Genomic DNA, 42,176 nt, shown 5'->3' with positions numbered 1-42,176 from the left:
TCGCCCCCGTAGACACAGGCGCTTTGCGCTCATCCATTACGGTGAAAAACATTTCATCCCTGGAATCGATTGTGGGACCGACTGTGAACTATGCCGGGTATGTCGAATACGGCACCTCGCGCATGGGCGCTCAACCTTATATGCGTCCCGCCGCTGAAGCTGTCCTGCCCTCATTCGAGGCGTCCCTGTCTGACATTCTCGGAGGTGTCCTTTGATAACTCGCAAGGCTATCCGTGAAGAAGTCGTAGATGTTTTGAGTGGGCTTCACGGCTCTGTCGCCGTGTACGACGGGGTGACCCCTCACCGCTTAGAGACTTACGCGACAGGGGAAATCAAACCCTACATCATTGTGTGGGTCGGTCACGGTTCAGGGCTCGGGGAGATGGAACACCTCGGGGCGCTGGCTGATGTGGACTCAGTACACGCATCTATTCAAACCCAAATCGTCGCCGCTAACGAGCGCGACGTATGGGACGTTGCAGAGCTGGTGCAGAAGCGGCTCACGAATCATCTCATTGGCGGTCACCCCGTGAAACCTGATGATCTCTCACAGCCTTATGCGGCGGTGATGGTGGATGAGAATGTTACACCTCACCGCCGTTTCTTGCCCCTGCTCTGGAACATCAACACCCAATAAAACCGGAAGGTCAAAATATTATGCCTGAAAAGGTCAAAGCTAAGCGGAAGGACGACGGAGAAATCCTTTACGTTTTCCCGCATGAATTCGAACTCTACAAAGATCTCATTGAGCCCGCGCCATCAACCCGCGCGGAATCAACCAAGAAGGAAGCAGGTAAGTAATGGCAACTGCTCTTGCACCTAAGACTCTCGCTGATGGGCGTATTCGTCTGGCGTTTCTGCCCACTTTGAAAGATCCGTCTAAGCCTACTGTCACCGAGTTGACGGCGGGCATTGATTTGTCTTGCCGTGTCTTGAAGTCAGACTTTCGGGCGTCCCCTGTTGGTTCTGAGACTGTGGATGAGATGGCGGCGCTGTGTGAAACCGCGAACGCTTCCACCCCTGGCCAGTCAAACTACGAGGCGTCCATGTCAGTGTTCCGCTGGTTTGATGCCACTAAGCCAGGTCAGAAGGACGCTCTCGGAGATGTCGCCTACCAGGCAGTGAAGCTTAAGGGAACTCACGGTTACCTGGTGAAGCGTGAGACTGGCAAGGCTTACGACGCGGCCTGGGAGGCAGGAGACGAAATCGAGGTATTCGAAGTTGTCACCGATACCCCTCAGTCGCCTTCTGATGCTGGCGGTTACATTCGCCGTATCATCCCGATGTTTGTGCAGGACGGTTGGATGGATGCAGTAGTCGCTACTGGCTAATATCCCCGCTGTACTTTGAAGCTAGGCACCACCTGTTTTGGTTGGTGTCTTTTTTGTGCCCTGGTGGCGTGTCTTTTGGCTCGGCACTCACCAGGCGCGCAACCCCTTTTTTGAGCCAAAAACCGAGCCAAAGCGTAAAGGATTATTTGAGAAATGTCTGAGAACACCAACGAGACCGTAAACGCCCCTGAAGGTTTCAACCTTGCTGACTGGCTTATCGGTGGCACTGAGCACCGCGCACACAAGAAAGCGATCATCTACCGCGATGCGACCCTCCCTGCAAAGGTTGAGGAAGTAGAGGCAAAGATGCGTCTAGCTCAGAAGGACGCTGAGACCGGCAACAGCATGGACTCACTGGGGGATAGCACACTCGCGCAGCTCGAAGATGAGCAACGTGCACTACTCGCCCAGTTGGAAGCCGCAAAGGCTGAGGTAACCGTATTCGGTCTAATTGATGAAGAAGACGCAGAAGCCGTTGAAGCAGCAGGGGAGAATCCCACCACCTTGGATGTGGCTTACCAGATTCTTGAACGTGCTGGCACGCTGAACGGTCAGAAGCTTACTGCTGAGCAGTGGCACCAGCTGCACCAGACCGTGGGAACCCAGTTCAACCTTGTTACCCGTGCTTACCGTGAGGCGAAAGAGAACCCGGTAGACGCCCGATTTCGTAGCTGATTGCTTAGCAACCGGTGAGCATCACGCCCTGCTTCTAGTGGTCAAGACCGCTAAGGAGTGGGGTAAACCGCCCACATTCATAGCAACCCACACGGACGGGGTTTGGACTGAACGCGACCGGGTCATGGTCATGGGCTTCGAGCTTTTCAAGTCCACCATCTGCCCCGAGTGTGGCAACCCGCTCTCAGTATGTAGAGATCCAGGGCGCGACGGATGGTTCCAGGTGCAAGAAGATACGTGCTACGCCAAAAAAGCTATGGATGAGCACACCAGCGATAAGACGTATAAGCCGCAACCGGGACAAGTTATTTACCCGGTTCTTGAAGAGGGCAGCAGCGAGCAGGCTACCTCTTACGGCGCTAACCCATTCGCTGACTAGCTGTTGCGGCGTTTGGTGTATCCGAAGAAAACGAGTAGCCCTCCAACAATCAAAAGAATGAGCTGGAAGATTGGCGCTTTACCTTCGGCTCCTGCACCGAACGCGAACATCAACAGCAGTAAAAACCCGATAAGGGCAACGATTATCCCCGAATTGATGAGTGCCTGACCAGGCTTCTTAGGTTCGTTATTCATGAAGCTATTTCCTTTTCAGCAGAGTGAACTAAATAAAAGTATAGAGGAGTGGGCCTGTGGCTGACCGTCAAGTAACCGTCCGTTTGCGCGCTGAGATTGGCGGATTCAAAGCGGCAATGGCAGAAGCCGGGGCATCATCTCGTAAAGCGTCCTCGGACATGAAGGCGTCGTGGAGTGATACCGGCTCGATTACGGGTAACGCGATTCAGGCATCACAGAAGTACGCTGACTCGTGGCATCAGGTTTCGAACGCGGCAACTATTGGCGGTACCGCTATCGTGGGCGCTCTCGGTCTTGCCGTGAGCAAGTACGCTGATTTCGACGCCGCCATGTCGAACGTCAAAGCATCTACCCATGAGTCAGCCGAGAACATGCAGCTCCTTCGTGAAGCGGCCCTCTCAGCGGGTAAAGATACCGCGTACTCTGCTAAGGAAGCGGCGGGCGCTATTGATGAGCTTGCTAAGGCTGGTATCTCCACGAAGGACATTCTGGGCGGCGGTCTGAAGGGTGCGCTGTCGTTGGCGGCGGCTGGTCAGATGGAAGTTGGCGACGCCGCAGAAATCGCCGCTACTGCCATGACCCAGTTCGGTTTGAAAGGTTCCGACGTCGGACACGTCGCTGACCTCCTAGCCGCTGGCGCTGGCAAGGCACAGGGCTCTGTCACCGACATGGGCTACGCTCTGAAGCAATCTGGTCTGGTCGCTTCACAGGCTGGCATTAGCCTTGAGGAAACCACCGGCACGCTGGCGGCTTTCGCGTCTGCCGGTCTTATCGGTTCGGATGCTGGTACGTCTTTCAAGTCCATGCTTCAGCACTTGCAGAACCCCTCGAAAGAGGCGGCTTCCACCATGAAGGAGCTCGGAATCAATATGTACGATTCCCAGGGCAACTTCGTGGGCATGGCGAACCTTGCAGAGCAGTTGAAAACATCGATGGAAGGTTTGACCCCGGCTCAGCGTGATGCGGCTATGGCTACTATCTTCGGCTCTGATGCTGTACGCGCCGCGAACGTGCTCTACGCTCAGGGCGGGGCAGGCATCCAGGACTGGATTAGCAAGGTCAACGACGCAGGGTATGCGGCTGAAACTGCCGCTATCAAGCAGGACAACCTCAAGGGTGACCTTGAGAAACTATCTGGTGCTTTCGAGACAGTGTTCTTGAGCGCTGGCGGATCTGGTAACGCGGCTCTGCGTACGCTAGTACAGTCGCTCACGAATGTTGTTGATGCTATCGGCAAGATTCCAGCACCCGCCCTAGAAACGGCTGCGGTTCTCACTGCCATTGGCGGTGCGGCTCTCGCATCCGCTGGTCTAGCCATGAAAGCAGTCTCAGGTTATGTGGCTTTGCGTGATGGTATCGGCATGGCTAAGGAAATGTTCTCGTCCATCCGTGGCGCTACCTCCGACGCTTCAGGTGCTCTTGACCAGTTCGGTAATTCGGCTGATGTGAACGCTGGCCGTGTGACTAAGTTTTCTCGGGCCATGCAGAACATTGGTATTGCTGGTGCGGGGTTGGCTGTTATTAGTGCCGGTGTTGAGGTTCTGCGAGAGTGGGGCAATGCCGCTGAAGAAGCTAATGTCTCATCCGAACAACTGAAGAACGCTTTTGCTGATACCGCTAATGGTGTGAAGAACGTTGACGCGGTTTTCGCCAGCGCGGCGTGGGCTAACGGCAACGGTTCAACCATGTGGGACGGAACCGTACAGGGAGTGAACGGCGTTGCGGACGCTATCACGAATCTTCAGAACCTTGGAGGGCTTGAGAAATTCTCAGCATGGGGAAACGACATCCTGGGTTTCTCCGATGCTAACGTTCAGGCGAAAGAATCTATCAGCCAGTTGGATGGTCGGCTTGCCGCCATGGTCGGCGCGGGCAACATCGAACAAGCTACCGCTTCTTTCGCTCAATGGGGCGAGCAAGTCAAGGCTCAGGGCGGAAACATCGAAGAGATGGCCGCGATGTTCCCGCAGCTTCAATCAGCAATCCTTGACTATGCTTCATCTTTGGGGGTTACCCTTACTCCGCAAGAAACCTTGTCGGCAATGATGGGGGAGCTACCACCGAAACTCGTTGAAGCGGCAGGCGGTGCAGCTCAAGCACAGGCAGGGCTCGAAGGAATGGCGGGTGCGGCTGAATCAGCTGCTACTCCGTTGAAAGATGTTGTGGACGCTATGACTCGGCTAGGTCTATCCCAGATGTCCATGACTGAGGCACAGGGCGCATACTCCCAGTCAGTACGCGATCTAGGTACTGCTTTGGCTGAGAACGCTTTCCAACTCAACGCAAACGGTACAGCATTCGATGTTACAACCGCTTCGGGTTACGCGGCTCAGCAGGCGTTCAATGAAGTCGCCCAAAAAGGGTTCAAGATGGCAGAAGCGATGGCAAATAACGGCGCATCACAAGCAGAACTACAAGGCGCACTACAGCGGACGTACACCGACCTAGTGAACAACGGAACCCAATTCGGTCTGACTGCTGAACAGGCTGACACCCTGGCGCGTGCCACGCTCGGCATCCCCCCGAACGTGGATATTGAAACATGGATGTCCGATAACGCTAAGAACATGGCTGAATCAACCGATAAAGCTGTGGAGAACATCCCTGATTCGCATCACACTGACTCGTCGATGTCGCCTAGCGCTCATACCGAGGCAGACAATACGACTAGCGCAATCAAGAACATTCCAGGGTCACATCATACTGACTCGTCAATGTCTACCCTGGGGCGTTTGGAAGCGAACAGTACGAAAACGTCTGTGGAGAATATCCCTAACTCGAAGCACACTTCTTTGACAGCTTCCTCTGATGCGCGCGATATGGCGAACCAGACGAAGGAAGCGATTTGGGCTATCCCGATGTCTAAGACCTCGACCATCACAGTGAACAAGATGTACACGGAATCTTCACTAGGTCGAGCAGTTGGCGGACCCGGTAAAGCTTCCGGTGGTTTGGTCAGCTCAGGTGTACGCGGCTACGCAGGCGGCGGACGCATCCCAGGGCGACGCCCTGACAACATCCTGCAGGACAACCTCTGGGGCATCGTCGCTGACACCGGCGAACTAATCCGCGTACAGTCCACCGAATTTATCACCCGCTCAGCTCAGGTATCTGCAGGAGACAACCTGAAGGTACTTGAGTGGATGAACCGGGGCGGCGTATTCAAGAACTGGCAGGGACGTGGGTTTGCTGAGGGCGGATCACCTGCATTGGCTGGCATCAAAGGTTTCTCCAACGACTACCGATTCAACCGAGAAATCAACATTCCCCAGCCGGTCACTAAGGAGGGCATGAAGATTGAGCAAATCGTCATGAACACCCCACAGGCTACCGACCCTAACCATTACGCTGTGCGTGCGTCTGAGACGTTCTCACGAATCATCCGAGAGGTCATATAGATGTCTGAACCCACAACTATCTGGGATGCCACCCTCACAGGGGCGCACGGAAATATCATTCTCTCTAATAACTATGTTTGGGATGAAGCGCAATTCCGGCTCAGGGACGTCAAAGGGTGGTACGGCGGTGTTGGTGTCGCTGGCGAAGAACCTCAGCGCGTTATCAATCACGGGCAATTCGAGCGTGATGGACGGCGTACTGGCAGGATAATTACCCTGCTCGGAACCTTCTATTTCGAGAGCGATTACGACCGGCACACTGCTGCACGCTACCTATCATCACTGATGTATGACGGTGAGCACGGGGAACTCACGGTTCGTACTGGTGACCTCGTGCTCACCTCCCGCGTACGCCTTGATGGGGAGATCGTGCCAACACCAGAGGGCAAACACGTCATTAAGCTGAGCGTGCCTCTGATAGCTGCTGACCCCTGGCTGTATGCCCCGCCTCGTATCTCACAGATATTCCCGGCAGGGTTCGGCCAGGGGCTCGTCTACCCGCTTTTCGCTACCAAGAAAAACCCATCTGGAACGCCTGTCCTGGACTGGGGTAAGGGTGCGCCGCTATCAGCCGCTTTAGGGAACGAGGGAAACGCAACTGCCTACCCAAACATCACCGTTTACGGTGACTGGCCCGCAGGTTTCACCATCGCATACGCGGGGAAACGCATCACCTACCCCTCCACGGTTGACGCAACCACGCCGGTATCAATCAACTGCGCAGAGGGCAAAGTCATGGTCGGGGACACTGACCAAACATACAAGCTCAAGAACCGTGACTGGTTCGAGGTCGCCCCGCGTGAATCCTTCCAGCCACGCATCGCCGCCCTAGCTCCATCTAACGGGTGGGCGGATGTTTCTCTTTCCAGCACTTACATTTAGGAGCCCTTTATCATGGCTACAGGTTTCGGCATAGGACCAGACCAAAGCGGCAATAACACAATGCCAGAAGACATTCAGGCGATTTGGTCTGCAATGTACATCCGTGACGGCATCCTCACCGGGTGCGACGTGAAGCCGACTTCTGAGATGAAGTACAAAATCATTCCCGGTGGGGCAATGATTAAGCTGGACGATTTCCATAAGATACCCGTCCCCGTCCTTGCGCAGACCATCCCAACGAATCCTGCCCCGGCAACTGGGTCACGCACGGACATTATCTATGTCAAGCAGAATTTCCCAGAACCAGATAAAAACAATCTGGTGTATGTCGGGGTAGGCACTTCACTACCTACTAACGCGGTAGAAATCGGGCGGTACATCGTCCCCGCTGGCGCAACCTCCACGGCACAGTGCACACCCACAGGCAACCGGGTTTTCACTCGCCCCGTTGGCGGGCAATTCGGCATCCTATTCTCAGCCATTGACACTGACACGACTGTGCATAAGCCGGGGGAGCAGCTCACTCGTGGCGCTGGTTCTTTTGGTCTGTGGACTGATTCAGACGTCGAGCTGAAACTATCCTCATGCGTATCTTCTGAGCTTGACACTAAGGATGAATACGGTTCAGTCATTTACCGCCTCTACGTGGACGACGTCCTGCAGTACTCGTGGGAGCGTCGCTTCGACCGCTTCTACGAATCGAAAGAGTTCTCCCGTATTGTCACCCTCGCAGAGGGGCGGCACACCGTCAAATACACGGTAGAACACCGATTCAGCCCGCCGGGAATGTCAGGCAACTGGCGCGTTCGCCATGGCGGCCCAGACAAATTTAGTGGTGACGACTTCCGCGTAATCCACCGAGGGGTGGCAACTGTTTAATGAGCACTCATGAGACCGGCTGGAAAGTTTACTCCATCCGGACTACAACTGGTGAAGTCGGGTCTGAATACGACCCGGTCAGCGGCTCATGGGGGATTGACCTCAACAAGACTGAGACCATGCGCATCGAAGTCCAAAAGAGCGAACTACGCAACCGCGAAAAGCTCTGGTGGATGCCATGGTCTGGCGGGGTACTCTTCACCTACACCGGGCAGGACGGCGTAGAAGAACCCATAGTCGCGGGCCCTATCTACGATTACGAGTACGAAACGACTGACACCCTCACTTTCCTGTGTGGCGGTATTAGGAAGATTCTTGAGCGCCGCCTTGTGTGGTCTGACCTCTCCTTCAAAAACATGACCTACGGGGACATGGCTTGGGGGCTGGTTAGCCACGGTATGGATAAGCCGGGCGGGAAACTCCCCATCATCCATGGCACACCCTCAGAGAATGGGCGCTTCGAGAAAAACTATCAGCGGTGGAACCTGGCGAACAACGACATCGACAAGCTCCTCACCGACTTATCAGAGCTACAACGCGGCCCAGATATTATGTTCCGCCCTCAGTGGGCTGATGAAGACCATACCCGCATCGTGTGGGTCATGGTCAACGGTACGCAGTTGAACCCGTCAATCCCTCAGACCGGTGAACCTGATTTTGATACGACGGCGGCTAAGGCAGATATTGGCGCGCCAACTATCTCATCTTCAGCTAAGTACGTGAACTCGCGTGTGTGGGTGACCGGATCAGGTGAGGGTGAGGGCGTAGTCAGGGTTTATGCAGAGAACTTGGTTGGTGTGCAGAACGGTATGCCTTTCCTTGAAACAGTAATCTCTGCATCTGACCAATCAGAGCAAGGGTCACTGCAGGCTAAGGCGAACGGGGCACTAGTGAGCCCTTACGAGATGGTAGACCAGGTAACTTTCACCGTGCGCGCCAACTCGCGCAAGCACCCTCTCGGGTCCTATCACGTGGGCGACACAGCCCAGGTGACACTCAAAGGCTGGCTGAACATCCCCGACGGTACACGCCCCATGAAAATTATTAGTGCGAATGGCGACTTCACGGATGCCGTGACACTGGACTTCCAAGAAGATAGGTGGTGATTCTTTGACGAAGATTGATAACCTGCGCCCCTCTGAGCAAAGGAGCCGGGACGATCTACGGATACTTCTGCGTAATAGTAAAAACACTCAGACCGTGCCGGTGGGCGTGAAAGTGGCTCAGCCTGATGAGCGAATCGTTTTCTATGATTCATCTTTTGCGCAGCACACTTGGGATGGCGACGCTATCGCTGATTTCGATTCGCGTATTGACGCCGCTCAGAAAGCGGTAGATGATGCTAAAGCTGATTTGGAGCTGACTCGTGATGAGCTGGACGAGGCTAAGTCACGCATCCAGGCATCTGGCGGTGACTTCTCTGTGTATGCAGATCGGATTAGTGCGTCTGAGCAGAAGCTAGCGGAAGCTTTGAAAGCGCAAGAGGCACTGCAGAAAACGCTTTCATCTACTTCAACGGATGTGAAGGCGCTTTCCGATAAGACTGTGGCCAACGCGAATGAGGTTCAGAAAGTCTCTGATTCGCTTTCTAATGTGGAGGCTGTCGCGCAGCAAGCGCAGGATGCGGCGGTACAAGCTCAGACTTCGGCTAATGAGGTTTCATCTCAGGCGGAGAACGCGGCTGATACGGCGCAGAAAGCGCTTGATGTGGCACGCGCCCCGGTCACTCTTGACCGGCTTGTGGTGAATGGTGATCTAGCTGCGGCAGTCGTGAACGCCATGGACGCTACTGTGAAGCGTTTGGTGGTTACTGAAGACGCGCTACTGAATAATGCTACCTTCCTCGGCACAACGGTAGCTGACCAATTGAACGTGACTAAAAAGTTGGTGGCACGGGATGCCATCGTGAACGGCACACTTGATGTTGCGCAGCTGAATGTCACCTCGGCAATGTCGGCTGAGATTGTGAAAGCTATGTCGGTTGAGTCCAAGAAGATCGTTGTCTCTGATGAGGCGATACTCAATAAGGCGACGGTGGTGCAGTCGCTTGTCACTCCCGAGCTTATTGCGCAGAAAATCAATGTGCAGACGTTGGGGGCGCAGCTAATTACTGCTGGTGCTTTGCAGACCGATGTGGCTTCCAATGCGGGTGTAAAAATCAGTAACGCTGGCATTCGGGCATGGGACGACAACGGGGCTCAAACACTTAACCTTGACGGTAAAAACAACACCATCGTGGGCGAGTTTGCCACGGGCCGTTACGGTCAGCCCCGCGTGCGAGTATTCAACCGGTACAACCAGACCTTTGCTATGACTGAAACCCTCATCGATATGCAGAGCTCTGGTGTCGCTGGTGTGACCTCTTATGACAATGCCATTGTGCGCCTGTCAGCTTCAGGTCGTTTTGGGTTTGGTATTTCGCTAGGTGGTAATGATTCAGACAAACGCCAGTTCGCTATTGATCCAGGAGGCGGTGTCTTGCTGGGTGGTGACACTGTAGTGAGTGGGTCGCTGATAGCTAAGGGGATTACCTCTAACGGCCACCTGACAGCTAACGGCAATTTCGGAGTAAACGGGAAAGTCAATATCGGCACGGGCATGGCGTTCGGATGGTTCACCGGCACCAGCCTAGGAGCTAACCAGTGGATGGACGCCGAGCTTCCTCTCAACACGACTATGTCAGGTAACAGCCCCAAAATTTTCACCAATGTGAAGAGCACTAACCGCGTCCCTATCCTGTGCTCAGTATGGGGCGTGTCAGCCACAAAATTCAACGTGCGAATTTACAACCTCTCGACATCCACCTCAACCGGATCAATTACCGGCGAGTGGATGGCAGTCGTAGCAAACGATTAGGAAAAGAAGAATGAATAACGAAGAGAAACTACAGGCAAAGATTGGCGTCTACCAGAATGATGTCGCCGTCCTTCGAGACCAGCTCATTGATGCCCGCATCGAAATTGAGCTACTGCAATCCAAGGTCAAGGAGCTAACCCCTGAAGAGGGGGAGTAACCAGTGACGCCTATGCCTTCCCCTTATCTTTCCCCCGAACCTTTTGGTGGTTTCCTGCCCGACGGCACAAGCTTGGATTTCTCCCATACAGGCGTGGCATGGCTTGATGTACTAATCGATGTGCTGGTGACCGTCGCATGTGTTTTCGGTGCAGTCACCGCTTTCTACTTCAAATTCCTTGCCCCCAAATTTGAAGAGATTCGAAAGAACATTAAGCGCGCTGCAGCGGATGCGGCAGTAGCCCGCGAACACACCGAGAACTCGCACGCTAACGCCCCTAACCCGAACCTGCGCGATGACCTCGACGCTAAACACGCGAAACTTCACGAAAACTTCGAAGCGATGTCGAAGATGATGCAATCAATCATCAACGGACAAATGCGAAACGACAAAGAGCTAGCCCGCATCAACGACACCCTGCTGGCAGATCGTGAGGCAACCCGCGAAGTCTCGGAAAAGCTAGACGCGCACATGCGAGAAGGTAACGAGCGAGAACGGCGACTAACAAAAGTCGAATACGAGCTTCAAGACCACCGCGAAATAACCGAACCTGACCGCCCCTAATCGGGCGGTCTTTTCATTTAAGGAGTGCTTTGCAATACGGCACAGTGCAAGGACGATTCCTCTCACGCGACGGTAATAACACCCCGCTCACAGGACGAATCATTTTCACCCCGATTAACACGCTCTCCGAGCCTGGCGCAGACTACCCGCTCGGAGTCCCAATAACCGGCTACCTCAACGGGCAGGGGGAACTCAAAGACCGCGACGGCGGGCCCCTTCAACTTGCGTATGGGCAATGGCAAGCAGACTTCCGCCTCAAGTGGAACGGCTTCTCAGTCCCCATTCGCCCGCTGTCCTTTCATCTGGAAAGTGACTCATGGATTACTCAAGTCCCCGGCTCTGGCTGGGAATTTGAGGTGGTGCCGCTAGGTGACGGCACGGCTGACCTTATCAGTCAAAACATCATCGACCACAAAGATGGCACAGCCACACTACGGATTGGATAAAAACCATGGCTCAAGAACTCCGATTTGCTTTGACCGACAACAATGGTCAGCTAACCGGCACACCTAAAGCGCAGGTGGATAGCATCGCTCAGTCAAAGGCTGACGCGGTGAAAGCGCTCATCCCCGATGTATCAGCTCTTGCAACTAAGACTGAGATTTCTACTTTGGCAACCAAAGCAGAGATTCCGGTAATCACTAACCTAGCTACTAAGTCCGAGCTGACAGCTAAAGCAGATGTGACCGCTGTTGATTCAAAAATCGCTACTGCAAAGTCTCAGATTCTTGCCCAGGTAGGAACGGGCGGTGGTGCCGCCACTAGCACCCCGCGTTATGTGCCTTTGGCTCTTACTTTGGGTCAGATTACTAGTGCGTCACAGTATTACACCAATACCGACGACGCTGTGCGTTTCCCGCTGCAGTTCAACGCCGCAATCAGCAAGTGGCGCGTCCACATCCAGAACGTCAACCCGATGTATGGCACCGTGAAAACTGGTGCAATCAACATGACTGGTATCGCTTTCGGCGCTCATGACCCCGCTAACCCCGGCAAGTACCTCGGGGCACCTACCAAGATTCAGGACGCTTTCACAACCCCTGCTGATGGTAGCGAATGGGTTTCCCCCTGGTTCACTCAGAACATCGGGGACAACAAACAGAACCTTTTGGAAATTGCATTCACCGGCGCACCGGCATCAGGTGTTATTGGTCTTGCAGGCGGTGCTTACACAGCTGGTAAGACCGCATTCATGAACACCACTACCGCACCTTGGTCTGTGAATACGTCGCCTTTCTTCGTGTGGATTGAAGCTGAGACTCCTAGCACCACTCCGGTTTACACCTTCTTTGGTGACTCTCTCACTGTAGGTATCGGTTCGAACCTGCCTGTATTCCATTCGGTTGCTTCACAGTACGCACGTAAGAACGGCGGGCTACCCATTCACTACGCTGCTTCTGGTGACACGATGAAGTCATGGATTGATGGCGGCGAAACTTCTCTGAAGATTAGCCAGTGGGATTCACTCACCAAGGGCGACGTCCTGGTGCACTCTATGGCATCAAATGACATCTTCTCGCTGTCTGGAACTGGTGATTTGCAGACCGTCAAGGATCGCTTCAACACCTCGCTTGCGATGATGAAGAAGCGTGTGAAATCAGGGGCGGATGTATTCGCTACAACCATTTTCCCGCGCGACAAGATTACTGGCGGTCAGGAAGATTTGCGCCGCGCATACAACGCGTGGCTGGCTACCCTGGACGATGCGGGTACTCTCAAGCGAGTTTTCGAGTGGGTTTCGGTCATCTCTAACGATGACGAAACCATCATGAGCGGCTTGGGCTCTGTTGGGTCCACCCCCGATGGTATTCACCTGAATCAGACAGCCTACGGCAAGCTCGCAGATTACCTCTCTCTGCCTGTATCGGTTACCGCTGCTGGCGCGGGAATCGCCATTACTGACAACGGTAATGGCACCGCCACTATCACCCTCTAGGAAGGACTGAAAGAGTGACTCAGAAAATTACCGTACTCACCACAGATGAGAACGGACGATTCAAGGGTAACGCTCTTTCCCAGGTAGAGGAATCGAATGCCCTGGCTGTGGAGCGATACCGCTTCCGGCCAGGGCAGCGCCACCTTTCACCTATCACTTATTGGTGGGCTGACTGGTATAGCGGAGATTCTTCTAAGTGGGCTAAGACGCTGACACTTTCCGATGCGCTAGGCTTCGTGATTCTGAATATTTCCTCCGGTTCTGGAGTTTCAAAAGACGCTGACTGGGTAGAACAGGCTAAGCGCGCTAAGACTTCTGGTGCGCGCGTGCTGGGGTATGTGCGTACCACTTTCGGTAAACGCCCCAAGGCTGAAGTCATGCAGGAAATCCAGAATCACATTGATTGGTATGGGGTGGACGGGGTTTTCCTAGATGAAGCTGTAAACGGCTGGAGCGCCGACCAGAAACCCTACGTGCCTTACTATCAGGATCTCTACGACACTATCAAGGCTAAGTATGGGGAAATCTTCTGGGTAGTCAATAATCCAGGCTCGAACACCATCGAAGAAATGGTAAGCACAGCAGATGTACTCATGACTTATGAACAGTCAGCTGAGAAGTATCTACACCCTGAAGTGCCTGTAACCCCTGACCACTATCTGATGTACCCATCAAACAAGTTCTGGCATGTCGTCCATGACGTTACCAAAGAGAACTACGTCGCAGTGATGGACAAGGCGAACGAAGAGCACGCAGATCATGTGTATTTGACTGACCTTTCGTTTGTGCCTTCACCTGACCCACAGACGCCTGCGGTTAACCCGTATGCCGCGCCACCGTCTGACTGGCTTCTTGAACGGCAGCTTATCTGGGCGCGTGGCGGTCTTGCCTTGCAGAAGCAGATTGACAGCATGGGCGGTAGCACCATGAGCGTAACCGATAACGGGAACGGCACTGCGACCCTCAAACTTTAGGAGAAATAATTGACTAACCTAACCATCCCCACCATTACTAATGGTGAGTTGACAGGTGAGGGTCTTCAAGCGGCACGAAACGTTTCGCTCGGATTGAGCTACCACGCTTCTGCCCCCAAATGGGGCGCTGACCCCACCGGCACCTTTGATTCAACACCGGCGTTCAATGCGATGTTTGCGGATATTCGCTCTAAATACGATAAGGGATATGGTGGGGCTACCATTTATGTTGCACCTGGCACTTATCTTATTGAGCCTGGCGTGCTGGATATTCCAGGGCGCACTGTGATTCTAGGTGCACCTAAGAACACCGTGTTTGTTCCGTACACTAAGAACATTCCCTCTGGCGGGTACTCGGAGCCAACCGCGCTTTTCAGTATCGGTTCGTGGACTGTTACCTCTGGTGGCGTGAATGGTGACCAGTATCGGATGCGCTCAGGGCTTGAAAATATTGTTATAAAAGGTGTTTGGAAGTACGACTGGCAAGCCCAGACCGGCATCATCAAGAACCTAACCGGCATTCTTTTTAATACCTATTTGACGTCTTCCCCTCAAAACCCGGACGCCTACCATCATCTCGAAAATATTGAGATCTGGGATGTAGACTTTGGCATCTTGTTGATTGGGCCGGATGACCAGGGAATCAAGGCTAACAATATTCACATTGACCGCACTAATTCTGCGGGCATGATTGTTGGACGCCCTTTGTGGCATCCTCAGCAGATTAGCTCGTCTGGTGCGGATAACCATTTCACTAACGTGGATATTCACGGGTGCAATAAAGGCGGCGGTGACTTCGGCGGCCTAGAGCTGTACACCTCTAATTGTGTTTTTGTGGCGTGCAAGGTCTGGTATGTGCAGCGCACTATTACAGACAATATGTCTGCCGATGATTCGGGTTCTAACGTTGACCGCTTTTGGCGTATTCGTCACGGCTGCGGGGTCTATGTGCGGGGTAGTCGTAACCGCTTTCAGGCTTGCGAAGTTCAAGAGGTCGGCGGTGCTTGCTGGGTTATCGCCGGGTCAATGAATACTTTTACTGGGTGCAACGCTGATTCAGCTTCGGTTTTCTCCCAGGCTGGCACGGTCACGGATGAGAAGAATAAAGTATCTACTCTGATGAATACTGCGCCTGGCTTCTACATCACGAACTGGGCGCACGACCTGGCTATGACTTCTTGCCAGGTGTATTCGATGCATGGCTCTGGGCATTCGCATAAGTGGGGTTATTACATTGAGTCGTATTCGGACACTATGAGTATTTTGGGTTGCCGTGCTACTCATCTTTCTAGCCCTGATTTGGCGGTTTCTATACCTTCCAAATTTGCTAAGGCTGGGGATGTTTACATTCAGGTGAACAACAGTATTTATACTGACCACGTAACGCGTGCAATCACGTTAGCTCCGTAGGGACTCATATTTTGAGTCCCTTTTCTTTTGCCCCGGCACGGGTTTGTGCCGGGGCTTCTTATCTCCCCCTGAAAGGAGGGAATTATGCTGACAGGCATTGATATAAGTGGCTATCAACAAGGACTACCTCAGAGCGTTATCAATCAGGCTGATGTTGTCGTAGTGAAAGCCACTGAAGCAACCGGGTATATCAACCCGGCTCTTGAAGAACAATTCACGCAAGGAGTAGTAGGCGGCAAAAAGGTAGGTGTCTACCATTTCGCACGCTCAGGTGACCCTATCGCTCAGGCTGATTTCTTCGTAAACACAGTCGCTAATAGATCGCTCTACCCTGACTTTTACGTACTCGACTTTGAGGACGAGAGCATTCTCCCTGACGAGTCTTTCGCGCTAAGGTTCCTTGGGCGTGTCCAAGAGCTAACCGGAACTGTCCCGTGGTTCTACTGCTACATGAACCCACTCAGAACTTATGCTTATCCTGGTGTGCGGGACGCGGGCTATAAGCTATGGCTGGCAGGTTACCCCTATGGTGGCGCGCAAGGTTTCGGACCGCGCATGAGCCTAGACGATTACATCAGCTTCAGTGGCTATGACTCTAGCGGGTGGGACTTCGCGGGCTGGCAGTATTCCTCTGAGGGAAGGCTTGACGGATGGGGCGCTGACCTTGACCTCAACATTTTCTTTGAGGATGTCATCAACAACCACACTGGCGTTCTTCCAGGGCAGGAGCCTGTCGCACCAGATCAGCCACCTGCAAGCATGGAAGATGCGATTGCTTGGATGACTGCGCTTCAGGGGCTCGTTACGTATTCAATGGAAATGGATAAGCGTAACGGTCCTGATTCTTATGATTGCTCTAGCTCTGTCTATCATGCGCTGATTGATGCCGGCATTTTCGGTGAAGGCTCCCGTATCGGCAATACCGAGACGATGTTCAATGATTTCCCAGAGCACGGCTTTGTGGAGGTAGAACGTGATGTAGATGGTTCTTTCCATACTCAGCGTGGGGATATTTTCATCTGGGGTGAGAAGGGCTCTAGCGCCGGTAGCGGTGGACATACAGGCATCTTTGTTGATGCTGACAATATCGTGCATTGCAACTACGGCTACAACACGATTTCGATTAATCCACATGATTACATTTGGTCGCTTAACGGCGAGCCTTCTATAACTATTTTCCGTTATGTCCCGAGGAACACTTTCTCGGCGGCTCTAAGACAATCTGATTCCTTGGAGGGGATTATGGCTCTGTATTCGAGCAAAGAAGAATTTGAAGCGGCTTTGCGCAAGAACATTGCGCAGCCAATTCTTGACGAGTTGACACCAGGTAAGGCTGGCGTGAAGACCGCAGGCAGTGTTTTCTTGCGCCTGTACAACATCGAGAAGCTTCTTGATACTTTGACCGGTCTTTTCTTGCCGGGTAAGGCAAAGGTTCGTAATGAGGGTGACATCCGTCGCCTTCTCCGTAAATCAGCAGGGGAGAAGTAAATGGAAGACAAGAAATTGCAGTTCGGTAATCTGGCTAAGCTGGTGCCTTTGACTATCATTTCGGTTGCTGTGGGTGTTGCCTTGGTAATCGCGGTGGCTCGCGGGCTTGCTTATGAAGGTCTGCTGGATGCGGCTAAGGTGCTTGCCACTGGTGCTGGTGCTGCGCTGGTTGGTTCTTTGACGGCGGCGGCTGGTAAGTCTCAGACTCGTATTGACTTAGAGGCTGCGCGTTTTGATTCTCAGCCTGTGGAGGTTGAGCCGGTGACGTCGCCTACTGGTTCAGTGGCGGTTACTGAGGTTGAGCCGGCGGGTAAGCGTTTCGCTGACCCCGAGATTTCGGAGACTCCTTCCTCTTTGCTGTAAATGTTTGCTCCTCATCGCCCTTTGCGGGTGGTGAGGGGCTCTTTTTTTGTAGCCTTTTTGCAGCCGTTTTGTGTTCTTTTATTATCGCCTGTAGTCTCTTTTTGTATCTTCTTGTCTTTTTTCGTATCACTTACGGGATGTTCCCTAAAACGTTCTTCCTAGTGGGGCGGGATATAAAGACTAGAACAAGGGGTCGCAGGTTCAAATCCTGTCAACCCGACACAAAATAAACCTCTCCACTAGGTTCGAAGCGTAGTGGGGAGGTTATTTTTATGCCCAAAACCTATTGATTCATACCGCTCTTTTGATGTTCAACATCCTTGCGCGTTTTCTCTTATAGTCCTGCTCGTTGAACTTTTCTGTGCATTTTTTTGAGCTTGTTTCGAATAAACAATTTTCCATGCAGGGCTTACCAATGTAGGTCCGAGCTTCCTTCAGAGAGAGGCTCATTTTTTGCGGCTAGAATGCTTTGAACCATTCCAGGGATGGAACTCAGATGAAGGGTTTCCTGGATGGCCTTCCAATCTTCTTCGCTGATCAGGACGGCGTTGCCCCTCTTGCCGGTAATCGTGAGTGGTTCCGCATTATTATTGACCTGGTCAATAAGTTGATAGAGGTGTGTACGAGCGTTTGTGGCCGATATTGCTGTCATATTCCAAATCGTACGCTATAACGTACGACCTGAAAAGGATGTTTTAAGGTATCACACATCATGAGAAGATAGTAGAACCATCGCCATCTACAGAGGGAACCCGCGGTATGTAAGAAAAACATATCGAAAACCTCAAGATAGCAGAGGATTCTCAAAGACTCATCGAAAACTAGCCAACAGCTCCACCCCTATTAGTTTGCTTTACAAATAACCCCTGAAAGATCCCTCATGCTCATTCTTGCCAGTATCTTTGTCAGCCTCGCCGTACTCATCCACATCTACATTTGGGTGCTGGAATCTTTCCTCTGGGATAAACCTCGCGGCTTACAAACATTCAACATGGACTCCAACCGCGCCGCGCTCACCAAAGAAATGGCAGCAAACCAGGGGCTCTACAACTTGCTTCTGGCGGTTGTTGCCTTTGCCGGACTGATGGCGCTATGGAGCGGTTCTCTTGCGGTGGCAAAAGCGCTCATTTTTGCAGGGGCAGGTTCTATGGCAATTGCCGGTATCTTCCTCTTCGCCACCAGTGCAGATAAACGCCGTCCAGCACTGATTCAACTGGTTCCCCCGCTCGTCGGCGTCATCGCTGCCGCTCTGATTTAAGTTTTCCTTTGGCTCTTTCAGGCTGCCAACAGTCCACTAGGGGGAGTACTAATGAACACCCCAAAGATCCTCCGCCAACCGAGTAATATGGATGGTGAGATAAGTGCGTTCATCGGCAGATAGATCCTCACCCAGATGTATCTCAAGTAGCATTTTGGCCTTGAGCGCGCAGGATACCTTTACGCGCCCGAAGAAGAGCGAAGTTTAGGAATCTGCCAGAGGAAGAACAAAAGGTTGTACACATGAAGTATTTTCACGGATACCTCCCCTGAGCCACTGCAATAATTCTATCGGGTGCGAACAGGGCAGTGGCCCGGAAATACGCCTTTCCGGGCCACTGCCCGCTAACGGTTCGCTGAGATGCGACTATGAATTTTCAGGGTAGGAAGGCTTCCAATCTTCTGGCGGCAACTCATTGGTCTGAATAAGCTGCTGGTACCAGAAGAACGAATCTTTGCGATAACGCGCGAGATCTTTGAGATCGAACTCGTCGCGGTTCACATAAATGAAACCGTAGCGCTTTGCCACGCCCTGATGGGTGGACACCACATCGATAGCAGTCCAGGGGGAGTAACCCAGGATTTCGACGCCGTCTGTAATCGCTTCCTGCGTCTGCTCCAGGTGCTTGCGCAGGTACTCGATGCGGTAATCATCGTGTACCCGCCCGTCATCGGTGAGCTGGTCGAAAGCACCGAGCCCGTTTTCGGTCACGATGAGGGGCAGACGGTAGCGATCCCAGATTGCACGGTAGGTCATGCGCATACCCACAGGGTCAATTTCCCAACCGAAGTCGGTCATCTGCAGATGGGGGTTAGAAACAGCCTTGAAGTATCCTTCTTCACCTTCTGCGATTTGCTGGTCGGCGTCCTCGCTACGTTCTGAGGCACCACCACCCAAGGGCGCATCTGCCATGGTGGTGGTGTTGTAGTAGTTGAAAGCAATGAAGTCAGGTCGAGCCGATTTGAGAATCTCCAAGTCGCCTTCTTCAATGGTGGGCGCCCAGCCGTGTTCTTCCAGATAGGCCCAAGCCAGAGTGTTGTATTCACCGCGCACTGCCAAATCAAGGTAGAGCCAGTTGCGCACCGCATTGTAGTTATCGGCGGCAATCACGTCCTCCGGTTTGGACGACGCAGGGTAAACATAGGAGATGTTAGGTGCTGGACCAATCTTGGCCTCGGGATGCATCTGGTGAAGCATTGCCATGGTCTTCGCCTGCGCCAAGAACATGTTGTGATTGATTTGGTAGAGCTCCTTGTCGGGGTCATCACTGGTGGTGGTGATAATGCCGAGCTTATGACCGTGCAGAATCATCATGTTCTGCTCGTTGATAGTCAGCCAATACTTGACCTTGGAGCCATACTCTTTGAAAAGAACTTCGGCGTAGCGGACGAATGCGTCGGTGGTGGTGCGGGACGCCCAGCCGCCTTTTTCATCTAAAGCAATCGGAGTGTCGAAGTGGAACATCGTCACGATGGGTTCGATATTGTGAGCCAGCAATTCGTCGATGAAGTTGTGGTAGTACTCGATTCCCTTGGGATTGATTTCGCCGTCGCCGTCGGGGATGATGCGTGACCAGGCGATAGAGAACCGATGCGCGCGGAAGCCCATCTCTGCCATCAGCGCGATGTCCTCTTGATAACGGTGGTACTGATTAGCAGCTACTTTGTAGTCGCTGGTCCCTTCGGGTAAATCTTTCTTGAGGTCGATGGCAATAGGGCCGCGACCGTCCTCGTCCCATGCGCCTTCTACCTGGTAAGCGGAGGTCGAAGCAGACCAGAGAAAATCTTGTGGGAAAGGCTTGAGCTCTTTGTGGTACATGGTGTTCCTTATCTAGAGAGTTATTTTTAGCGTTCGACGATGACGGCGAGTTCACCGGCATGAAGCTGCTTATTGAGTTGAGGTTCAACGGTGGAGAAGTTACCGGAGTTAGTGATGATGGTGATTACGGTGTCATCATATCCAGCCTGAGCCACTTGAGCACGATCATAGGTAACGAGTGGCTGACCGGCAGTCACGATATCGTCTTTTCAGACGTGCATGGTGAAGCCTTCGTTCATCATGATGGGGTGAGCCCCCCCCAATGCAGACCAAACATGAACTTTACTGCATGTTGAAAATGATTCTCAACAGGTAGAATGGCGGGATGACTGATCAACACAAAACCCATCACCACCAGAACTCGGAGAACCTAACGCCCCAAGAATCATGGAACAACCTTTACTCGGAAAGAGAGCAGGTTTGGTCCGGTAAACCCAATGCAACTTTGGTGGCTTTGATTGAAAAATACCAGCCCACCACCGTCCTGGATCTTGGATGCGGCGAAGGTGGCGATGTCATCTGGCTGTCACAGCGCGGCTGGGCGGCTACGGGAATTGATATTTCCGACGTCGCTATCGAACGCGCTCGCCAATCTGTAGAAAAAATTGGTGTGGAAGCCGAATTCGTGGCGGCGGATTTAGCAGAATGGCGAACTGACAGGAAGTTCGATCTCATCGTTTCCAGTTTCATGCAGTCCCACTTTGATGACCTCGACCGCATTGGAATTTTTAGAGCCGCACTTGAACTCTTGAATGTTGGGGGAGAGCTGGTCTCTCTTTCACATGCAGGCATGCCGTCGTTTATGAAAGAAGATGACCCTCGCCGCGAGAAGAGGGAGAATCTTCCGCAACCCCTGGTTGAGGCGCATACTCTCACGGAAAATGACGATCGTTTTGAAGTAAAACTTGCGGAAACCAGAAGCCGAACAGTTACCTCACCCGACGGTGAAGAAGGCACTATTGACGACGGCGTGCTGGTTATCAAGCGAGTTCGCTAGGTATTTTCTGTACAGTATCAGGATATTTTTCTTAAATCAGTCTACTTTCGGTGAATAGAAAGTAGACTGATTTTATGACTACTACTCCTCAGAAAAAGACTCTTAAAGATAAATCACTGAACTTCATTACCGACGGGTACCTTTTCGCTTCGCGTATGCGTGCTAAAGCTGGTTTGAAGCAGAACTCCCACGAACCTTTCACCCTCAAGATGTTGGGTAAAGACGCCACGATGATTCGCGGCAAAGAAGCCGTGGGCTTCTTCTACGACGAGTCCAAAATTAGCCGTGATGGCGCCATGCCTCACGCCGTCAATGACACTCTCTTTGGTAAGGGAACAATTCACGGGCTCGACGGTGAGGCCCACAAGGTGCGCAAAGCTCAGATGGCGGCGATGGCTTATGACGACGACGCACGCGTGGCTCACTTTGCCGACCTTGTTACCGAAGAAATGGAGCGCACTCTCTCGGACTGGGCTGAAACGCCCGGCAATGTTTACGACGATGTAGCGGTAGCCTACGGACGCGCAGCTTTCCGCTGGGCTGGTATTCCTATGACCGATGAGCAGATGGTCAAAGAGGCTCAGCGCATGAGCCATCTGCTGGATACGTTCGGTAATCCTCTGAAGAATCCTCTCGCCTGGATTGACCGCGCAAAGCTGGACCGCTGGTTCGAACAGCTCATTGAAAATGTTCGCTCAGGAACTCAGGACGTTGACCCTGATTCCGTGACCGCGCACATCGCGGATTTGCGCGATGAAAATGGCGAACTGGTTTCCGCCCGCATTGCAGCTATTGAACTGCAGAATCTCACCCGCCCCACTATTGCGGTTTCCCGCTTTGCGGCTTTTGCTGCAGTAGCGCTCGTACAGAACCCTGACTGGGCAGAAAAAATCCGCTCCGCAGTCGAGGCCAAGGGGAGCTGGGCGAATGTCCCCGAATCCATTGCCTTTGCTCAGGAAACCCGCCGTAAGTACCCATTTGTTCCCATGCTCCCCGGCTATGTCAAAGAAGACGCCGAAGTTTCGGGCTGCCCGGTGCATAAGGGACAGCGCGTTTTGATTGATATCTTGGGTACCAATAACTCTCCTCAGCTCTGGGAAAACGCCGCTGATTTCGACCCCTCCCGCTTTATGGGCGTCGAGAATTGGGAAGATATCGCCTACTTTATTCCTCAGGGTGGCGGCGATGTGCATACTGGCCACCGCTGCCCCGGTGAACGCATTGCGGTGACTGCTCTTTCTGTTGCAATTTCTGCCATGGCGCAGAAGAACGTGCATATTTCACAGGATCAGGATGACACCGAGTTCCGCTGGGATCAGATTCTGACCCGTCCTAAGACAGGTGTGCGTATTAGCGTAGATGCTGCTTCTGCGCGCTAATTCGTAAGAAAGAGAAAGAACCTCCCACCCACTAGCCAATTTGGCTCACTGGGTGGGAGGTATCTCTTTTGCTTTTACATGGAGGTCGGACCAGTATTTTTAGTCATGGTTTTGGTGCCGACAGCTAAGCGAGGAACATGCTCTAAAAGGGATTTGAAATTAAAAGTCGCCCCTAGTTGCGAGTAGGTTACCCGCAGCTAGAGGCGCGTCTCTTTATCTTAGTGGAGGGAGCCGATGGTCTGCTCGACGGCGTCGAGCAGTTCACCGTTAGCGACCAAACGTACTGTTTCGTTGATTTCAGGAGCCAGATAGCGGTCAGTTCCCGGGCCCTTCACGGTTTGGCGGAGCTTGGAGATAACCGCACCGGTTGCTGCTGCCGGTTTCTGCGGAGCCCGCATATCAATACCTCGGGCAGCCGTCAGAATCTCAATAGCTAAAACACGCGTGAGACCATCCACTGACTTACGTAGCTTACGAGCGGCACTCCACCCCATGGATACGTGATCTTCCTGCATTGCAGAAGATGGAATCGAATCAACGGATGCCGGATTAGCCAGACGCTTGAGTTCAGAAACAATCGCTGCTTGGGTGTACTGGGCAATCATATGGCCAGAATCTACACCAGGGTCATCCGCCAAGAATGCGTTGAGACCGCGGTTGCGGGCGGGATCCAAGAAGCGGTCGGTGCGTCGTTCGGAAATAGAGGCGGCATCGGCAACAGCAATAGCCAAGAAATCTAGAACGTAGGCAACCGGTGCTCCATGGAAGTTACCATTCGATTCCACGCGACCGTCCTTGGTTACTACCGGATTATCGATGGCAGAAGCAAGCTCGCGAAGAGCAACTGAACGAGCGTGCTCAATGGTGTCTCGCACCGCTCCAGCAACTTGCGGGGAGCAGCGTAACGAGTACGCATCCTGAACATAGGTTGAATGCTCGCCCTGATGGTGGCGGATGATCTCGGAATCTTCCAGAACAGTGCGAATATTGCGCGCTGCTGCAATCTGACCGGGATGGGGGCGAAGTTCATGCAAGTCAGCGGCGAAGACACGATCGGTGCCGACCAGACCTTCAACAGACATTGCTGCTGCGACGTCGGCAAGGCGTACCAACCGGTCAAGATCGGTAATTGCCATGACCAACATCGAGAGCATGCCGTCTGTGCCGTTAATCAGCGCAAGACCTTCTTTTTCCGCTAGCTCAACGGGAGTCAATCCAGCTTCGGTGAGCGCGTCTGCGGCATCCTGGAGATTGCCTTCGGAATCGCGAACTTGACCTTCACCGATGATTGCCAGAGCGCAGTGGGCTAGGGGAGCGAGGTCACCTGAACATCCCAACGAACCATATTCAAAGACCACCGGAGTAATACCCGCAGAGAGCATCGCAGCGTATGCCTTAGCAACTTCAGGGCGTACACCCGTACGACCGGTTGCCATAGTCGAAAGACGTAATAGCATGACGCCGCGGATGACTTCGCGCTCAATTTCAGGGCCGGAACCTGCAGCATGGGAACGAATCAACCCGCGTTGCAAAGCGGTACGCTGCTCTAACGGAATGTGCTTTGAAGCTAAAGCACCAAAGCCTGTGGAGACTCCATACACCGGGGTTTCATCATGTGCTAAATCGCGGATCTGCTGCGCTGATTTTTCGATTTCTTGGAGGGACTCTTCACTGAGCGAAACCGTGGCATCATGGCGGCAGACGTTGATGAGGTCTTCGAAAGAAAGGGCGCCAATTCCCACCTCAACGTGAGGGCGGCCAGCTTTATCGTTAGTCATGATTTATCTTTCTATGTTGGGTGAGAACGGTGTGAGCAATGCGAGCAGCACTGCGCGCAGTGCGTCCGTCAATATCAAAAGAGGGGTTGAGCTCGGCTATATCAGCTGCAATGAGCTTTCCTGACGTAGCAGCTTGACGAACGCAGGAGAGAATCACTGGCAGAGGCACACCAAACGCCGCCGGAGCACTGACGCCCGGAGCAACAGCAGCAGGCAGAACATCCAAATCGACGGTCAAATAGAGCACATCAACAGAATCAATAAAATCCTGGACAAACCGTTGAACGTCACCCAGGTTTTCGGTTTGGCTTTGCTCATCTAGGAGGTATCGCACGTCAAAATGGTCAGCAGTATCAAACAAAATCTGCGTATTGGAAGGCTGGCTAATACCGACGACAGCGTAGGAAAGTTCGGTGCCGGCGGCTGCTTCTTGTTCGAGTGCCTGGCGAAAAGGAGTACCGGAGCTGGGCTGATCTGCAGAGCGCAGGTCGAAATGCGCATCGAGATTCAAAATTCCTACACGCTGTTGCGCACGCGCTGAGGACTGTGCAATTCCCGAATAGGTACCAAACGCAACTTCATGTCCACCGCCAAAGACCATAGCTAGCGCACCGGCGTCGATAATCGTAGCTACCGTATCGGCTAGGCGGCTCTGAGCTGCTTCCAATTCATTTCCAGCAGTGACCACATCGCCCACATCAGCAGTCTTGCGCTCACCCTGATCAGGGGTGAGCGCAAAATTTGCCAGCGCTGCTCGCAAAGCGGCGGGAGCCTTTTGGGCGCCCTGCCTGCCTTTATTTCGGCGGACACCCTCGTCTGAAGCGAACCCCACTAACACCGCATCTAAAGACTTCAGGTTCTCCGGGGTAAAGTCATCGACCGTAAGAAGCTGTTTGAACCAGCGGTTGTGCTCAGGGCCGTCACCGTCGTCTCGTCCGGTAAGAGCCTCTGGTGCTCTATCAATAATCATGCGTTGTTCTCCTGCAATCTGGATGATCCGTGGGTGAGCGTGCCGTCCTTCCACACTCCACTCACCAGCGGAACGCCGGGGCGGTATGCCAGGTGAAGGTGGTTAGGGGCATCCAGCGCCATGAAATTGGCGCGAGCGCCGGGGGAGATTCGTCCAATATCATCTCGTCGTAGCGCCTGGGCACCGCCGGCAGTGGCAGCCCACACCGCTTCATTAGGGCTCATCTTTAAATCTCGGACGGCAATGGCAATACAAAATGGAATCGAAGTAGTAAAACTGGTTCCCGGATTGCAATCAGCTCCCAAAGCAACGGTAACGCCAGCATCGAGCAGACGCCGTGCGTTGGGGTAGTCATTGCGTGTTGAAAAATCTGCACCGGGCAGCACGGTAGCTACCGTGCTGCTGTTCGCTAGAGCATCGACGTCGGCATCAGAAAGATAGACCACGTGATCCACCGACGCGGCATCGAACTCAACCGCTAGTTGAACTCCGGAGCCATAGGTGAGCTGGTTGCCGTGCACCCGTGGAACCAGTCCGTGTTGTACGCCGGCGCTCAGGATTGCCCGTGATTGTTCCTCGGTAAAGGCACCCTTTTCACAGAAAACATCAATCCACTTAGCGTAGTTAGCGGCGAGGGGAATCATCTCATCAATCGCCATTTGCACGTATTCGTCTTGGCGCCCAGCATATTCCTCGGGAGCCACATGGGCGGCGAGTAAAGTGACTTCATCGGTGCAGGTCGCAGCAACTTTCACACCCTGTACTTCAGATGCGGCAGACTGCCCATAGCCCGATTTCACTTCAACGGTGGTAGTTCCCTGTCTCAGGTACTCATTCATATAACGCTGAATATTAGCCTTGAGCTGCTGGTCGGTTGCGGAGCGAGTTTTCTTAATCGTGGTGCGTATTCCGCCTGCCTCGTACTTTTTACCTTCCATGCGAGCAGCAAACTCTACCGAGCGGTCGCCCTGAAAGACCAGATGAGAATGCGATTCGACGAAGCCGGGCAGTACTGCGCGTCCGTCTACATCGAATTGCTGGTCGGCGTCGGGAGCCTGCCCAGCAGAGCCCACCCAGGCTATTTTTCCCTCATCCACAATAAAAGCGGCGTCTTCGATAACGCCCAATGCGCCGTTATCAACGGCTGGGTCGTTAGTAACCAGTGTTTTGATATTGGTGAAAAGCTGGCTTGAAGCCATGTATTTTTCTCCTGAATCAGTAGGGGGTGCGAGGCATCATTTACCTCGCACCCTGGGTGTTGAGCTAGCTCAATCGGTTCTAGTTGACGAGTGAATCGATGAGATCATCGTTGACGGTGTAGGGAAGTGTAATCTGTCCCTTGCCCGAGTAATCGTGATTGAAGTCGGTTGCTGTCTCAATAGAGTGTTCGTTGCGTGCCCAGCTACGGCGCGCCACGCCACACATGACATCCCAGAGTAGGGACGACTTGATGACTTCGTCGACTCGCTCGGAACCATCCAGCACCATACCAAAACCACCGTTGATGGAGTTACCGATACCGGTGCCACCGCCGTTATGCAGCGCAACAAGGCTCATGCCGCGTGCAGCGTTGCCGGCGAAGCACTGGGTTGCCATATCCGCCATAATGTTGGAGCCGTCCTTGATATTGGAGGTCTCGCGGAAGGGCGAATCGGTACCGGATACATCGTGGTGGTCGCGACCTAGCATGACGGGGCCGATTTCTCCGTTACGCACTAGCTCGTTGAAGCGCAATGCGATATCCATGCGCCCCTGTGCATCCTGGTACAAAATACGTGCCTGAGTGCCTACCACTAGGGCATTTTTCTCTGCATCACGAATCCAGTTATAGTTATCGCGATCCTGGTGGCGGCGGGTGGGATCGATACAGTCCATCGCCGCCTGGTCGGTCTTGCGCAAGTCTTCGTGATCACCGGAGAGACAGACCCAGCGGAAGGGCCCGTAACCGTAGTCAAAGAGTTCGGGACCCATGATATCTTCAACGTAGGAGGGCCAGATGAAGCCGTTGCGTTCGTCGCCATCGATAGCAATTTCGGTGACGCCGGCGGAGAAGACCGATGCCATGAATGCATTGCCGTAGTCGAAGAAGTAGGTGCCGCGCTGAACCAATTCCTTGATGAGCTCGTAGTGCTTGCGCAAGGTTGCATCAACCTTTTCAACAAACTGGTCGCGGTCGTTCTTAAGTAGCCTGGTGCGTTCTTCGAAGGTGAGGCCCTGTGGGCAGTATCCGCCGTCGTAGACTGCGTGGCAGCTGGTCTGGTCGCTCAGGAGGGGGATTTCGATGTTGTTGTCGACGGCGTACTGGAGCAAATCTACGATGTTGCCGTGGTAGGCAATCGAAACGGGTGTCTTGGAGTCAATGTGCTCCTTGGCGATGCGGAAAACCTCTGCCAAATCTGAGGAGGCGTGACCAACCCAGCCTTGATCTAGGCGGGTCTGAATGCGCGAGTAGTCTACCTCTGCCACGATACCTACAGCGTTGGCGATTTCAGCTGCTTTAGGCTGAGCACCACTCATACCGCCAAGCCCGGAAGATACGAACAATACGCCCGCCAAATCGTCCTCTGCGGGGATGCCCAGCTTGCTACGCCCTGCATTGAGCAGAGTATTGAAAGTGCCGTGCACGATACCCTGGGGCCCAATGTACATCCAGCCGCCAGCGGTCATCTGACCGTAGTTAGCGACTCCCAATTCTTCTGCAATTTCCCAGTCCTTCTGGTTGTCGTAACGACCAATCATCAGGGAGTTGGTGATAATGACGCGCGGGGACTCGGGGCGGGAAGGGAAGAGACCAAGAGGATGACCGGACATCACAACCAAGGTGGTGTCTTCGGTCAATTCCTGCAGATACTTCATAATCAGTCGGTACTGCAACCAGTTCTGGCAGACGCGACCGGTCTCACCGTAGGTGACGAGCTCGTAGGGGTAGAGCGCTACGTCGGTGTCGAGATTGTTATCAATCTGCACCTGCATTGCCTTGCCTTCGATGCACTTGCCCTCGTACTCGTCGATGGGGCGACCGTGAATCCGACCCCGTGGACGCCAGCGGTAGGCGTAGATACGGCCGTAGGTGCGTAGCTCTTCAAGGAATTCGGGTGCTGCTTGTTCATGCAGTTCTTCGGGTAAATAACGCAGTGCGTTGCGCAGGGCTAGTTTGGTCTGTTCGAGGTTCAAGCGGAATCCGCGCGAGGGCGCGCGGCGGTAGGCGGGGTCAAAGCTGGGCTCGGGTGGAAATTCGTTATCGAGCTTGATTTGCATAGCTTCTGAGGTGCTGGTGTTGTTGTACATATTCACATCCATTTCATCATTGAGTGGGTGGTCTGGTTAGGTTGGGGAAAACTAGATATTTTCAAATTTCTGGGAAAGTTCTTGAACCGTGCTGTGTAGCAGCTGACCAAGTTCAGCTTCTTTTTCAGGTGTAATTCGGTAGGTCGGGACAAGCATGCTCAATGCCGCGATGGTTTTTCCACGCACCTGAAGAGGGGTTGCAATAGCGGTGACATCTGCTTCAACACCGCTGGTGACTACCGTGTATTTTTCATCGTTGTGCTGGTTAAGAAGAACTGCGCCGACCGCGGTGGAATTCAAAGGAATCGTTTGCCCTTCCCAGCTTCTGTGCTGGATGGCGTGCGTTCCGTTTACTACTGCCAAATAGAGGACCTGGTGGTGTTGTTTGATGGAAAGATACACCGATTCGCCGGTTCGTTCTGCAAGTTCGAGCATGGTGGGGCGGCAACGATTCCGTAAGGTGTTGTCGCCCAGGGCTTTGAACCCCAGACGGAGCAATTGCGGCCCAACATCGAATTTTCCCGCACGATCTCGGCGAACAAATTCGAGTTCTTCAAGGGTGTGCAACAGTCGCAACGCGCTGGAGGGGGAGAGCTCAGCTTGCTCAGACGCTTTGGTGAGGTTTATTCCCGGATGATCGCAGACGACGGTGAGGAGCTTGAGGGCGCGTTCAACAGATCGCGTGGTCGTTGTTGGCATATTTCTACCTCACCGATTCCCACTCGCCAGTTTTGTATCTTGAGTCACAAATATCTTACGTTCAGAAGAATACATCAGATATGGGAGCGAAAAATCCCTCAAGAGGTGTTGTTGCAGAATAAAAATAAATTTTCATTAGATGAAAATTGGAGGGATTCGCCCTGTCATTCCGCGCTACTTTCCGTAAAGCGCAAGGATGCGGTGGAAGTGAGCTGTGATACATTTTGGGTAATTCAAAGACGAATTCAAAGGAACTTCATGTCAGAACACGCTATCAGCGAGGAACAGACTGCTGCTCTCGTTCCCGTCAATGCCCCCGGTGCTGGGAAAGATGCACTCAAACTCATTCTGTGCTCAGTCTTGGGCATCTTCATGTTTTTTATCCCCATCACCATAGGTGGAAAAAGTACTATCCCGCTTGATCACCTGGTGAGTTGGGTGAAGCTAGCTATCGGCCCAGTTGTTCCATGGCTAATGCTAGCCCTCGTCCTTTTGGGAACATTGAGACCTTTTATTACGGGGCGATGGAAGAAATCTCTTACTCAGAAGATATTTTCAGTGCTCAACATAGTGGGCCTTATCGCAGCTGTGCTGATGATGACCTCCCCACCAGCATGGTTAGCGGATAAATCTATCGGCCCTTTCCTATGGAATACTTTAGTGACCTCGGTAGGGCTCATCGTGCCCATTGGCGCTATCTTTCTGGGCTTCCTCATCGGTTTTGGACTGATGGAATTTGTGGGTATTTTTGTCCGACCTATCATGTACCCCATCTGGAAAACCCCGGGCCGCTCTGCGGTAGATGCGGTAGCCAGTTTTGTGGGGTCCTACTCTCTTGGTCTACTCTTAACCAACCGTGTGTACAAACAAGGCGGATATACCGCTAAAGAAGCAGCAATTATAGCCACAGGCTTTTCCACGGTTTCAGTAACCTTCATGGTCATTGTGGCTAATACCCTCAAAATCATGGATTTGTGGTTGCAATACTTCTTCACCGCATTTTTTATGACTTTCGTGGTGACAGCTATCTGCGTTCGTATTCCGCCGCTGTCCACCATCCCAGACACCCACTTTCCAGGGTCTACCCCTAACCCTGAGCAACCCATCACTCGCCATAAGATGCAAGTGGCGTGGGAACAGGCACGCGGAACTCTACATGCTAACCCCGGAATCGTTCAGACCATGTGGCTCAATTTCAAAGACGGTGTCATCATGGCGTCAGCAATTCTGCCCTCGATTATGTCCGTTGGTTTGCTGGGATTGCTGGCGGCAAAATACACTCCCATCTTTGACTGGATGGGTTGGATTTTCGTTCCCTTCAATAAGCTAGCCGGTATGCCAGATCCCTTACTGGGTGGCAAAGCCATCAGCCTGGGGCTGGTGGAAATGTTCCTACCCGCTACTGAAATTGGTCCTGAAGGAGACACCCTCACCGCGTTCATTATCGCCGTAGTTGCGGTATCAGGAATTATCTTCCTCTCAGCTATGGTGCCCTCCATCATGGCAACCGATATTCCCGTGAAATTCTGGCACCTGTTGGTGATTTGGGTAGAGCGCGTTATCCTGAGCATCCTCATTACTGCCCCCATAGCCCATCTAATTATTTAGCGGACAATCGACGTGGTTCATGCTCGACGCGACCCATCGGCGTTCCAAAGTTTCGAGATGCCGCGCCGATGCGAATCTATCAAGTGAGTATCGACCACTCCGCAAGCCTCAAACATGGCATAGACCGTCGTTGGTCCCACGAAAGAAAATCCTTCTTTTTTAAGACGCTTGGCAAGATTCTCCGACTCCTCAGACCGGGTAGGAACCTCTACAAACCTCTGCGGGGTGGGAGTTTGCTCAGGCCCGTAACTCCAAATCAACGCAGGTAAACCGTCATCGACCAGCATCCCGTTAGGGAGTGTAAAACCTAAAAGCGCTGCCTCTGCTGCTGGTAGCTCGACGTCGGGGGAGAGGCGTACCTGCTCTCTGAGGCTCTGCGCTCGCTGTCGCAGAGCGAGGGTAGCGCGTGCATTCTTGATGACAGCGCGAATCTTCGCTTCGGAACGAATAATCCGCGGGTCTTCCTTGATGCGGGCGACATCCTCGTCCGTCAGAAGAGCTACAGCATCGGGGTTGAAGTCCAAAAAGTCTTCTCTAAGTGCGTCTCTCTTCACTAACACGGTGCGCCAGCTCAAACCGGCTTGAAAACCTTCTAGGCAGATCCGTTCAAACATACCCTGCTCATCAGCAATGGGTACGCCCCACTCCTCGTCGTAATAGGTGCGCATCAGCTCATCTGTTGCAGCCCAGCGGGGGCGAGAAAGACCATCCTCGCCGGTCACCACATCGGGGGTCAACTTTTCAGGAGCTGGATGCTGCTGTGGCTCTGGCATAATGTTCTCCTTAGTTACCTGCCGGGGATAGACCTGTCTGTCGAAGCGTAATATTGATTCGACCCTCAGGGAAATTGAGTTCAGCAGGTGAAGTATCAGGCAAAATCTTCGGCACGCCATGATACATAAAACGGCTGGGACCGCCAAAGACAATTAGGTCCCCAGAAGCCAGCAAAACATCCTCAAAGGGCATATTTTTATTTTCCGTATTTCCTGCACGAAAAACGCCCGTATTGCCCAGCGATACCGAGACAATCGGCATCGATGACCGCTCATCCTTATCCTGGTGCATTCCCATTGAAGCATGAGGTGCGTAGTAGTTGATAAGCGCCACATCAGGGCAATAGCTAGAAACCCATTCGGCATGCTGTGGACCATCAAAAGCGGGCCACGACGGCGCCGTCGCTGCGTGATACGCCACATCTAATGCCTGCCTACCCATGCGCTGTAACCAATCTGGAACAGCAAACGGCTGCGCACCACCAAATTCCGGAGCATCATTGCGATAGGCATAATCGCTCCAATGCCAGCCCAACGAGGTAAGGCGCACGGACATTTTCTTGCCATAAATCTCGGGCGAATGAGGAGGAATACCTCGGGAAATTCCTTCTCTTTCGGGGGTAGTCTGACCCCAGCGGAAAAATTCCCCCACCAAAAATCGCTGCTGATTCATCGAAAGCCAACCGGGCACATGAACGCAGCCGGGGTAAATCTCCCGCGGCTGTCTCACCAAATCGGTGTCACTGAAAAGAGCCGGCATCTAAAAAAGCCGAGTTTCTTTCTCGGAGGTAGGTTCTTCTAGATCCAGCAGAAATTGTTTAGTTTCCACCCCTGCGGCATACCCCGTCAATTTTCCGTCGGCACCCACCACTCGGTGGCAAGGAATGAAAATGATGCATCGGTTGCGCCCAACTGCTTGCCCCACCGCTTGAGCAGGGGCATGCGGGCCCACAATCTTAGAGATTTCTCCGTAGGTGGTGGTGTAACCATAGGGGATATCTTCGAGTGCCTGCCACACCGCTAACTGGAAATCACTACCTGCCGGTTTGAGTGGCACAGTAAAAGAGGTTCGATTCCCCGCTAGATAATCATCTAGTTCGCGGGCTGCTTCAGAAAGTATTGGTTGAGAATCAAGTTCTGTGGTTTCTCCCAGTTCCTCTGCGGAGGCAAAGTGTGATTGCCCTTCAAGCCAAGCACCTGTCAGCGACGTTCCGTCGGTTGCCAGATACACAGTACCTAGGGGGCATTCATGGGTTGCATGTAAGGTATCGTGGGTCATAAGTGCTCGTTTCTTGAGAATGGGCTAGAGAAAGGGATAATCGTAGTCTAAAGCGAAAAGTGCTTCAAAGTCTTGGGAGAGCAAGATATGCTTCCCCTCACTTTTCATTGCTCAACCTAACTTCTAGACCATCCCCAGCCACTTCCAATAAGTAGTTGAGAAGAGCAGCACCAACAGGTAGCCGATGACTGTTAGGGGAATGCCGGTTTTGAGAAACTGCTTAGTAATGAACGCTCCTGTGCCGTAGGCAAGCATATTCTGTGGAGCTGAGACAGGAAGTAGGAATCCGAAGCTAATGAGGAACTGTTGAATCACCACAAACCCGAGACCATCCTGAGGAGCGGTCAACGTCGAAGCTAGCGCGATATACACAGGAATGAGGGCAGAAGATAGGGACGTTGCCGAGGCGAATCCCAAATGAATCAAAATGGTGAAAGCTGATACCAAGGCGATAGTAGCTAACAGCGGCATATGTTGCAGACCGAGAGCACCAAAGGTAACCTCCGAAAGCCACTTAGCTGCGCCCGTCTTCAGCAAAAGAGTGCCCAGGGAAATGCCCACTGCAAAGACCACCAGTGTGCCCATTGATGAGCTTTTCTGCTGATTTCCAAGTGAAAACACCAATTTTGGGTAGTAGCAGGAATCCAATGGCAACGAGGTTCTGCGCTGCCGCCGTTTTGATACCGATATTCCAAATAGAAACAGATTGAGCTGCGGTAATAATTAGAAGAGCCGATAGCTTTGAATCTTTCGCCATACCGAAGGCTGCTACCATGCCCAAAAGAATTGGGACGACTGCGCCAGCACGGGCCGTTGCTGAGGGAACGAAGAAGGCGAGGATAATCGAGATAGCAATGGCGCCCACGACAATGTGCGAGGTCTTTTCCCCGGCAAATCTCAAAACAATGAGAGCAATGCGCTTATGCAGTTCTGTTGCCTGCATCGCGGCAGCAAGGGCGAGGGCAGCTGCCACCAGAGCGACGCCGGAGGAGCTGAATCCGCCCAGGGCTGTAGCGAGAGCATCAGTGGTCCCTAGAGCTTTGGAGGGTTCTTTGGGGTCGGGTGAAAGCCCCAGCAAAATCGTAATGTAACCGATAATGAGCACCGAGGACACCGGATAGCTCACCGCCTCGGTAACCCACATAATAACGGCGAAGCCCAGTACCGCAAGAGAAATTTGCCCCTGCCAGGAGAGGGACTCACTGTGTGGTAAGAGTAAGACCGCTATCAACACGATATGAGCCAGAATAAACCAGAGGGTTTTGAGGGAAAATCGAGGTAGTTTCCGCTCAGAATCAGGGGTGGCTGAAATTTCGGCAGGGGCGGATTCGGTGGGCGATACAGCCCGGGAGGAGCTCATGGGAAATCCTTCTGATGAAAGTAGGTTATATTTCCACACTAGCCTTGGTCTAAGAAGATTTTTGGGGTATTTTTCCCCTGCGATATTTATGACAGAAGATGAAGTTCTGCTGAGATTTTTACCGCTTCAGGCGAAGTTTTCGCCACCGTGAAATTGCTTGAAAAAGCTCCTCTTTACGGGGGAGTACCACATCGCCTCGGACTCTAGAATCTGACCCTGTGAGCGTCTCTAACCCTTCTCTTTCAATCTGCTCGATGACCTCCTGTACCGCTGGCGCAAGGGGAATCTGAGCTGTTTGAAGACGCCGGGCAACTAAGGGCAAGCATAGTGCTATGGCCTGAGTTTGCCCAGAATCCACCAGCTGGGAGAGATACCGCAAATCAAGGTTCTCTTTACCGATTTGTATCTCCTCTAATCCGCGACCCCGAGGAGGTTTGCGCGTGTCCTCTACAAGAAGGGAATTCGGGTCAACCGTTCGAGGTGCGCCCAGCAAAGCTAGTGAGGACGTTTTATCGGTATTACCTTCTGAGAGGGAATGCTTCGTTTCGTGATACTGCTTGGCTAGTTGGTGCGCTCGCTCGGTCACATCTTGAGGAACGTATTCATTCAAAGCAATAACGGTATGTGCGTGTTCGAAGAACGCTCCAGACCCTCCCATTACCAAAATGGTTGAAATTCCCCGATCTTCCCACAGGTCTGAGATTCGATCGACGAACGGGGTAATGGGTTCGGCTGAAATTAAAGCTTTCATGCGCTGGTCGCGAATCATGAAGTTCGTGGCGGAGGTATCCTCATCAATAAGCACAGTACGCGTACCTATTTCAACGGCTTCGGCTAAATTAGCTGCCTGGGAGGTGGAGCCACTGGCATTGGCTGTAGAAAATTCTTGCGTATCAATCCGCCCCGGCAGATTATTAATCATGGTAGAAATATTGGTACCTGTGACGGCGCGGCCATCCTCAGCCCGCACAGAAACAGCGGTTGGATCGCTCACTACCAGCTGGCGTCCGTCTCCTGGAATATGTGGGAAGACGCCGCGCTCTAGCGCTTTCAAAAGCGTGGATTTTCCATGAAAACCTCCACCAACCAGAAGAGTAATACCCTCTCGAATACCTAAACCACTGATAGAGCGCCCGCTGGGCAGATCAAAGAAAACTTTGTTTTCTGCGGGAGATTCAAAGGGAACAGCATTAGCTAGTGGGGTATCTGAATTGCCTGAGCGACGGGCAAGAACAGCACCATCCGCTACGAAACCCACCAGATGCCTGTCCTGCAATTCACGCTGTATAAATAAATAATCGCGCAGGGTTTGCACGTGCTGTTTCAACGCATGATGTTGCAGCCGCTCGCCGAGTGCCGAGTAGCTGACTAAACCAGGTAAGTCGTCCACCAAAAGTCCTGCAGCGAGGCGACCCTTGACTCGGCGTCCAGCGGCAGGAAACTGAAAAGTAAGCGCAACCTGAACCGTGCCTTTCTCACAGGTCACCGAAGAACGAGGGAGAATTTCTTGTCCAGGGCGTACCGCCTGAAATTCTCGAGGACCGTGGGATATAGCATCGTAAATGTCTCGGGCAATAAAATCGCTCACCGCAACACGATCTGCAGTGTCTTGCAAAAACTCTTGGGGTACCTCGGTAGCTGTAACTGGTAAGGTAATCCGAATTCTCGACGCCGACGCATAGGGATCGGGCTGCACCTTATCAATATGCAAGTCAAAGCCCTGAAACTGCCATGTTCCCGCTAGCTGTTTGAGCGCACCGTATGATTTGCCGTCCAATGAATGAAGCCGTGAATAGAGCTGAGATGAAGTACCCATACACCTCAGCATATAAGAAAGCCGGGGCATGACAATTTCATGCCCCGGCTTGACTTACTGAGAGAGATTAGTCGGTGATAACGTCTTCATCGACCCAGTCGAGGGTCTTAGAAACCGCCTTCTTCCAGTTACGGTACTGGCGCTCGACATCCTCAGTATCCATATCCGGAGTCCAACGCTTATCTTCGGACCAGTTATCAATGACATCTTGCTCGCCGTCCCAGAATCCCACGGCGATACCGGCAGCATAAGCTGCACCCAAAGCGGTAGTTTCAATAATCTTGGGGCGGATCACAGGAACTCCGAGAATATCTGCCTGGAACTGCATGAGGAATTCATTTGCAGTCATGCCGCCATCAACACGCAATTCGGTGAGCTCTACGTCTACTCCGGCGTGATCGATATCTGCGTTCATCGCATCGAGAACTTCGCGAGTCTGCCACGCGGTTGCCTCCAGAGCGGCGCGGACGATATGCGCCCGGTTAATATAGCGGGTTAAGCCCACAATAACTCCACGCGCATCGGAGCGCCAATGCGGTGCAAATAGCCCGGAGAAAGCCGGTACCACGTAGCACCCACCGGAGTCTTCCACGCTGGTTGCCAGCTTTTCAGATTCAGCAGCGTCGTTAATCATGCGCATGTTATCACGCAGCCACTGAATCAAAGAGCCGGAAACTGCGACAGATCCTTCGAGCGCATAAACGGGCTTGTTATCGCCAATTTTGTAGGCGACGGTGGTGAGCAGACCATTCTCAGAAATAACGGGTTCTTCACCGGTATTCATCAGCATGAAATTACCTGTGCCGTAGGTATTCTTCACCATGCCCTCTTCAAAGCACGCCTGACCAAAAGTAGCAGCCTGCTGATCACCCAAAATACCGGCAATAGGAACCCCGGGCAGAAGACCATTTTGGCGACCTTCCCCCAAAATCTCGGAGGAAGAGTGAATCTCAGGGAGCATCGAGAGGGGGATTCCCATATCTGCTGCAATGGATTCGTCCCACTGCAGAGTCTTGATGTTCATGAGCATAGTGCGAGATGCGTTGGTGACGTCAGTAACGTGAATACCACCATCAGTGCCGCCGGTGAGGTTCCATACGAGCCAGGTATCGGTGTTGCCAAAGAGGAGGTCACCTGCTTCGGCCTTTTCGCGTGCGCCCTCAACATTGTCGAGAATCCACTTAATTTTTGGGCCTGAGAAATAAGTTGCCAGGTGCAAGCCGGTGATATCGCGGTACTTGCCTTCGCCTTCTTTGCCGCCAAGCTCATTGCAAATCTTCTGTGTGCGGGTGTCCTGCCACACGATCGCGTTGTAAACAGGCTCGCCAGTGTTCTTATCCCAGACGACGGCGGTTTCGCGCTGATTGGTAATACCAACAGCGGCGATTTCGTGGTGGTTGATGCCTGCATCAGAAAGTGCATGACCCACTACTTTACGCACATTGCTCCAGATTTCTAGCGGATCGTGCTCAACCCAGCCAGCCTTAGGAAAAATCTGCTCGTGCTCGAGCTGGCCTACAGCCTTGATGTTCGCCTTTTTATCAAACAAAATGGCGCGGGAACTCGTGGTTCCTTGGTCTAACGAAAGGATGTACTTTTTGCGTGCGGGCAGTTTTTTCTCTGCCATATCAACCACTCCTTTGTGATAGTTACTGTGGGGTTTAGTTTAGCTCAACCTCTAAATAGCGAGTAGCGCAGGTACAATCAGCGCGGCAAGTACGGCACCGATAATGGGACCAACCACGGGAACCCAAGCATAGGACCAATTAGAATCGCCCTTGTTTGGAATAGGAAGCAGGGCATGAGCGATACGAGGACCAAGATCGCGTGCAGGGTTAATGGCGTAACCTGTGGGGCCACCCAGTGAGAATCCGATGGAAACGACGATCAACGCGACCGCCAAAGGACCAAGACCTGAAGGAGTCTGCCCTGAAGCCACCACAAATGCAATCAGTACAAAGGTACCGATGATTTCTGAAACTAAGTTCCAACCGTAGGACTTAATAGCGGGGCCGGTGGAGAACACTCCCAGCTTGACGCCATCCTCAGCCGGCTCATCGAACTGCTTCTTATAAGCGAGCCAGCAGGCAATAGCGCCGACGATAGCGCCCACCATCTGACCGGCAAAGTAAACCAACATGTTGCCCAAGGTTGCAGGAACGCCCTTTGTTAGCTCATTCCCAGCAACCCACTGACCAATGGTTACAGCCGGATTCAAATGCGCGCCGGAAGGACCAGAAACATACACCGCAGCAAAAACTGCTAAACCCCAGCCAAAAGCAATTGCTACCCAACCAGCACCCTTGGCATGCGATTTGTTCAAACTATTAGCTGCACAAACGCCAGCACCCAACAAAATAAGTACCAAAGTGCCCAGGAACTCAGAGGAAAAAAGCCCTAAAGACGTCGGTATGCCGTCTGCGCCGGTAAGAAGGGTAGACCCTCCTGCAAGCAGACCATTCATAGTAAATCCTTTCAATCAAGGAATAAATCAGTGAGTGCGCTAAACACCATCCCCTCGGCGATTTAGCGCACTCAAACGGAGGTACTCATGCACTTAGTATGTTTACCTATGGGTTATGAAGCGTTGTTCAACTTCTGACGGGGAGCTACGCTCTCAACGTTCTCAAGATGAGCAACTGCCTCAGAATCTGTGGAGGTTTTCTCCGCCGCAGCAATAGCCTCAACACGCTGACGGTATAGATCAACTTCATGCTGGGCATCCTTCTGAGACCAACCAAGTTCAGGGGCCATCAGTGCAACAATTTCTTCGGCCGAAGAAAGCCCACGATCGCGCTGCTCCAAGTCCAGACGAACACGGCGAACCAGAACATCTTCAAGGTGAAGCGCACCCTCAGCTTGAACCGCGTACACAACATCTGCACGCAAGAACTGCGGAGCATTTTTCAAGGGCTCACCGAGGTCCGGATTCTTCTCAATGAGAGACACTAAATCGGTAATTTCTGCACCGTAGCGCTCTAGCAGATGCTCCTGACGTTGCTTATCCCACCCCTGTTTCTTGGCAATAGAATCAATCGAACCCAGAATTGCTCGATACCCGTTTGCACCCACCAGAGGAATATCAGAAGTCACACTGGGGCGGCTCTTCGCATCATCGCCGAGCGCAAAATCGACAGCATCTTCTGCCATCACGCGGTAGGTGGTGAGCTTGCCACCAGCAATTGCACTCATATTCGGGGCAATTTCCGTAACGGTGTGCTCCCGAGAGACCTTGGTGGATGACTTCTCTGAGCCTTCTTTGAGAACCGGCTGAAGCAACGGGCGCAGACCCGAGTAGGTGCCAATGATGTCATCCTGGGTCAGCTCTTCAGCAATAAGTTCATTAGCCTGATCCAAGACATACTGAATATCCTGGGAAGTAGCAACAGGATTCTCAATATCCTCGGTATAGGGAGTATCAGTGGTGCCGATGATCCAATAGCGTTGCCAGGGAATAATGAACAGGACGGATTTCTCGGTCTGAGTAAAAATACCTGAGGACGCTTGGATGCGCTCGCGAGGAACCACAATGTGGATACCCTTAGAAGCAAGAACCTTCAAGCCGGCGTCTTTCTGCGCCATGGATTCTGTCTCTTCGGTCCAGACACCGGTGGCATTGATAATTTTCTTCGCTTTAATTTCGAGTTCGGCATCGGTTTCGAGATCCTTGACGACTGCACCGTTCACAGCTCCTGAGGAATCTTTGAGAATGCTAATAACCTGGGTGCGGGGAGCGGCTAGAGCGCCATAGCCAGCTGCGGTGCGCACCAAGTCGATGACGAGACGGGCGTCGTCCACGCGTGCATCGTAAAACTGAATAGCACCGGTGAATTTGTCATCCTTAATGCCCGGGAAGATTTTCTTAGTTCCCTTTTTGGTGAAGTGTCGTTGTGGAGGAACGGTGACGTTGCCACGGGCGCCGGTGAATGCCATGACGTCATACATGCCGATTCCCACCGCTGAATACGCACGTTCGATGACGGGCATTTTCAAAGGCCATAGGAAGGGCTGTGCTTTGACGAGGTGGGGCGCGGTTTTAGTCAGTAGGTTGCCACGTTCTTTGAGGGCTTCTGCCACGAGCTTGAAATCCAAATTGTAAAGATAGCGCAGACCACCATGCACTAGCTTGGAAGACCAGGCCGAGGTTCCTGCTGCCCAGTCGCCCGCTTCGACGATGCCGGTGCGCAGTCCGCGCGTTGCTGCATCGAGGGCGATACCTGCGCCGGTTACACCACCGCCAATAACAAGAATGTCCAGACCTTCTGCGTTGGTCATGGCTTCTAGCGCATGGGCGCGTGATTCTTTAGTGAGTCGTGATTGCTGTGCAAACTGTGCTGATGACACGGCTAAACCCCTTTGATAAGAAAATACCTTTTCTCTATTTGAACTGTTTAATACAGAAGGTGCCAAACACTCTGAACGGATTTTCAAGTAGTATCTTGAAGTGTGAAAGAACGTAACACTCAGCTCTTTGAAGCGGCTCAGCTCTACTACCTGGAACATCTCACTATGGATCAGGTGGGAGCCCGGTTATCTGTTTCACGCGCTACTGTTTCACGGCTTCTCAAAGAAGCGCGGCAGGTGGGACTGGTGCAAATTAATCTCAATGATGATTTCAAACCGAAAAATGACTTAGCGACCAAGCTGGGGGATAGGTTCCGCGTTAAAGCTCTGGTAGTACCCACAAACCCACGCGATTCGGCGTTGGGGCGGATGCAAGCAGTAGCTCGCGAGGCGGGTGTTTTACTCAATAATGTGATGCACGATGACATGGTCTTAGGGGTGGCTTGGGGGTCTACGGTGAGCGAAGTTGCCCGACAACTACCTCCCCGCCCGCTCAAAAACGCTTTGGTTGTACAACTTAATGGGGCGGGTAACGCCCGTCATACGGGTATTCCTTATTCAGGTGCAATCTTGGGGCAGATAGCCGAGGCATTTAGTGCTCAGATGATTCATTTTCCTGTCCCGGCTTTTTTCGATCGCGCCACCACCAAAGAGGCTATGTGGCAGGAAGAATCAGTGCGCTCTGTGTTGAAAATGCAGAGGGTGGCAGACGTCGCACTTTTTGGAATTGGTGCTTTTGGCGGCGCGATTCCCTCGCATGTCTATAACGGCGGGTACTTTACCGAGGAAGAGCAGCGCCGCCTGAGGCAGACCGGTGTAGTGGGGGATATGTGCACGGTTTTTCTGCGGGAGAATGGCACTTTTGCGGACCTTGAGGTGAATAGACGGGCGACCGGTCCGACCCCTGCTGAACTAGTGCGCATCAAACGACGTATCGCGGTGGTCTCGGGAGCGCACCGGCTATCTGCGCTGATGGGGGCGCTCATGACGGGCGCGGTGACCGACCTGGTCATAGATGCGCAGCTGGCGGAGTTGCTGTTGAAAGCTGCCTAAATTCTTCGTCTCGAATGAAAGCCCCCAGACCGCAGAACCATCCACAGGTTCGTCGTCTCCACCAAACACGTCTTCCCCTTCATCAAGCGCAAACGCGAAAAAGGAAGTTGATGCAATCGAATTTGATGGAAATTTCGATAATTTTATCCCCTTACCAGGTGGATGCCGCTTACAAAAACGGTGGCTGGGGGATGACCGAAAAAAGTGGTGACTTTGAGGATGCCTATAAGGGGTAATTTGCCCTAAGGGTCACTAAATCCGCAAAAGTGC

The 42,176-nt window shown here is 52.8% G+C and carries 43 protein-coding genes; 25 read left to right on the top strand and 18 right to left on the bottom strand.

Features of this window, described 5'->3' with window-relative positions:
• The 6 genes from ACFR81_RS06065 to ACFR81_RS06040 all read left to right on the top strand — a co-directional run.
• On the top strand, positions 1–215 hold a 215-nt coding region (locus ACFR81_RS06065; RefSeq protein WP_377148676.1), incomplete at its 5' end, for an HK97-gp10 family putative phage morphogenesis protein.
• Positions 212–637 carry a hypothetical protein gene (locus tag ACFR81_RS06060; RefSeq protein WP_343874180.1) on the top strand — a complete coding sequence of 142 codons (426 nt, stop codon included), beginning with the start codon at positions 212–214 and terminating at the stop codon, positions 635–637. The genes ACFR81_RS06065 and ACFR81_RS06060, both read left to right, overlap by 4 nt.
• Positions 638–657: 20 nt before the next feature.
• The gene (locus ACFR81_RS06055) at positions 658–801 is read left to right on the top strand and encodes a hypothetical protein (RefSeq protein WP_343874177.1); all 144 of its coding nucleotides are present in this window, start codon (positions 658–660) and stop codon (positions 799–801) included.
• On the top strand, positions 801–1,331 hold the full coding sequence (locus ACFR81_RS06050) for a phage tail tube protein (protein WP_343874175.1): 531 nt from the start codon (positions 801–803) through the stop codon (positions 1,329–1,331). Before ACFR81_RS06055 ends, ACFR81_RS06050 begins: the two co-directional genes overlap by 1 nt.
• A 153-nt stretch (positions 1,332–1,484) precedes the next feature.
• The gene (locus tag ACFR81_RS06045) at positions 1,485–2,006 is read left to right on the top strand and encodes a hypothetical protein (RefSeq protein ID WP_343874172.1); all 522 of its coding nucleotides are present in this window, start codon (positions 1,485–1,487) and stop codon (positions 2,004–2,006) included.
• A 130-nt stretch (positions 2,007–2,136) separates the two neighbouring features.
• Complete coding sequence (locus ACFR81_RS06040; protein ID WP_343874169.1) at positions 2,137–2,385, top strand: hypothetical protein; 249 nt, start codon at positions 2,137–2,139, stop codon at positions 2,383–2,385.
• Here ACFR81_RS06040 and ACFR81_RS06035 read toward each other — a convergent pair.
• Complete coding sequence (locus ACFR81_RS06035) at positions 2,382–2,579, bottom strand: hypothetical protein (protein WP_343874167.1); 198 nt, start codon at positions 2,577–2,579, stop codon at positions 2,382–2,384. The genes ACFR81_RS06040 and ACFR81_RS06035 overlap by 4 nt on opposite strands.
• Before the next feature lie 56 nt (positions 2,580–2,635).
• Between ACFR81_RS06035 and ACFR81_RS06030 the strand changes: the two genes are divergently transcribed.
• The 13 genes from ACFR81_RS06030 (at position 2,636) to ACFR81_RS05970 (ending at position 17,486) form a co-directional block, all read left to right on the top strand.
• On the top strand, positions 2,636–5,977 hold the full coding sequence (locus ACFR81_RS06030) for a phage tail tape measure protein (protein ID WP_343874165.1): 3,342 nt from the start codon (positions 2,636–2,638) through the stop codon (positions 5,975–5,977).
• A complete protein-coding gene (locus ACFR81_RS06025) occupies positions 5,978–6,859 on the top strand; it encodes a phage tail family protein (RefSeq protein WP_343874163.1) in 882 nt (293 codons plus the stop codon).
• Between the two features lie 12 nt (positions 6,860–6,871).
• Complete coding sequence (locus ACFR81_RS06020; RefSeq protein WP_343874161.1) at positions 6,872–7,738, top strand: hypothetical protein; 867 nt, start codon at positions 6,872–6,874, stop codon at positions 7,736–7,738.
• Positions 7,738–8,844 carry a hypothetical protein gene (locus tag ACFR81_RS06015; protein ID WP_343874159.1) on the top strand — a complete coding sequence of 369 codons (1,107 nt, stop codon included), beginning with the start codon at positions 7,738–7,740 and terminating at the stop codon, positions 8,842–8,844. Before ACFR81_RS06020 ends, ACFR81_RS06015 begins: the two co-directional genes overlap by 1 nt.
• Before the next feature lie 4 nt (positions 8,845–8,848).
• Positions 8,849–10,594 carry a hypothetical protein gene (locus ACFR81_RS06010; RefSeq protein ID WP_343874157.1) on the top strand — a complete coding sequence of 582 codons (1,746 nt, stop codon included), beginning with the start codon at positions 8,849–8,851 and terminating at the stop codon, positions 10,592–10,594.
• A gap of 10 nt (positions 10,595–10,604) precedes the next feature.
• Complete coding sequence (locus ACFR81_RS06005) at positions 10,605–10,751, top strand: hypothetical protein (protein ID WP_343874155.1); 147 nt, start codon at positions 10,605–10,607, stop codon at positions 10,749–10,751.
• Between the two features lie 3 nt (positions 10,752–10,754).
• Positions 10,755–11,315 carry a hypothetical protein gene (locus tag ACFR81_RS06000; RefSeq protein ID WP_343874153.1) on the top strand — a complete coding sequence of 187 codons (561 nt, stop codon included), beginning with the start codon at positions 10,755–10,757 and terminating at the stop codon, positions 11,313–11,315.
• A 29-nt stretch (positions 11,316–11,344) separates the two neighbouring features.
• Positions 11,345–11,761, top strand: coding sequence for a hypothetical protein (locus ACFR81_RS05995; RefSeq protein ID WP_343874150.1), 417 nt, complete (start codon positions 11,345–11,347; stop codon positions 11,759–11,761).
• 5 nt (positions 11,762–11,766) lie between these two features.
• Positions 11,767–13,251 (top strand): SGNH/GDSL hydrolase family protein, encoded by a 1,485-nt coding sequence (locus tag ACFR81_RS05990; RefSeq protein WP_343874148.1) that lies wholly within the window; start codon positions 11,767–11,769, stop codon positions 13,249–13,251.
• A gap of 14 nt (positions 13,252–13,265) precedes the next feature.
• Positions 13,266–14,225 (top strand): spherulation-specific family 4 protein, encoded by a 960-nt coding sequence (locus ACFR81_RS05985; protein WP_343874146.1) that lies wholly within the window; start codon positions 13,266–13,268, stop codon positions 14,223–14,225.
• Positions 14,226–14,234: 9 nt separating this feature from the next.
• The gene (locus ACFR81_RS05980) at positions 14,235–15,635 is read left to right on the top strand and encodes a glycosyl hydrolase family 28-related protein (RefSeq protein WP_343874144.1); all 1,401 of its coding nucleotides are present in this window, start codon (positions 14,235–14,237) and stop codon (positions 15,633–15,635) included.
• Positions 15,636–15,719: 84 nt separating this feature from the next.
• The gene (locus ACFR81_RS05975) at positions 15,720–17,123 is read left to right on the top strand and encodes a peptidoglycan amidohydrolase family protein (protein ID WP_343874142.1); all 1,404 of its coding nucleotides are present in this window, start codon (positions 15,720–15,722) and stop codon (positions 17,121–17,123) included.
• The gene (locus ACFR81_RS05970) at positions 17,124–17,486 is read left to right on the top strand and encodes a hypothetical protein (RefSeq protein WP_343874140.1); all 363 of its coding nucleotides are present in this window, start codon (positions 17,124–17,126) and stop codon (positions 17,484–17,486) included.
• 409 nt (positions 17,487–17,895) lie between these two features.
• On the opposite strand, the gene ACFR81_RS05965 is transcribed toward ACFR81_RS05970, so the two are convergent.
• Positions 17,896–18,138, bottom strand: coding sequence for a type II toxin-antitoxin system Phd/YefM family antitoxin (locus tag ACFR81_RS05965; RefSeq protein WP_068171735.1), 243 nt, complete (start codon positions 18,136–18,138; stop codon positions 17,896–17,898).
• A gap of 228 nt (positions 18,139–18,366) precedes the next feature.
• Between ACFR81_RS05965 and ACFR81_RS05960 the strand changes: the two genes are divergently transcribed.
• Positions 18,367–18,744, top strand: coding sequence for a DUF1304 domain-containing protein (locus ACFR81_RS05960; protein ID WP_343874136.1), 378 nt, complete (start codon positions 18,367–18,369; stop codon positions 18,742–18,744).
• A 366-nt stretch (positions 18,745–19,110) separates the two neighbouring features.
• Here ACFR81_RS05960 and ACFR81_RS05955 read toward each other — a convergent pair whose 3' ends face one another.
• On the bottom strand, positions 19,111–20,562 hold the full coding sequence (locus ACFR81_RS05955) for a glycoside hydrolase family 1 protein (RefSeq protein ID WP_343874134.1): 1,452 nt from the start codon (positions 20,560–20,562) through the stop codon (positions 19,111–19,113).
• Positions 20,563–20,588: 26 nt separating this feature from the next.
• Entirely contained in the window at positions 20,589–20,759 is a 171-nt protein-coding gene (locus ACFR81_RS05950) for a hypothetical protein (RefSeq protein ID WP_343874132.1), read from the bottom strand.
• 128 nt (positions 20,760–20,887) lie between these two features.
• Between ACFR81_RS05950 and ACFR81_RS05945 the strand changes: the two genes are divergently transcribed.
• On the top strand, positions 20,888–21,559 hold the full coding sequence (locus tag ACFR81_RS05945; protein WP_343874130.1) for a class I SAM-dependent methyltransferase: 672 nt from the start codon (positions 20,888–20,890) through the stop codon (positions 21,557–21,559).
• A 74-nt stretch (positions 21,560–21,633) separates the two neighbouring features.
• Entirely contained in the window at positions 21,634–22,938 is a 1,305-nt protein-coding gene (locus ACFR81_RS05940; RefSeq protein ID WP_343874128.1) for a cytochrome P450, read from the top strand.
• 218 nt (positions 22,939–23,156) lie between these two features.
• Here the strand turns inward: ACFR81_RS05940 and hutH are convergent, their stop codons facing one another.
• The 5 genes from hutH to ACFR81_RS05915 form a co-directional block, all read right to left on the bottom strand.
• Entirely contained in the window at positions 23,157–24,716 is a 1,560-nt protein-coding gene (gene hutH, locus ACFR81_RS05935) for a histidine ammonia-lyase (protein WP_343874126.1), read from the bottom strand.
• Positions 24,709–25,686 (bottom strand): formimidoylglutamase, encoded by a 978-nt coding sequence (gene hutG / locus ACFR81_RS05930; protein WP_343874123.1) that lies wholly within the window; start codon positions 25,684–25,686, stop codon positions 24,709–24,711. The genes hutH and hutG overlap by 8 nt, the downstream gene beginning before the upstream one ends.
• Entirely contained in the window at positions 25,683–26,885 is a 1,203-nt protein-coding gene (gene hutI, locus ACFR81_RS05925; RefSeq protein WP_068171758.1) for an imidazolonepropionase, read from the bottom strand. Before hutI ends, hutG begins: the two co-directional genes overlap by 4 nt.
• A 79-nt stretch (positions 26,886–26,964) precedes the next feature.
• Positions 26,965–28,974, bottom strand: a complete 2,010-nt coding sequence (locus ACFR81_RS05920) for a urocanate hydratase (protein WP_068171761.1) — start codon at positions 28,972–28,974, stop codon at positions 26,965–26,967.
• Between the two features lie 51 nt (positions 28,975–29,025).
• Positions 29,026–29,673: an IclR family transcriptional regulator gene (locus ACFR81_RS05915; protein ID WP_343874118.1), complete on the bottom strand. Its 648-nt coding sequence runs from the start codon at positions 29,671–29,673 to the stop codon at positions 29,026–29,028.
• Between the two features lie 258 nt (positions 29,674–29,931).
• Here ACFR81_RS05915 and ACFR81_RS05910 point away from each other — a divergent pair, with 258 nt between their 5' ends.
• On the top strand, positions 29,932–31,281 hold the full coding sequence (locus tag ACFR81_RS05910; protein ID WP_343874115.1) for a YjiH family protein: 1,350 nt from the start codon (positions 29,932–29,934) through the stop codon (positions 31,279–31,281).
• A 17-nt stretch (positions 31,282–31,298) separates the two neighbouring features.
• Here ACFR81_RS05910 and ACFR81_RS05905 read toward each other — a convergent pair whose 3' ends face one another.
• The 9 genes from ACFR81_RS05905 to ACFR81_RS05865 all read right to left on the bottom strand — a co-directional run bounded on the left by ACFR81_RS05905 (position 31,299) and on the right by ACFR81_RS05865 (position 40,853).
• Positions 31,299–32,054 carry a DNA-3-methyladenine glycosylase I gene (locus tag ACFR81_RS05905; protein ID WP_068171769.1) on the bottom strand — a complete coding sequence of 252 codons (756 nt, stop codon included), beginning with the start codon at positions 32,052–32,054 and terminating at the stop codon, positions 31,299–31,301.
• A gap of 10 nt (positions 32,055–32,064) precedes the next feature.
• Complete coding sequence (locus ACFR81_RS05900; RefSeq protein ID WP_343874109.1) at positions 32,065–32,814, bottom strand: alpha-ketoglutarate-dependent dioxygenase AlkB family protein; 750 nt, start codon at positions 32,812–32,814, stop codon at positions 32,065–32,067.
• Positions 32,815–33,333, bottom strand: coding sequence for a methylated-DNA--[protein]-cysteine S-methyltransferase (locus ACFR81_RS05895; RefSeq protein ID WP_343874107.1), 519 nt, complete (start codon positions 33,331–33,333; stop codon positions 32,815–32,817). It lies immediately after the preceding gene.
• 123 nt (positions 33,334–33,456) lie between these two features.
• Positions 33,457–33,894 carry an anion permease gene (locus ACFR81_RS05890; RefSeq protein WP_343874104.1) on the bottom strand — a complete coding sequence of 146 codons (438 nt, stop codon included), beginning with the start codon at positions 33,892–33,894 and terminating at the stop codon, positions 33,457–33,459.
• The gene (locus ACFR81_RS05885; RefSeq protein WP_343874102.1) at positions 33,848–34,693 is read right to left on the bottom strand and encodes an anion permease; all 846 of its coding nucleotides are present in this window, start codon (positions 34,691–34,693) and stop codon (positions 33,848–33,850) included. Before ACFR81_RS05885 ends, ACFR81_RS05890 begins: the two co-directional genes overlap by 47 nt.
• Positions 34,694–34,811: 118 nt before the next feature.
• Positions 34,812–36,509, bottom strand: a complete 1,698-nt coding sequence (locus ACFR81_RS05880; RefSeq protein ID WP_068171780.1) for an ABC-ATPase domain-containing protein — start codon at positions 36,507–36,509, stop codon at positions 34,812–34,814.
• A 67-nt stretch (positions 36,510–36,576) separates the two neighbouring features.
• Positions 36,577–38,136, bottom strand: a complete 1,560-nt coding sequence (gene glpK / locus ACFR81_RS05875) for a glycerol kinase GlpK (protein WP_343874098.1) — start codon at positions 38,134–38,136, stop codon at positions 36,577–36,579.
• 51 nt (positions 38,137–38,187) lie between these two features.
• Positions 38,188–38,973: an MIP/aquaporin family protein gene (locus ACFR81_RS05870; RefSeq protein ID WP_343874096.1), complete on the bottom strand. Its 786-nt coding sequence runs from the start codon at positions 38,971–38,973 to the stop codon at positions 38,188–38,190.
• Positions 38,974–39,086: 113 nt separating this feature from the next.
• On the bottom strand, positions 39,087–40,853 hold the full coding sequence (locus tag ACFR81_RS05865) for a glycerol-3-phosphate dehydrogenase/oxidase (RefSeq protein ID WP_343874094.1): 1,767 nt from the start codon (positions 40,851–40,853) through the stop codon (positions 39,087–39,089).
• A gap of 102 nt (positions 40,854–40,955) precedes the next feature.
• Between ACFR81_RS05865 and ACFR81_RS05860 the strand changes: the two genes are divergently transcribed.
• Entirely contained in the window at positions 40,956–41,906 is a 951-nt protein-coding gene (locus ACFR81_RS05860) for a sugar-binding transcriptional regulator (RefSeq protein WP_068171792.1), read from the top strand.
• A 110-nt stretch (positions 41,907–42,016) separates the two neighbouring features.
• Positions 42,017–42,142, top strand: a complete 126-nt coding sequence (locus ACFR81_RS05855) for a hypothetical protein (protein WP_343874090.1) — start codon at positions 42,017–42,019, stop codon at positions 42,140–42,142.
• The last annotated feature ends 34 nt before the right edge of the window (positions 42,143–42,176 follow it).

It is taken from the genome of Rothia amarae (assembly GCF_042677725.1).
In the GTDB taxonomy this organism is placed as follows: Bacteria; Actinomycetota; Actinomycetes; order Actinomycetales; family Micrococcaceae; genus Rothia; species Rothia amarae.
Note: the sequence above shows the minus strand (reverse complement) of the source record. Positions and strands in the feature narration are given on the sequence as shown.

Bases quoted from the DNA above. Each gene is read 5' to 3' on its own strand.
- hutG (WP_343874123.1), bottom strand. From the start codon at position 25,686: ATGATTATTGATAGAGCACCAGAGGCTCTTACCGGACGAGACGACGGT.
- ACFR81_RS05945 (WP_343874130.1), top strand. From the start codon at position 20,888: ATGACTGATCAACACAAAACCCATCACCACCAGAACTCGGAGAACCTA.
- ACFR81_RS05970 (WP_343874140.1), top strand. From the start codon at position 17,124: ATGGAAGACAAGAAATTGCAGTTCGGTAATCTGGCTAAGCTGGTGCCT.
- ACFR81_RS05915 (WP_343874118.1), bottom strand. From the start codon at position 29,673: ATGCCAACAACGACCACGCGATCTGTTGAACGCGCCCTCAAGCTCCTC.
- ACFR81_RS05910 (WP_343874115.1), top strand. From the start codon at position 29,932: ATGTCAGAACACGCTATCAGCGAGGAACAGACTGCTGCTCTCGTTCCC.
- ACFR81_RS06055 (WP_343874177.1), top strand. From the start codon at position 658: ATGCCTGAAAAGGTCAAAGCTAAGCGGAAGGACGACGGAGAAATCCTT.
- glpK (WP_343874098.1), bottom strand. From the start codon at position 38,136: ATGGCAGAGAAAAAACTGCCCGCACGCAAAAAGTACATCCTTTCGTTA.
- ACFR81_RS05855 (WP_343874090.1), top strand. From the start codon at position 42,017: ATGCAATCGAATTTGATGGAAATTTCGATAATTTTATCCCCTTACCAG.
- ACFR81_RS06015 (WP_343874159.1), top strand. From the start codon at position 7,738: ATGAGCACTCATGAGACCGGCTGGAAAGTTTACTCCATCCGGACTACA.
- ACFR81_RS05920 (WP_068171761.1), bottom strand. From the start codon at position 28,974: ATGTACAACAACACCAGCACCTCAGAAGCTATGCAAATCAAGCTCGAT.
- ACFR81_RS05960 (WP_343874136.1), top strand. From the start codon at position 18,367: ATGCTCATTCTTGCCAGTATCTTTGTCAGCCTCGCCGTACTCATCCAC.
- ACFR81_RS05895 (WP_343874107.1), bottom strand. From the start codon at position 33,333: ATGACCCACGATACCTTACATGCAACCCATGAATGCCCCCTAGGTACT.
- ACFR81_RS05955 (WP_343874134.1), bottom strand. From the start codon at position 20,562: ATGTACCACAAAGAGCTCAAGCCTTTCCCACAAGATTTTCTCTGGTCT.
- ACFR81_RS06005 (WP_343874155.1), top strand. From the start codon at position 10,605: ATGAATAACGAAGAGAAACTACAGGCAAAGATTGGCGTCTACCAGAAT.
- ACFR81_RS05900 (WP_343874109.1), bottom strand. From the start codon at position 32,814: ATGCCGGCTCTTTTCAGTGACACCGATTTGGTGAGACAGCCGCGGGAG.
- ACFR81_RS05870 (WP_343874096.1), bottom strand. From the start codon at position 38,973: ATGAATGGTCTGCTTGCAGGAGGGTCTACCCTTCTTACCGGCGCAGAC.
- hutH (WP_343874126.1), bottom strand. From the start codon at position 24,716: ATGACTAACGATAAAGCTGGCCGCCCTCACGTTGAGGTGGGAATTGGC.
- ACFR81_RS05965 (WP_068171735.1), bottom strand. From the start codon at position 18,138: ATGACAGCAATATCGGCCACAAACGCTCGTACACACCTCTATCAACTT.
- ACFR81_RS05975 (WP_343874142.1), top strand. From the start codon at position 15,720: ATGCTGACAGGCATTGATATAAGTGGCTATCAACAAGGACTACCTCAG.
- ACFR81_RS05885 (WP_343874102.1), bottom strand. From the start codon at position 34,693: ATGAGCTCCTCCCGGGCTGTATCGCCCACCGAATCCGCCCCTGCCGAA.
- ACFR81_RS06045 (WP_343874172.1), top strand. From the start codon at position 1,485: ATGTCTGAGAACACCAACGAGACCGTAAACGCCCCTGAAGGTTTCAAC.
- ACFR81_RS06020 (WP_343874161.1), top strand. From the start codon at position 6,872: ATGGCTACAGGTTTCGGCATAGGACCAGACCAAAGCGGCAATAACACA.
- ACFR81_RS06040 (WP_343874169.1), top strand. From the start codon at position 2,137: ATGGGCTTCGAGCTTTTCAAGTCCACCATCTGCCCCGAGTGTGGCAAC.
- hutI (WP_068171758.1), bottom strand. From the start codon at position 26,885: ATGGCTTCAAGCCAGCTTTTCACCAATATCAAAACACTGGTTACTAAC.
- ACFR81_RS06035 (WP_343874167.1), bottom strand. From the start codon at position 2,579: ATGAATAACGAACCTAAGAAGCCTGGTCAGGCACTCATCAATTCGGGG.
- ACFR81_RS05880 (WP_068171780.1), bottom strand. From the start codon at position 36,509: ATGGGTACTTCATCTCAGCTCTATTCACGGCTTCATTCATTGGACGGC.
- ACFR81_RS06025 (WP_343874163.1), top strand. From the start codon at position 5,978: ATGTCTGAACCCACAACTATCTGGGATGCCACCCTCACAGGGGCGCAC.
- ACFR81_RS05990 (WP_343874148.1), top strand. From the start codon at position 11,767: ATGGCTCAAGAACTCCGATTTGCTTTGACCGACAACAATGGTCAGCTA.
- ACFR81_RS05940 (WP_343874128.1), top strand. From the start codon at position 21,634: ATGACTACTACTCCTCAGAAAAAGACTCTTAAAGATAAATCACTGAAC.
- ACFR81_RS05905 (WP_068171769.1), bottom strand. From the start codon at position 32,054: ATGCCAGAGCCACAGCAGCATCCAGCTCCTGAAAAGTTGACCCCCGAT.
- ACFR81_RS06050 (WP_343874175.1), top strand. From the start codon at position 801: ATGGCAACTGCTCTTGCACCTAAGACTCTCGCTGATGGGCGTATTCGT.